This is a genomic window from Ramlibacter tataouinensis (assembly GCF_027941915.1).
Lineage (GTDB): Bacteria > Pseudomonadota > Gammaproteobacteria > Burkholderiales > Burkholderiaceae_C > Ramlibacter > Ramlibacter tataouinensis_C.
Map to the genome: position 1 here is coordinate 2,078,159 of NZ_CP116009.1, position 56,281 is coordinate 2,134,439.

The following is a 56,281-nucleotide window of genomic DNA, read 5'->3' on the forward strand; positions in this document are numbered from 1 at the left end:
GCGCCTGCGCCGTTCTCGACATAGCTCACGCCCGGGCTGCCGCCGCCGAGCACGGGCACGGCGTTGGTCGTCACCACCCGCACGGTCGAAGCCAGCGCCAGGGTGGCGGTGTTGCGATGGGGCCCGGTGCTCGAGCCGCTGTCCTGCAGCTGCGAGACGGTGACCGTGCGGTTGCCGGCGTTCGGCGCCGCCGAGGCATTGTGGTAGGTGATGCCCTCGATCAGCGCCTTGGCGTCGGCCGCGTTCAGGGCCAGCCCGCTGACCGTGACCGTCGCCGTGGTGCCGCTCACGCCCACCGTGTAGGTCACGCCCCCGACCGTGGTGCTGCCGGCGGCCAGGCCGATCGCCTGGCCGTCGATGGTCAGGACCTCGAAGGCGCCGTTGCGCACGTTGGCCACCGTCAGCGTCAACCGGCTGAGGGTCTGGCCGGCTTCGATCGTCGAAACCGTGGCGTTGCCGAACAGCGCAACGGCCGCGCCGCCTTCGGTGAACGTGGGGTTGCCGGCGGTCAGCGTGAGCGTGGGCGCGTCGTCGACCGGCGTCACGCTGACGGTGACGGTGGCCGGGTCGCTGTTGTCGCCGCCATTGGCGGCGATGAAGGTCACGGTGCGCGCCGCCGGCGACGGCGTCTCGCTGATGTTGCGGTAGGTGACCGAGCGCAGCGCGGCCTGGTAGTCGGCGACCGACGCCAGACCGGTCAGCGTCAGCGTGCCGGTGGCCGCATCCCAGCTGCCGCTGATGCCGTTCTGGTCGATGAAGGCCAGCACGTCCTCGCCGGGCTGGTAGTTGCCCGTGATCCGCACGGTGGCGCCGCTGACATTGGCCACGCCCGTGAGCGAGAGCACCGGCGCCACGGCGGTGGCGGGATCGTTCTCCACGTAGGCGATCGCCCCGGTGCCGGCGAGCACGGGCACCGGGCCCTGCACGTCCAGCGTCAGGGTGTCGACGTCCCGGACGACCACGCCGTTCATCGAGGTGACGCCGTCCGTGGTCTCCAGGGTCACGCTGGCGACCCCGACGTAGCCGGCGTCGGCCTGGTAGCTCAGCGTTGCCAGCGCGGCGTTGATCTGTGCCTGCGTGCCGCTGAAGGTCATGCTGGCGTCGGCGCTGCCGTCGCCGCCGGTGAAGACCAGGCCCGCGATCGTGCCCAGGCTCAGAGTGCCGTGCGTCGCGGTGAGCTTGACCGTGAGGTTGCCGCTGTCCGCATCGGCGACCGAGGCAGCGATGGCCAGCGGGCTGTTGTTGCGCGCCACCAGCAGCGCCGGCAGGGTGTTGACCGGCGCCATGTCGATCGCCAGGTCCTTCTGGCCGCCCAGCGAGTTGGCGGCGCCGGTGGCCGGCAGCGTCAGGTTGGCCACGTTGCCGGCGGCATCCTTGATCGTGCCGCCGTTCAGGCCGAGGGAGTTGGTGGCGACGTAGTTCAGGTCGGCGGTGGTGTCGCCCGCCTGGATGCTGTAGGAGAAGATCAGCGTGTCGCTGCCGGAGCCGCTCACGTAGCTGGCGGTGCGCAGGTTGCCGGCGGCCAGCTGGATCTGCGGCACCCCCGTGACGTAGACCTGCTCGGTGAACTTGACGCGCACGAAGATCGTGTCGCCCTCGATCCAGGTGCCGTCCAGGTTGGCGGCCGACACCAGCGTGACGGTCGGCGCCGTGACGTCGACCCCGGTCTTGAAGTTCAGCCGGTAGGCGTTGCTGATGCCCTGGTTCAGGTCGGTGAAGCCGGCATAGCGGTTGCCCGAGGCGTCCTGCAGCGCAGCGCCCTCGACCTGCAGGTAGTAGTCGGTGTTCTGCGCCAGGTCGGAGGCCGGGTTGATCGTGACCGTCCGGCCGTCGGCGCTGAAGCTGACCTGGGTGGGGTCGGCCGAGTTGATGCGCGCCACGATGGCGCCGTCGGCGCTGCGCCGCAGGATGAAGAAGCCGTTGTCGGGGAAGACCGCTTCGCTGAAGGTCAGGACGATGTCGGTCGTCTCGCGGACGTTGACCTGGTTGTCGGCCGGACTCAGCGTCGCCCCGCTCGAGCCGGTGACAGCGGTGGCCACCAGGGTCGGCGGCGTGCCGTCGTTCAGCGAGTTGGAGCCGACCGAGAAATTCCACCTGTAGGTGGTGTTCGGATCGGTGTCGTTGACGCCGGCCGGCTGGCCCGCGACCAGGATCGGGTTGCCGGCGGCGTCCAGCGCCACGTAGGTGTTGCCAGCCGTGTCCTGGAAGGCGGCGGCGTCCAGCTCGACGTAGTACGCGGTACCGGCCGGCAGGTCGAACACCGGGTTGATCGTGACCGTGTTGCCCGAAAAGCGCACCTGGTCCGCATCGTTCACGCTGATCTGGCGCACGATGGCGCCGGTCGTGGCGTTGCGGATGTAGATATAGCCCGTGCCCGGCTGCACCGCCTCGGAGAAGCGCATGAACAGGTTGGCGTTGGGCGCGATGTTGGTGGCGTTGTCGGCCGGCGTGATGCCGGTGCGCAGGTCGAGCGTGGGCGCGGTGGTGTCGGGTTGGCGCAGCACCGTGATCGTCAGGTTCTGCGTGTCCTCGCCACGCTTCCATTCGGTGGCGCCCGGATCCGAGTAGTCGCGGGCGCTGACCGTGACCTGGTAGCGGCCGTCGCCGTCGGCGTCGGTCGGCGCCGTGACGCTGGGCGTGAAGCCCGGCGCGAAGCTGAGCACGCCGGTGACCGGGTCGATCACGAACTTGGCGGCGTCGGCGCCGCCGCTGATGAAGTAGCGGACGGTGTCGCCCGGGTTCAGGTCGGTCGCCGCGACGGTGGTGATCACCGACTCGCCCTCGCCCACCTGCACGAACGCGGTCTGGCCGCCGCCATCGCTGGTGATGATGGGCGGCGAGTTGGAGGCGTTGATGACCGGCGAGAAGGCGCCCAGCTGGTCCCAGGTCAGGGTCGACTTGTTGGCCCCGACCACGCCGCCGATGTCGCCGTTCAGGGAGTTGGTCTGGGTGGCGGTCGCCAGGATGAACCGCATCGGCGAGAAGCGGTCGACCGCGATGCCGGCCGCGGGGTTGCCGGCGACGTTGGCGCGCGCGAGTTCGGCCTTGATCTCGGCAAAACTCAGGCGGAAGGACACGAAGTAGTCGGACTTGCCGCCGCCGTCGATGTCGGCGTTGCCGACCCCGGTGGCCGGCGGCTCGCTGGCCGGGCTGACCGGCGTGAAGGCGTAGTTGGACGCGTCCAGCGTGTACTGCCGGCCCGGCGCCGCCGTGTAGCTGGTCGTGCTGGGCGAGTTGTTGAGGTCGGTGCCGGGGTTGTACAGGCCGACCGTCGCGCCCTGGGAATCATCGGCGATGAGGAACAGGTCGATGTCGCCGTTCAGATCGGCATCGATGCCGATGATCCCGTAGGCGCCGAAGCGGCCCTGGCTGTTGGGCCCGCTGACGCGGAAGCGGAAGATGATGCTGTCGTCGGCTTCGGTCGCCGTGCCGCCGTCGTCGTAGGCGTAGAACAGGGTCGGGTGGTACAGGTCGCCGACCAGGTCGGTGCTGGACGCGGCCGACTGCATGTCGCCGGCCGGGTCCTGCCGGCTGCCGTACAGCAGCGGCGTCCAGCCGGCGTTGCCGGCCAGGTTGATGGTCGGCAGCAACGCCTGGTAGTTGCGGCCGTCGGCGTCGGACAGGAACGGCGTCGCCGTGACCGGTCCGGCCGTGTACTCGAACAGCCAGTTGCCGTTGCGCGCGGCGCCGCCGGTGGCATCGCGCGAAGCCGCCACGTCGGCGCCGGTGAGCTGGCCGAGGCGGTCGACATAGTCCTCGCCGGCCGCGCCAGCCGCGACATCGCAGCCGTACAGGAGCAGGTCGCCCGAGGCGGTGAGGCGGGCGCCGATGGCGGCCAGGTCGGTGGCGCGGCCTTCCAGCTGGGCCGCATCCAGGTTGGTGCTGCCCAGGCGGATGAAGCCGGGGGCGCCATGGCTGACGATATGCAGCGCGTCGGCCGGCCGGCCGTCGGCGGCCAGCGCCTGCCGGATCTGGGCCAGGCCATCGGCGGCCGGATCGAGCAGCAGCACCTGCAGGCCCGGGCGCGCCTGCGCGGCCAGGGCGGCGGCATCCGGCACCCGGCCGTCGATGATCAGCCACTCGACCGAAGTCGGGGTGGCAGCGGCGATCGGCGCATCCAGCGCCAGCTGTGCCAGCGCCGCCAATTCAGGAGAAAGCTCGGCCGCCGGGTAGGCCCGCGAGGCAGCGTCGGCCGCTTGCACTGCCTGGACTGCGTCCAGGGCGCCGGGCAAGGCGGCGGCGGTATCGACCAGCGCGCCATCGAACAGGACGCGCGGCTCCAGGGCGAGAAGCCGGCTGCGCCGCTTCGTCGGCACCTTCTTCGACATGCTTACACTCCTCTTGGGACCGGCCGATCCCCTCCGCTCGATATTGCAACCAAAAGAAACATTCGGCAATGTTTTGAAACAATTATCCGCCAGGCGCCCCTCCCGGGGCGAAGGACGGCTGGGTCGCCGGTCCGCCTGGCACGATGGGATCCATCAATGCCCGCGTACACATTCGAAGCACTGGACGCCCAAGGCACGACCCGGCGCGGCATCCTGGAAGCCGATACCGCCAAGGCAGCCCGCGGGCAGCTGCGCTCGCAGGCGCTGATTCCGCTGCAGGTGCGGCCGGTGGAAGCGGGCGCCGGCGGCGGGGTGCTGCGCCGCGGCCGGCGGGTGTTCAGCGACACCCAGCTCGCGATCTGGACGCGCCAGCTGGCCGGGCTGGTCAGTTCGGGGCTGCAGCTGGAGCGAGCGCTCACCGCCCTGGCCGACGAAGCCCCCGCCGAGGCCGAACGCAACCTGGTGGCGACTTTGCGGGCGGAGGTGAACGCGGGGGCGACCTTCGCCTCGGCGCTGGCCCATTTCCCGCGTGATTTTTCCGACATCTACATCGCCGTGGTCAGCGCCGGCGAGCAGAGCGGACACCTGGGCATGGTGCTGGAGCGGCTGGCCGACGAGCTGGAGAACCGGCAGGCGCTCAGGGCCAAGCTGACCGGCGCCGCCCTGTACCCGGCCATCGTTACGGCGGTCGCCCTGGCGATCGTCATCTTCCTCGTGACCTATGTCGTGCCCCAGGTCGCCAATGTGTTCGCCGGCACCAAGCGCGCGCTGCCGCTGCTCACGGTGGCGATGCTGGGGCTGAGCGCCTTCGTCCGCGAGTGGGGCTGGATCGTCGGGGTGCTGCTGCTGGGCTTGGGACTTGTCCTGCGCGCCATGCTCAAGAACGAGGCCTTTCGTGAACAATTCGACGCAGCCTGGCTCTCGCTGCCGGTTCTGGGTCCGCTGTCCCGCGGCTACAACAGCGCGCAGTTCGGCAATACGCTGGCCATGCTCAGCGCCGCCGGGGTTCCGATCCTGCGGGCCCTGCAGGCGGCCGCCGAGACCCTGAACAACCGCGCCATGCGGGCCGACGCCATGGACGCGCTGGTGCTGGTGCGCGAGGGCGCGCCGCTGGCCTCGGCGCTGGCCCAGAAGAAGCGCTTCCCGGGTTTGCTGTCGATGTTCGCCCGGCTGGGCGAGCAGACCGGCCAGTTGCCGGTGATGCTGCAGCGCGCCGCCAACCAGCTCGGCAACGAGGTCCAGCGGCGCGCCATGCAACTGGCCACCGTGCTGGAGCCGCTGCTGATCGTGGGGATGGGGTTGGTGGTGATGCTGATCGTGCTGGCGGTGCTGATGCCCATCATCCAGCTCAACCAGTTGGTGCGTTGACGACCAAGCGGAGGGGACCTTGAGCGTGTTCTCGGACGACCGGCTGGTCGTCGCCATCTCGTCGCGGGCGCTGTTCAACTTCGAGGAGGAGAACCGCATCTTCGAAGGCGGCGACGCCCAGGCCTACATGACCCTGCAGCTGCAGCGGCTGGAGCAGCCGGCGCGGCCCGGCATCGCCTTCTCGCTGATCCAGAAGCTGCTGGCCTTCAACGACACCACCGCCCAGCGGGTCGAGGTGGTGATCCTGTCGCGCAACGACCCGGTCTCGGGGATGCGCATCTTCCGCTCGGGCAACGCCAACCGCATCAAGCTCGAGCGCGGCGTGTTCACCCAGGGGCGCTCGCCCTTTCGCTACCTCAAGCCGCTGCGCGCGCACCTGTTCCTGTCGGCCAACGCCGACGACGTGCGCGAGGCGCTGGCGGCGGGCTTTCCGGCGGCGCGCGTGATCACCGAGTCGGTGCAGGCCGGCGACAACTACCCGAACGAGGTGCGCATCGCCTTCGACGGCGACGCGGTGCTGTTCTCCGACGAGGCCGAGCGGGTGTACCAGAGCGAGGGGCTGGATGCCTTCCAGCAGCACGAGTCGAGCAAGGCCCTGCAGCCGCTGCCCGACGGGCCCTTCAAGCCGCTGCTGGCCGCGCTGCACCGGCTGCAGGCGGCCGGCACGCCGGCGATGAAGATCCGCACCGCGCTGGTCACCGCCCGCAGCGCGCCGGCCCACGAGCGCGCCATCCGCACCCTGATGCAGTGGAACATCCACGTCGACGAGGCGATGTTCCTGGGCGGCCTGCCCAAGGGCGAGTTCCTGCGCGAGTTCGAGCCCGACTTCTTCTTCGACGACCAGACCCGGCACGTGGCCCATGCGGCGCAGCACGTGCCGTCCGGCCACGTCGCCGGCGGCATCACCAACGAGGGCTGAGGAGCACCGGCGGCGCGGCTTTCAGGCCGGCGCCCGGCCCCGCGCTTCGCGCCGCGCGATCCACACCGTGGAGGCGCAGATCACCGCGCCGCCGGCCAGGGTCCAGCGGCTGGGCAGGTCGGCGAACACCAGCCAGCCCAGCAGGGTGGCCCAGACCAGGTCGAGGAACTTGACCGACTGCGTCGCCGAAATGTCGGCCACGCTGTACGAGCGCGCCAGGCAGTAGTGGCCGGTGCTGCCCAGCAGCCCGCAGGCGACGAACAGCAGCCACTGCAGCAGACTCGGCCAGCTCCAGTGCAGCAGCGCCAGCGGCAGGCTGAATGCGGTCACGCTGATCGCCTGCCAGGCGACGATGACCTCGGGCCGCTCGTAGCGCGTGAGCGCCTTGGTGATCAGGAACGAAGCGGCGAAGACCGGCGAGGAAGCCAGCATCACCAGTGCATACCAGCCGCCGCTGCCCGTGAACTGCGGCGCGACCACCGTCAGCACGCCGGCGAAACCCACCAGCGCGGCAGCCCAGCGTTCCCAGCGCATCGGCTCCTTGAACAGCAGCACCGCGCCGACCATGATGAAGATCGGCGTGGTGAAGCCGATTGCCGTGGTGTCGGCCAGGGTGATGTGCGGCACCGCGATGAACCACAGGCACAGCCCGGCGGTGTGCACGGCGCCGCGACTGAACTGGCCGCCCACGTTCTTCGGCCGCCAGGCCCGCCAGCCGCCGCGCGCCACCAACGGCAGCATCACGCCCAACCCGGCCAGGTAGCGCAGGAACTGGGTCTGGAACGGATCGAGCTGCATCGCCAGCTTGCGCATCAGCGTGTTCAGCAGCACGAACAGGACGCCGGCGGTTGTGGACCACAGCAGCCCCTGCAAGGCCGGCGGCAGGCGCTGCGCGCGCCGGTGCGCGAGCCAGGCGCGGCGCACCCAGGGGTTGCGCTGCCAGGCGCCGGCCCAGCCTTCAGCCGGCATGCGGGGTCTCCATGGCGGCAACTATAGATCGCGCCGCTTGCTACAGTGGCGCGGTCTTCAGGGCGGGGTGGAACTCCCCACCGGCGGTAGGCAGCGCGAGCTGCGAGCCCGCGAGCGCCCGCAGTCGCCCTTGCGACTGCGGGGTCAGCAGACCCAGTCCAATGCTGGGGCCGACGGTCAAAGTCCGGATGAAAGAAGATTCGCGGTGCCTTTGCGGCGCCCGCGATGCGCTGCCGCGCGGCCGTTGGCCGGGCGGCCGCATTCTTGGCCTTGAAGCGTTTTTGTTCTCAACCGACAGGAGCGTTTCATGACGATCGACACCCCCTTGCCCACGGCTTGCGTGCTCGCCATCGAGTTCGCGCCGCTGCCGGCGATCCTGGATGCCGTGCGCGCCGGGCGGCCCGTGCTGGTCCTCGACGATGCCGGCCGCGAAAACGAAGCCGACCTGATCTGCGCGGCCGAAGGCATCACCCCGGACGTGATGGCGATGATGATCCGGGACGGCAGCGGCATCGTCTGCCTGTGCCTGCCACCCGACAGGGCCACTGCCTTGCAGCTGCGGCCGATGGTGGAGGTCAACCGATCGCGATACGCCACCGCATTCACGCAATCCATCGAGGCGGCGCACGGGGTGGGCACGGGCGTGTCGGCGGCCGACCGGGTCCAGACCGTCCGGTGCGCCCTGCGCTCCACGCCGTCGAACATCGAAGGCGTCTCGCCCGGCCACGTGTTCCCGCTGGTGGCCCGGGCCGGGGGCGTGCTGGAGCGCCGGGGCCACACCGAGGCGGCGGTCGACCTGGCCGCGCTCGCAGGTTTGTCGCCTGCCGGCGTGCTGTGCGAACTGATGAACCCGGACGGCAGCATGGCCCGCGGACCGCAAGTCGCCGCCTATGCCCGCCGCCACGGTCTCGTTTGCACGTCCGTCGAAGCGATCGCCAAATTCCGCGAACGGCGGGCCGCGCAGGCTTGAAAGCGGCGCCCGAACCCTTATCATTAGCACTCGCTGGAGATGAGTGCTAACAGATGGGCTGCGCTCGCTCCACGTTAAGTTAATTGGCGCTAACTTTCTGTTGGCGCTTTTTGATGTCCAACCTAGAAGCTTTCCTCGAAGGAGATGCAATGAAACTTCGTCCTCTGCACGACCGCGTGATCGTCAAGCGCCTGGAAAACGAGACCAAGACCGCCTCGGGCATCGTGATCCCGGACAACGCCGCCGAGAAGCCCGACCAGGGTGAGGTGCTGGCTGTCGGCCCCGGCCGCAAGAACGACAAGGGTGAGCTGTCGCCCGTGGGCGTGAAGGTCGGCGACCGCGTGCTGTTCGGCAAGTACAGCGGCCAGACCGTCAAGGTCGAAGGCGACGAGCTGCTCGTCATGAAGGAAGAAGACCTGTTCGCGGTCGTCGAGTCGTCCAAGTGATCTTGTGGGGACAGACCAGCTCCGCTGCTCTGCCCCCAACTGACTAGGTAAGTCATCCCCCTTTTTTCGGAGTCAATCAAATGGCAGCAAAAGACGTAGTGTTCGGCGGCGAAGCCCGCGCGCGCATGGTCGAAGGCGTGAACATCCTGGCCAACGCGGTCAAGGTGACCCTGGGCCCGAAGGGCCGCAACGTGGTGCTCGAGCGCTCCTTCGGCGCCCCCACCGTGACCAAGGACGGCGTGTCCGTGGCCAAGGAAATCGAGCTCAAGGACAAGCTCCAGAACATGGGCGCGCAGATGGTCAAGGAAGTCGCTTCCAAGACCAGCGACAACGCCGGTGACGGCACCACCACCGCCACCGTGCTGGCCCAGGCCATCATCCGCGAAGGCATGAAGTACGTGGCCGCCGGCATGAACCCGATGGACCTCAAGCGCGGCATCGACAAGGCCGTGCTGCAGCTGACCGAGCAGCTCAAGAAGGCGTCCAAGCCGACCACCACCTCCAAGGAAATCGCCCAGGTCGGCTCGATCTCGGCCAACAGCGACGAGTCGATCGGCAAGATCATCGCCGACGCGATGGACAAGGTCGGCAAGGAAGGCGTCATCACGGTCGAGGACGGCAAGAGCCTGGACAACGAGCTGGACGTGGTCGAAGGCATGCAGTTCGACCGTGGCTACCTGTCGCCCTACTTCATCAACAACCCCGAAAAGCAGAGCGCGCTGCTCGATAACCCGTTCGTCCTGCTGTACGACAAGAAGGTCAGCAACATCCGCGACCTGCTGCCCACGCTGGAGCAGGTGGCCAAGGCCTCGCGCCCGCTGCTGATCGTGGCCGAGGAAGTCGAAGGCGAGGCGCTGGCCACCCTGGTGGTCAACACCATCCGCGGCATCCTGAAGGTCGTGGCCGTCAAGGCGCCGGGCTTCGGTGACCGCCGCAAGGCCATGCTGGAAGACATCGCCATCCTGACCGGCGGCAAGGTGATCTCCGAAGAGACCGGCATGACCCTGGAGAAGGTCACGCTGGCCGACCTGGGCCAGGCCAAGCGCATCGAAGTGGGCAAGGAAAACACCACCATCATCGACGGCGCCGGCGCCGCTGCCGACATCGAAGCGCGCGTCAAGCAGATCCGCGTGCAGATCGAGGAAGCCACCAGCGACTACGACCGCGAGAAGCTGCAGGAGCGCGTGGCCAAGCTGGCCGGCGGCGTGGCGGTGATCAAGGTCGGTGCCGCTACCGAAGTCGAGATGAAGGAGAAGAAGGCCCGCGTGGAAGACGCGCTGCACGCCACCCGCGCTGCCGTGGAAGAAGGCATCGTGGCCGGCGGCGGCGTGGCGCTGCTGCGCGCCCGCCAGGCCATCGGCGAGATCAAGGGCGACAACCACGACCAGGACGCCGGCATCAAGCTGGTGCTCAAGGCGGTGGAAGCCCCGCTGCGCGAGATCGTCGCCAACGCCGGCGACGAGCCCAGCGTGGTGGTGAACGCGGTGCTGGCCGGCAAGGGCAACTACGGCTTCAATGCCCAGAACGGCCAGTACGGCGACATGATCGAGATGGGCATCCTGGACCCGACCAAGGTGACCCGCACCGCGCTGCAGAACGCCGCGTCGGTCGCGTCGCTGATGCTCACCACCGAAGCCATGGTCGCCGAGGCCCCGAAGGACGAGGCCCCGGCCATGCCCGGCGGCGGCATGGGTGGCATGGGTGGCATGGGCGGCATGGACATGTAAGTCCATGCACCCGAAGAGCGCTGGCGCGTTCTTCGGGTGCCCCAGCCAGATGCAAGAGGCCGGAGTGATCCGGCCTTTTTCATGGGGGTTTCGCGCCGCATGCTTTTCGGCGCGAACCGAAAATCAAAACGCCCGCTGCAGCGGGCGTTTTGTCTTGGTGCGTGGGGACTCAGACCCCGGGCGGAATCCCCAGCGGGTCGTTGCGCGGCTGCTCGGGGCCTTCGCCATAGGGGTTCGGCGGGCCGCTCGGCTGGACCGCCCAGTACAGCAGGATGATCCAGCCGATGAAGGGCACCAGCCACAGCAACTGCAGCCAGCCCGACTTGTTGATGTCGTGCAGCCGGCGCGCGCCGACCGCGAGCGATGGCAGCAGCAGCGCCAGCCCGACCAGCGCATTGAGCAGCTCGCTGACGATGGACGCGGCCACGCTCACCAGCACGTAACCGAGCACGAACCACCAGTACTCCGCGCGGCCGGCTCGGCCCTCGAAGGTGGCGTACTTGCGCAGGCAGGTCTTGATTGCCTCGACGAAATCCATTCTTTCCCTCCTGCGGGCACCGGCCCGCGCCCGAATCATAGGGCGTAGGAAAAAGGGGCTGGGTTCGTGCGCGGCCGCCGCGAAACCGGCTTGGCCGGGCCGCTGGTGGCGCCCCTTGAGGAGAGGCGCCGAAGGCGCTTGGCGGTGGCCCTTTCAATTCAGGCGCGCAGCCGCCGCACCAGGGCGGCGGTGGAAGCATCCAGCCCTGCCAAGTCGCCGGAAGCCAGCCGCGGGGCGATGTCCCGGGCCAGCACCTTGCCCAGCTCGACGCCCCACTGGTCGAAGCTGTTGATGCCCCAGATGGCACCGGCGCAGAACACGCGGTGCTCGTACAGCGCGATCAGCGCGCCCAGGCTTTGCGGATCGAGCCGGTCCAGCAGCAGCAGCGTGCTCGGCCGGTTGCCAGGGAAGTGCTTGTGCCCGCCGGGGTCGTCCTTGCCCAGCATCAGCGCCGCCGCCTGCGCCAGCACGTTGGCCAGCAACTGGGGATGGTGCTCCGCCAGGCCGTGCGCCGGCGTCTTGACGGCGATGAACTCCACCGGCACCACATCCGTGCCCTGGTGCAACATCTGGAAGTAGGCATGCTGGCCATTGGTGCCCGGCTCGCCCCAGACCACCGGCGAGGTCGCATAGGGCAGCACCCGGCCCTGCCGGTCCACCCGCTTGCCGTTGCTTTCCATCTCCAGTTGCTGCAGGTAGGCCGGCAGCCGGCGCAGCGCGCTGTGGTACGGCGCGACGCTGCGGCTGCCGAAGCCGTGGAAGTCGCGGTACCAGACATCCAGCAGCGCCAGCCGCACCGGCAGGTTGCGCTCCAGTGGCTCGCTGCGGAAGTGCCGGTCCATCGCGTGCGCGCCCGCCAGCAGCTCGCGAAAGCGCTGCGCGCCGACGGCGATGGCGATCGGCAGCCCGATGGCCGACCACATGGAATAGCGGCCGCCGACCCAGTCCCGGAAGCCGAACGTGCGCTCGATGCCGAACTCGGCCGCCGCCTGCACGTGGGTGGTGAGCGCGGCGAAGTGCCGGGCCACGTCGGTGCCGCCCCGTTGCACGAACCACTGCCGCGCCGAGCGCGCATTGGTCATGGTCTCCAGGGTGGTGAAGGTCTTGGAGGCGACCAAGAACAGCGTGTTCGCCGCTTTCAGCCCGCGCAGCACGCCGGCCAGTTCGTGGCCATCGATGTTGGAGACGAAATGGAAGCGCTTGTCGGGCGCGACGAACTCGTCCAGCGCGAGCGTCGCCATCTGCGGCCCGAGGTCGGAGCCGCCGATGCCGATGTTGACGATGTCGGTGATCTGCCCGTCGGCCCGCACCGACTCGGCGAAGGCGAGCATTGCCTCGAGCGTTTCGTGCACCTGCGCCAGTTCGCTTGCCAGCCCCGGCGGCACCGCCTCGTCGCGAGGCGCGCGCAGCAGGAAGTGCATCACCTGCCGGCCTTCGGTGGCGTTGATGGCCTCGCCGGCGAACATGGCGTCGCGCTGGGCCTCCAGCCGGCACTCGCGCGCCAGCTGCAACAGCAGGCGCTCGCCTTCGGCGGCAAGCAGGTTCTTCGACAGGTCGGCGAAAACGTGCGGCGCCTGCAGGCTGAAGGCTTCGACCCGGCCGGGGTCGGCCGCCAGGGCGCGGCGGACGTCGAAGCGCCGGCCCTCGCCCTCGAAGTGCTGCCGCAGCGCCGGCCAGGCCGCGGTCTCGTCACAGCGGGGCGGCAGCGGCGCGGCCATGCTCAGGCCTCCTTCATCAGCTTTTCGAGCTTGATGGCATCGGCGGCAAAGGCCCGGATGCCCTCGGCCAGCTTCTCGGTGGCCATGGCGTCCTCGTTGAGCGCGTAGCGGAAGCCCGCTTCGTCGTAGTTGACCGGCTGCAGGTCCATGCGGCGCGCCTGCTCGGGGTCGAGCGCGCGCTCGACCGGCGCATCGGAGGTGGCCAGCTGCGCCATCAACTCGGGGCTGATGGTCAGCAGGTCGCAGCCGGCCAACGCCAGGATCTGGCCGGTGTTGCGGAAACTCGCGCCCATCACCTCGGTGCGGATGCCGAAGTGCTTGAAGTGCAGCCAGATCTGCCGCACCGACTGCACGCCCGGATCATGGGCGCCGGCGTTCGCGGCTTCGTCCCAGGCGGCGCCCGCGCTCTTCCTGTACCAGTCGTAGATGCGGCCGACGAAGGGCGAGATCAGCTGCACCTTGGCCTGCCCGCAAGCGACGGCCTGGCAGAACGAGAACAGCAAGGTCAGGTTGGTGCGGATGCCGCGCTGTTCCAGCCGCTGCGCCGCCTGGATGCCCTCCCAGGTCGCCGCCACCTTGATCAGCACGCGTTCGACCGGCACGCCTTCGGCCTGGTAGAGCTCGATGATGCGCTCGGCCCGCGTGAACGTGGCGTTGGTGTCGAAGCTCAGCCGCGCATCGACCTCGGTCGATACCCGACCCGGGATCAGCGACAGGATCTCACGGCCGAAGCGCACCAGCAGCCGGTCCATGGTTTCGTCGAGCGGCTTGCCGCGGAACTTCGCCATGGTCTCCTTCAGCAGCGGCGCGTAGTCGGGCTTTTGCACCGCCTTGAGGATGAGCGACGGATTGGTGGTCGCGTCCTGCGGGTGAAACTGCGCGAGCTGCCGGAAGTCGCCCGTGTCGGCGACCACCGTGGTGAACTGCTTGAGGGCTTCCAGTTGGTTCATGCGGGGAATTATGGGCTTTGGGGTGCTCGACCATGGGCTCGCGCGCCACTGAGCCGGGCGACAGCGCGCCGCTGCCGGCGCCAACGCCATTAAAGTAGCTGCTCCACCGCACCGTTCCTTCATGAGCTTCGACCTCGTCCTTTTCGGCGGCACCGGCGACCTGGTCTGGCGCAAGCTGATGCCGGCGTTGTTCCAGGCGTTCCGGCACGGCACGCTGCCGCGCGACGGCCGCATCATCGGCGTCGCCCGCGACGGCCTCAGCGACGAGCAATATCGCCGGCTCATCGAGGACCGGTTTGCCCGCGTCGAGCTCGACAAGCGGCCCGGCCCCGACGAGTTCGGCCGTTTCGCCCAGATGCTGCACTACCAGCGGCTCGACCTGTCGCGGCCGGAAGACTACGGCGCGCTGAAGGAGCGCCTGCAGCAACGCCACGCGGACACCGTGGTGATGTACCTGGCCACCTCGCCCGCGCTGTTCACCACCGTGTGCGAGCAACTGGCGGCGGCGGGGCTGAACACGCCGGCCACCCGCATCGTGCTGGAAAAGCCGCTGGGCCACGACCTGGCGTCCAACCGCGCGATCAACGACACGGTGCGGCATGCCTTCGCCGAGCAGCAGATCTTCCGCATCGACCATTACCTGGGCAAGCCGTCGGTGCAGAACCTGTTCGCCCTGCGCTTCGGCAATGCGCTGTTCGAGCCGCTGTGGCGGCGCGAGACCATCGCCAACATCCAGGTCACCATCGCCGAGGACCTCGGCGTGGAAAAGCGCGGCGCCTTCTACGACAGCACCGGCGCCCTGCGCGACATGGTGCAGAACCATGCGCTGCAACTGGTCTGCGCGCTGGCGATGGAGCCGCCGATCAGCTCGGATGCCGACGCGATCCGGGACGAAAAGCTCAAGGTGCTGCGATCGCTGCGGCCCTGGACCGGCGAGTCGATCGGCCAGCAGGCGGTGCGCGGGCAGTACGGCACCGGCACGGTGCGCGGCGAACCCGTGCGCGCCTACCGCCAGGAGGCCGGGGTGGCGCCGGACAGCACCACCGAGACTTTCGTGGCGCTGCGCACGGAGATCGCCAACTGGCGCTGGGCCGGCGTGCCCTTTTTCATCCGCACCGGCAAGCGGCTGGCGGCGCGCGACGCGCACATCGTGATCAACTTCCGGCCGGCGCCGCATGCCATCTACCGCGCGCCGCTGGGCGCGGCCAACCGGCTGGTGATCAACCTGCAGCCGCGCGACGGGCTGGAGCTGCACCTGCTGGCCCAGGGCCAGCAGCAGGGGCGGCCGCTGCAGGCGCAGCCGCTGGTGCCGGTGCACCTGAACCTGGACTTCGACCAACGCTTCGGCTCGCAGCGCGTGGGCGCCTACGAGCGCCTGCTGCTGGACGTGATCGACGGCCGGCTCAACTTGTTCGTGCGCAGCGACGAACAGGAAGCCGCCTGGCGCTGGGTCGAGCCGTTGCTGGATGCCTGGGCCGGCAACGAAGCCGGGCTGCGCGCCTACGCGGCCGGCAGTTGGGGGCCCAGCGCGGCCAGCGCGATGATCGCGCGCGACGGGTTCTGCTGGAGCGAGGAGCAGTAGGCCGTTCGCACCGCCAAGCCGCGGTGCAGGCGGGGGCGGCGGCGACGCCGGAACGACGGCACCGGCTAGATGCGGCCCTCTTCCACCGCGTGGCAAGCCACCTGGATGCCGGCGATCGACAGCAGCGCCGGCCGTTCGGTGCGGCAGCGGTCGTTGGCGTGCGGGCAGCGCGGATTGAACGCGCACCCCGGCGGCGGATTCAGCGGATTGGGCACCTCGCCCTGCACCGGCGTGCGCGCCCGGCCGGTGTCGTGCATCTTCGGGATCGCGTCCAGCAGCATGCGCGTGTAGGGATGCCGCGGCTGGCCGAACAGCTGGTGCTTACCGGCCAGCTCCACCAGCCGGCCCAGGTACATCACGCCGACCTGGTCGGACACGTGGCGCACCACCGCCAGGTTGTGCGAGATGAACAGGTAGGTCAGGCCCTGCTTGCGCTGCAGGTCCTTCATGATGTTCAGCACCTGGGCCTGCACCGAGACGTCCAGCGCGCTGGTCGGCTCGTCGCACACCAGGAACTCGGGCTCGGTGGCCAGCGCGCGGGCGATCGAGATGCGCTGGCGCTGGCCGCCGGAGAACTGGTGCGGGTACTTCACCATGTCCAGCGGCGACAGGCCCACGCCCTGGAGCAGTTGCCCGACCCGATCCCTGAGCTGCGCGGCATCGGTCAGGATGCCGTGCTCGCGCAGCGGTTCGGCCACGATGTCCTCCACCTTCCAGCGCGGGTTCAGGCTGGCGTAGGGATCCTGGAAGATCATCTGGATGCGCCGGCGCAGCTTGCGGCCCTCGCCGGTCTTGAATGCCGCATGCGCATCGACGCCGTCGAACACCAGCCCGCCGCGGGTGGGCTCGTACAGCCCGACCAGCAAGCGCGCCACGGTGCTCTTGCCACAACCCGATTCACCCACCAGCGCCAGCGTCTGGCCTTTCTGGATGTCGAAGCTGACGCCGTCCACGGCGTGCAGCAACTGGCGCGGGCGGCGCTCCAGCACCCGGTTGAGCCAGGGCGCGGAGACGTCGAAAGTCTTGGCCAGGTCACGGGCCTGCACCAGCGGCGCGGCGGCGGGCGCTGCCATCGCCGGGCCGGCCACGGCAGCCGGCCGTTCGAAGGCGATCGCGCTCATGCCTGCGCTCCTTCGAGGGCGGCCGGCTGCAGCGCATCGTGCAGCCAGCAGGCCGCCCGGGTGGCGCCGGCATCGAGCAGGTCGGGCCGCTCGCGGGTGCAGCGCTCGAACACCCGGGGGCAGCGCGGGTTGTACGGACAGCCCGGCGGAATGGCGTTGAGCCGCGGCATGGCGCCGTCGATCTGGTTGAGGCGCTCGCGCTCGCTGTCCATGTCGGGAATCGAGGCCATCAGCCCCATGGTGTAGGGGTGGGCCGGGGCGTTGATCACCTCGTGCACCGGCCCGATCTCGACGATGCGGCCGGCGTACATCACCGCCACCCGGTCGCAGGTCTCGGCGATCACGCCCATGTCGTGCGTGATCAGCATCACCGCGGCGCCCCGGTCGCGGCACACGCGCTTGAGCAACTGGATGATCTGCGCCTGGATCGACACGTCCAGCGCGGTGGTCGGCTCGTCGGCCACGATCAGCTTGGGCTCGGCCGCCAGCGCCAGCGCGATCACCACCCGCTGGCGCATGCCGCCGGAGAACTGGTGCGGGAAGTGGTCGATGCGCTCGGCGGCGGCGGGGATGCCGGTGTCCTCCAGCAGGCCGATGGCACGCCGCCGCGCCTCGGCTGCATCCACCGGCAGGTGGGCCTGGATGGTCTCCACCAGTTGCCGGCCGATGGTGTAGAGCGGATTCAACGAAGTCAGCGGGTCCTGGAAGATGGCCCCGATCTTGCGGCCGCGGATGTGGCGCATCGCGTCCGCGGACAGGTTGTCGATGCGCTGGCCCTCCAGCAGGATCTGGCCGGAAGCGACCCGTCCCGGCGGCTCGAGCAGGCCGATGATGGATGCACCGGTCAGGCTCTTGCCGGCACCGGATTCGCCCACCACGCCCAGGATCTCGCCCGGCGCGATGGAAAAGGAGATGTCGTCCAGCGCCCGCAAGGTGCCACGGCGGCCGGGAAACTCGACGATCAGGTTCTTGACTTCGAGAAGGCTCATCGGAATAGGCAGCCCGGTTACTGCAGGCGGGGATTGAGCGCGTCGCGCAGCCAGTCGCCCAGCAGGTTCACCGACAGCGCGATCAGCACCAGCATGGCGCCGGGGAAGATGGTGATCCACCACTCGCCCGAGAACAGGTAGTCGTTGCCCACGCGGATCAGCGTACCCAGCGACGGCGAGGTGGGCGGCACGCCCACGCCGAGGAAGGACAGCGTCGCCTCGGTGATGATGGCGGTCGCCACGTGGATGGTGGCCAGCACCAGCACCGGACCGGTGACGTTGGGCAGCACGTGCCGCGCCATGATGCGCAGCGGCGCCACGCCGGTCACGCGCGCGGCCTGCACGTATTCCTTGTTGCGCTCCACCATGGTGGAGCCGCGCACCGTGCGCGCGTACTGCACCCAGCCGGTCAGGGTCAGCGCGAGGATCAGCACGCCGAACGCCACCGTGTTGTGGGCGTGCGGGAACATCGCGCGGCCGACGCCGGCGATCAGCAGCGCCACCAGGATCGCCGGGAAACTCAGCATCACGTCGCACAGGCGCATCAGGAACGCGTCGATCCAGCCGCCCTTGAAGCCGGCCAGCACGCCCAGGGCGACCCCGATCAGCATGGACAGCAGCACCGAGACCAGTCCCACCACCAGCGAGATGCGCGAGCCGTACATCAGGGCGGACAGGATGTCGCGGCCCTGGTCGTCGGTGCCCAGCAGGTACTTGCTGCTGCCGCCGTCCTGCCAGGCGGGCGGCAGGCGGGCATCGGACAGCTCCAGCGTCGTCAGGTCGAATGGGTTGTGCGGCGCCACCCAGCCGGCGAAGGCGGCGCAGAAGGCGCAGATGAAGGCGATGGCCGCCGCCGTCATCGCCATGGGCGAGGTGCGGAAGCTGTAGCCGATGTCGCTGTCGAACCAGCGCGCGAGGGTCGTTCTCATGGGACTCCCGGCAAAGCGAGCACCGCGGGGCCGGGCCGCGCGGTGCTCGTGCCTTCTAGCCGATTACTTCTGGACGGTGATCCACTTGAAGTCGAGGTAGTTGTCGCCGCGCTGGACCACCTTGACCTTCTTGCTCACGCCCCAGGCGAGCGACTGCTGGTGCAGCGGCAGGTGCCCGACATCGTTGGCGTGGATCTCGAACGCCTGCTTGATCATGGCGTTGCGCTTGTTCTTGTCGGTCTCGGACTGCACCGCGCGCGTGAGCTTGTCGAACTCGGGGTTGCAATAGCTGCCCAGGTTGAACTGGCCCGCGCCCTTGTCGTTCGGGCAGGCCATCAGCGCGTTCATCGCGTTGTGCGCGTCGTAGGTGCTGGGCGTCCAGCCGAGCAGGTAGAAGCTGGTGTCGCGGCGCAGGATCTTGGGGAAGTAGGTGCCCTTGGTCTCGGCGGCCAGGTTGATCTTGACGCCGATGCGCGACAGGTTGGCCGCGACCGCCTGGCAGATGCGCGCGTCGTTGACGTAGCGGTCGTTCGGGCAGTTCATGGTGACTTCGAAGCCGTTGGGGTAGCCGGCGTCGGTCAGCAGCTTCTTGGCAGCGTCGGGGTCGTACGGCAGGCGCTTGTTCTGGTCCTGGGAGAAACCGTTGATGCCGGGGCCCACCATCAGCGCCGTGGGCAGCGACACGTTGCGCATGACGTTGCGCTTGATGCCTTCGATGTCGATGGCCTGGTAGAAGGCCTGGCGCACCCGCTTGTCCTTGAACGGGTTCTTGCCCTTGACGCCGGAGTACAGCAGTTCGTCGCGCTTCTGGTCCATGCCCAGGAAGATGGTGCGCAGCTCGGGCGCCACCAGCGCCTGGGTGTTGGGCGCGTTGCGCACGCGGTCGATGTCCTGCACCGGCACCGGCTCCATCACGTCCACTTCGCCGGACAGCAGCGCGGCCACGCGGGTGGCGTCGTTGCCGATGGGGGTGAAGACCACCTCCTGCACGTTGCCCTCGATCTTGCCCCAGTAGTTGCCGTTGCGCACGAAGGTGGTGCGCACGCCCGGCTGGCGCTCGCGCAGGCGGTACGGACCGGTGCCGTTGGCGCGGAAAGAGGCAGCGTTCTCCACGCCCTTGCGGCGGTCCACCGGACGGGTCGCCTGGTTCTCCTCGCACCACTTCTTGCTCATGATGAAGACCTGCGACAACACGTCCGGCAGGATCGGGAACGGGTCGTTGGTCTCGACCTCCACCGTGTGGCTGTCGATCTTGCGCACCGCCTTCACGTCGTTGGTGTAGCTCTTCATGTCCGAGCCGTCGACCTGGGTGCGCGCCATGCTGAACAGCACGTCGTCGGCGGTGAACGGGCTGCCGTCATGGAACTGCACGCCCTTGCGCAGTTCGAAGCGCCAGACCGTCGGCGAGGTCTGCTTCCACGAGGTGGCCAGCGACGGGGCCAGCGACAGATCCTTGTTGCGGCCGACCAGCGGCTCGTAGACGTTGCTGGTCACCGACAGCTGCAGCGACTCGTTGAGCGAGTGCGGGTCCATCGACAGTGCATCGCCCTGGTTGGCGATGCGCACCGTCTGGGCCGAGGCCGCGCCGGCCAGCACGCACAGCAGGGCCGCATGGATCAGGGTTGTCTTCATTTTCATGGCGTGAGCTCCTTGATGAGCGGGTGGGAAACGGGTCAGGCCGGCTGCAGCGGCATGGCCTGCTCGACCAGGCTGGCGTGCAGTGCCGAGCCGAGCGGCAGGATGTCATCGTTGAAGTCGTAGCGGCTGTTGTGCAGCATGCAGCTGCCCTCGCCGCCCTGCCCGATGCGCATGTAGGCGCCGGGCTTGACCTGCAGCATGAAGGAGAAGTCCTCGGCACCCATGCTGGGGTCGAGGTCGCGCACCACGTGGTCTGCGCCGACCAGCGACTCGGCCACGCCGGCCGCGAACATCGACTCGCGCAGGGTGTTGGTGGTGGCCGGATAGATTCGCTCGTAGTTCACCGTGGCGGTGGCGCCGAATCCCAGCGCGATGGCGCTGCACAGCTCGGTCAGGCGGCGCTCGACCAGTTCCTGCACTTCGGGGGTGAAGGTGCGCACCGTGCCCACCAGCGTGGCCTTGCCGGGGATCACGCTCATTGCGTGCACGTCGCCCGCCTGCAGCGCGCACAGGCTGACCACGGCGCTGTCCAGCGGGCGCACGTTGCGCGAGACGATGCTCTGCACGCCGGTGATGATGTGGGCCGCCACCAGCACCGGATCGATGGTCAGGTAGGCATGGGCGCCGTGGCCGCCCTTGCCGGTGACTTCGATCGTGACCTTGTCGGCTGCCGCCATCATCGGTCCCGGGGTGAGGCCGATCTTGCCGGGGCGCAGGCCGGGCCAGTTGTGCATGCCGTACACCGCTTCCACCGGGAAGCGGTCGAACAGGCCGTCCTCGATCATGGCGCGGGCGCCGGCCAGGCCCTCCTCGCCGGGCTGGAAGATCAGCACCGCGGTGCCATCGAAGTTGCGCGTCTCGGCCAGGTAGCGCGCCGCGCCGACCAGCATGGCCGTGTGGCCGTCGTGGCCACAGCCGTGCATCATGCCGTGGCGGGTGGATTTCCAGGCGAACTCGTTGTGCTCCGTCATCGTCAGGGCATCCATGTCGGCGCGCAGCCCGATCATGCGGCCGCTGCCCCGGCCGCGGCCATGGACGAGGCCGACCACGCCGGTCTTGCCGATACCCGTGTGGATCTCGTCGACGCCGCACAGCCGCAGGGCTTCACGCACCCGGCCGGCGGTGTAGACCTCTTCGAAGCCCAGTTCCGGATGGGCGTGCAGGTCGCGCCGCAAGGCCGTGAGCTCGGGGTGGAACTGGGCGATGTGGGCGAAGGCCCGGCCGTTGGCCTTCAGGCGCGGGGCAGCGACAGCGGCCGTGACCATCAGTGCCCCTTGGCGCCGCCCACGCGCAGGCGCGGATCGACCGCGAAGTACAACAGGTCCACCACCAGGTTGATCACCACGAAGATCAGCGCGATCAGGCACAGGTAGGCGGCCATCACCGGGATGTCGGCGAAGGTCACGGCCTGGATGAACAGCAGGCCCATGCCCGGCCACTGGAACACGGTCTCGGTGATGATGGCGAAGGCGATCAGGCCGCCCAGTTGCAGGCCGGTGATGGTCATCACCGGCACCAGCGTGTTCTTCAGGGCATGGCCGAAATGGATGGCCCGGTTGGACAGGCCGCGCGCGCGCGCGAACTTGATGTAGTCGGTGCGCAGCACCTCCAGCATCTCGGCGCGCACCAGCCTCATGATCAGCGTGAGCTGGAAGATCGCCAGCGTGATGGCCGGCAGCACGATGTGGTGCCAGCCCTTGGCCTTGAGCAGGCCGGTGGACCACCAGCCGATCTGCACCGTTTCGCCCCGGCCGAAGCTGGGGAACCAGCCGAGGGTGACCGAGAACACCAGGATCAGCAGGATGCCGATCAGGAACGTCGGCAGCGACACGCCCAGCAGCGAGATCGTCATGAAGGTCTGGCTGAGGAAGGTGCCGCGACGCAGCGCCGAGTACACGCCCATCGGGATGCCGATTGCCAGCGCCAGCACCGCCGCCACCAGCGAAAGCTCCAGCGTCGCCGGGAAGCGCTCGGCGATCAGGCGCGAGACCTTGGCGCCCTGGCGCAGGCTGAGGCCGAACTCGCCCTGCACCGCATTGACCAGGAAATGCCCGAACTGCACGAAGAAGGGCTGGTCCAGGCCCAGTGCGGAGCGCAGTTCACGGATCTGTTCGGGCGTGGCGTCCTGGCCCAGCAGGAACACGACCGGATCGCCCACGTACTGGAACAGCAGGAACGCGATGAAGGCCACGGCGACCATGACGACCACGGCCTGCAGCAGGCGGCGAAGGATGAAGGCGAACATCGGTAATGCGAAAGGCCGGGGGATGCTAGCAGAGCGGCCTGTTTGCGCCACGGGTGAAAACGAGTGGGGCGAGAGGGCTGCAAAGCGCCCTCTCGCCCCGCGGTTGGACGGCTCGGGAGTCGCCCGTCAGCGCCGCTTTGGCGCAGGTGGCGGGCTCGCGTCGCCGCGTCAGTTCACCTTGATGGCGCGCCAATCGAGGCGGTTGTCGGCGCGGTGCACCACCTGCACCGACTTCTTCATGCCCCAGGGAATGATCTGGTTGTGCAGCGGGATGTGCGACACCGTGTCGTTGCTCAGTTGCAGGCCCTCGGTCAGCAGGCGGTTGCGCACCGGCAGGTCGGTTTCCACCTTGACCCGGTCCACCACATAGTCCATGCGCTGGTTGCTGTAGCGGCCGACGTTGTAGTTGCCGTCACCGCCGGTACCCACCGAGCGCGTGAGCGATTGCAAGCTGTACAGGGCATCGAAGGTGGGCACGCCCCAGCCCAGCATGTAGATGCTGGCCTCGTAGCGCTGGATCATCGGGAAGTAGGTCACCAGCGGCAGCGTGCGCAACTTGGCCTTGACGCCGATGCGCGCCCACATGGCGGTCACCGCCTGGCAGATCTCCTCGTCGTTGATGTAGCGGTTGTTCGGGCAGGCGAAGTCGACCTCGAAGCCCTGCGGGTAGCCCGCTTCGGCCAGCAGCTTCTTCGCGCCCTCGGTGTCGTACGGCATGCGCTTGTGCACGGCTTCGGTCCAGCCGGCCACCTGCGGGGCGACGATGGTGCCGGTGGGCTGCGACAGCCCGCGCATGGTCACCCGGTGCAGGGCGTCGCTGTCGATGGCCTGGTACAGGGCACGGCGCACGCGCTGGTCCTTCAGCGGGTTCTTGCCCTTGATGTTGGACCCCGGCAGTTCCTCGCGGTGCTGGTCCATGCCGAAGAAGATGGTGCGGTTTTCCACGCCATCGATCACCTTCAGGTTCGGGTGGGCCCGCATGCGCGCCAGGTCCTGCGGACTCGGGTCGAGCACGAAATCGACTTCGCCCGACAGCAGCGCGGCAACCCGCGTGGCTTCGGCCTTGATCGGGCTGTAGATGATCTCGGTGACGTTGCTGTCGGTCTTGCCCCAGTAGTTGGGGTTCTTCACCAGCACCAGCCGCTGGTCGGGCTGCCACTCCTTGACCGTGTACTGGCCGGTGCCCATGGCATTGCGGTGGGCGAAGGTCTCGTCCTTGGTGCGGATGTCCTTGGGCTCGGTCGACTTGTTCTTCTCGGCCCAGGCCTTGCTCATGATGCGCAGCTCGGTCAGCTGGTTGAGCAACACCGGGTTCGGGCCCTTCATCATGAAGTCGACGGTGTTGTCGTTGACCTTCACGACCTTGTCGATGCCCTGGGTGTAGACCTGATAGTTCGAGGTCTTGGCCATGGCGCGATGGATGGAGAACACCACGTCGTCAGCGGTGAACGGGGTACCGTCGCTGAACTTGACGCCCTCGCGCAGGCTGAAGCGGACCTGCGTCGGTGTCACCTGCCGCCAGCTGGTGGCGAGCTGCGGTTCGGGCCGGAAGGTCTGGCTGTTGTAGTAGACCAGCGAGTCGTAGATCGCGGCGTGCACGCCGTTGCCCAGGGCGTTGTTCTGGGAATGGATGTCCAGGGTCGGGATGTCGCTCGCACTGGTCCACTTGAACGGCTTGGCCTGCAGGGCCGGCGCGCCGGCGAGCGCGGCAGCCGCGGCGGCACACACGAGCGCGGTCTTGAACTTCATGGGATGGTCCTCTTTGTATAGTTCGGAACGCGCGACTATGCAGAGCCGGTCGGCGCCCGTCAAAGGGGTTTCCACCGGCTCGCCGCCGGCAGGCCATGTCCTACGGCCTGGACGCGGCGGCGGCCTGCGGCAGCAGGCGAACGGGGCCATACCAGGCCTTGACCGAGCTGCGCGTGTTGTCGCTGTCCGTCATCACCGCGACTCCGGTCAGGGCGCCGGGCGGCTCGCCGAATGCGCGCTCGAAGTCGGCGCGCACGTCACGTTCGTAGTCCAGCCAGTGCCCCAGGCGCGCGGGGCCCGACTCGACGACGATCTTGCGGATGCGGCCGGTGCTGGGGCTGTGCACCACGCTGCCTTCCAATCGCTGGTTGGCCCAGACGTACATCAGCGTGGCGTAGGGCATCTCCTCGCCTGTCAGGGCGCGCACCAGTTCGGCCAGCATGGCGTCCTTGGGGGAAAAGCGGGAGCGGTCACCCTCGAACGCCAGCACGATCCGCACCGGCGCGTCGTCGGCCTGGCGCGAGGCCAGGTCGGCGTCGGCGATCAGCTCGGGGACCATCCAGGAAAAGCGAACCAGCCCCAGCGCCTGCGGCTCTACCCGGACCTTGCGGCGCACGACGCTGGCCGCCGAATCGGCGCTTGCCGCCAGCGCGTCGCGTCCCGCCAGCCTCACCGGAGCGAACCGGACCTCGGCCTTGCCGGGCAACCGCAGGTGCTGCCAGGGTTCCGTTGCAGGCCCGCCACCCGAGACCGTGGAAGCGAGCGCCCAGGCGCTTTCGGCCAAGGCTTGGGGCGGTTCCGGTGCCGTTGCGCAACCCGCCAGAAAGGCCGCCGCCAGGCCGATGGAGGACAGCCGGCGAGAAGAGATCGACTTCAGGAAGTGCATGGGCAAAAAAAAAGCCGCCCGGAGGCGGCTTTTTCAAGTTTCTTTTTCTCAGGCCGGTTGCCCGGCCCTTGAATTAGAAGCTGTGACGGATACCCAGGTCGAAGCCCGAGGAAGAACCGTTGGCGACCGGGGCGCCAGCGCCGCCGGCGACCGCAGCGGCGGCGCCGTTGCTGTTACGCACGCGGGCGTAGGTCGTGTACAGAGCCGTGCGCTTGGACAGGTTGTGCACGTAGCCCAGCGCGAACTTGCGGCTGCGCGGATCGGCGCCAGCGGCGTTGTCGACCGTGTACTGCGAGAAGGAGGCGCGGATTTCGCCAGCGCCCACCGGCACCAGGCCGCCGATCAGCCAACCCTTGGCGTCGGTCGTGCCCAGCGAATCCCAGCTGTAGTGACCCATCAGCTTGGCCATGCCGAAGTCCCACTGGCCGCCGATGTTGTTCTGCTTGACGTTGGAGCCAGCGGCACCACCCAGGCCGCCAGCAGCGCTGGCCGCGGCGACGGTGGCAGCCGCGTAGTCGGTACGGCTGAGCGACAGCGCCACGTTGAACGGGCCGGCGGCATAGCCGACGCGACCACCCCAGCCCGTGCCGTCCTTCTTGTTGGCGACGTTGTTGGCGTTCTCGCCCATGTAGTACTGGAGCTGGCCGTAGAAGCCACCCAGGTTGCCGGGCAGGAAGTAGCCGATGCTGTTGGAAGCACGGACGGCGGTCGGGCCGGTGATGATGCTGCTCAGGGTCTGGGTGGTGCCCACGCCGTTGGTGCCGAACGGATCGAAGACCGTCAGGTTGAAGAACTGCGGGGTGTAGTCACGACCCAGGCGCACTTCACCCCAGCCGCCGGCGAGGCTGACCGTGGAGCGGCGGTTGAAGGTCAGGCCTTGCGTGCCAGCGCGGGGCGCGGCAGTGGCGTTGGCAGTGTTCTGGTTGTTGACGTTGGTGGCCGCGCCGGTGCCGTCATCGTTGTTCAGGCCGACTTCCAGCCAGAAGGAAGCGGACATGCCGCCGCCCAGGTCTTCGGTGCCGCGGAAGCCCAGACGCGAGCTGTTGTAGCCCGAGTTGGTCAGGCGCGTGACGCTGGGGCCGCCGTTGTTGGACACGCGCTGGACCGTCGCGTCGACGATACCGAACAGCGTGACGGACGACTGAGCCGAAGCGGTGCCGGCGGCAGCCAGCACGGCCAGGGCGATCAGGGACTTTTTCATGCAAGTTTCTCCAAGGTTAAACATAGGGCTCCGGTTCGGAAGGGCTCAGCTCATGCAGACACTCGCTTGCTCCCGCCGGATCCCCGGGCCAACCTCCTTTTGGGAAGTTGACGCTATTGCACCAGAGCGGCTTTTCTTTCGCAAAGTATTTAGCCCCGTGAGCGGACGTTTCGTTGCACCCGGACAACATGCCCTGCCACGGGGTGGGCGGCAAGCAACACAAGCTTGGCGAATCCTTGCGCGCACGGCGCAAAGCCTGGCGATGCCGGCCACACGCCGATCGCCCTAAACTTACCCGATGGACCGACTCCTCGGCGCTGCCGACAGCGCGCTTCGCACCCTTTTCGGCCATCACCGGGCGGTGCGCCCCTGCCCCACGATGGCGGGAGATGAGACAGTGCTCACTTTGCCCCAGCGCCGCGAGGCCGCTGCCTTGATGCGGGTGAACCACGTCGGGGAAGTCTGTGCGCAGGCGCTCTACACGGCGCAGGCGGCCGCCACCGCCAACCCGGCCCTGCGCCAGCACTACGAACGCGCTGCCCGCGAGGAGACCGATCACCTGGCCTGGACCCGTTCACGGCTGGATGAACTGGGCTCGCGGCCCTCGCTGCTCAATCCCCTGTGGTACGCCGGCGCCTTCGCCCTCGGGCTGGTCGCCGGCCGGCTGGGCGATCCCATCAGCCTGGGCTTCGTGGTCGAGACCGAGCGCCAGGTCGAGGCCCACCTGGCCGGCCACCTGGAGCGCCTGCCGCAGGCGGATCACGCCTCCCGCGCCATCGTCGCCCAGATGAAGGAAGACGAGGCCGGCCACGCGGCACAGGCGGCCGAAGCCGGCGCGGCGGAGCTGCCGGCTGTGGCCAAGGGCCTGATGCGCGCGGCCGCCAGGGTGATGACGACCACCGCGCACTACGTCTGATCAGCCCTCGATCAGTTCGAAGCTGGTGGTGATCGCCGCCGTTTTCGCCAGCATGATGCTGGCGGAGCAGTACTTCTCGTGGCTCATGGCGATGGCGCGCTCCACCGCCGCCGCCGGCAGGCCCTTGCCGCGCACCGTGAAGTGCATGTGGATGCGGGTGAACACCTTCGGATCGGCATCGGCCCGCTCCGCTTTCAACTGCACGGAGCATCCACTCACTGCGTGGCGACCCCGCTTGAGAATGAGGACCACGTCGTAGGCGGTGCAGCCGCCGGTGCCAGCCAGCACGGTTTCCATCGGCCGCGGCGCAAGGTTGCGGCCGCCATTCTCGGGGCGCGCCTCGTCGGGCGCCCCGTCCATCGCCAGCACGTGGCCGCTGCCGGTTTCGGCGACGAAACCCATGCCGGAGCGGGTGCCGGCAGGGCCGGTCCAGGTGACGTTGCATTCCATTCGATGTGTTCCTGCGGCGACACATTCGTGCGCCAGATCAACTTCCGGACGAGTTGGTTGCTGCAACGCAGCATTGACCCGCTATACTTGCATCGAAGCATAACGAATCGCGTTGTGCGGACGCTTGTCTCCTCCACCTCTCGTTTGGTGGACTTGGCCCCCGGACCGCAAGGCGCCGGGGGCTTTTTTCATGCCGGGGACGCATCCCGACTTGCCATTCAAGCGACGGCGGGAATCCGGGATTTCGCATGGGCCGGGTGGTTCATTGGCTCCCGCGCTGGCGCCCGGGATGCCCGTACTCGCCTCCTATGATCAACTCATGAACAAGCCCCTGAAGCCGGCGGACTACCTCAAGAAGATCCTGACGGCCCGCGTCTATGACGTGGCGGTGGAATCCGCGCTGGAGCCGGCCCGGGCCCTGAGCCGGCGCCTGCACAACAAGGTGCTGCTCAAGCGCGAGGACCAGCAGGCCGTCTTCAGCTTCAAGCTGCGCGGCGCCTACAACAAGATGGTGCAACTGGCGCCGGAGGAGCTGCGGCGCGGCGTGATCTGCGCCTCCGCCGGCAACCACGCCCAGGGCGTGGCGATGGCCGCCCACCGGCTGGGCACGCGCGCCGTGATCGTGATGCCGGTGACGACGCCGCAACTGAAGATCGAAGGGGTCAAGTCGCTGGGCGGCGAAGTCGTGCTGCACGGCGACAGCTACTCGGATGCCTACGGTCACGCCGCCGAGCTGTGCCAGCGCGAGGGGCTGACCTTCATCCACCCGTTCGACGACCCCGACGTGATCGCCGGCCAGGGCACCATCGGCATGGAGATCCTGCGCCAGCACCAGGGGCCGCTGGATGCGGTGTTCGTGGCGATCGGCGGCGGCGGGCTGGTGTCGGGCGTGGGCTCCTACATCAAGGCAGTGCGGCCCGAGATCAAGGTGATCGGCGTCCAGATGGACGATTCCGACGCCATGCTGCAGTCGGTGCAGGCGCGCCAGCGCGTGAACCTGGCGGACGTCGGCCTGTTCTCCGACGGCACCGCCGTCAAGCTGGTGGGCGAGGAAACCTTCCGCCTGGCGCGCGAGCTGGTGGACGAATTCATGACGGTGGACACCGACGCCGTCTGCGCCGCCATCAAGGACGTGTTCGTCGATACCCGCAGCATCGTCGAGCCGGCCGGCGCCATGGCGGTGGCCGCGATCAAGCAGTACGTGGCGCGGCACAAGACCCGCGGCGAAACCTATGCCGCCATCCTGTGCGGCGCCAACATGAACTTCGACCGGCTGCGCTTCGTGGCCGAGCGCGCCGAGGTCGGCGAGGAGCGCGAAGCCCTGTTTGCGGTCACCCTGCCCGAGGAACGCGGCAGCTTCCGGCGCTTTTGCGAGCTGATCGGCTCGCTGCCGGGCGGCCCACGCAACGTTACCGAGTTCAACTACCGCATCAGCGACGCCGACACCGCCCACGTGTTCGTCGGCCTGACCACGCACGGCAAGGGCGAGTCGGCGCGCATCGCGGCCACTTTCACCCGCAACGGCTTCCAGGCGCTGGACCTGACGCACGACGAACTGGCCAAGGAGCACATCCGCCACATGGTCGGCGGCCCTTCGGGGCTGGCCTGCGACGAGCGCCTGCTCCGCATCGAGTTCCCCGAGCGGCCCGGCGCGCTGCTGCGCTTTCTCTCGCACATGCAGCCGAACTGGAACATCTCGCTGTTCCACTACCGAAACCAGGGCGCCGACTACGGACGCATCCTGGTCGGACTGCAGGTGCCGACGGCCGACGACACGGCCTTCCAGGTGTTCCTGGACACGCTCGGCTACCCGTACGTGGAAGAAACCGCCAACCCGGCGTACCGGCTGTTCCTGCGCGCCTGAGCGGCGCAGCGCGGTGATCGTCCGGCCGCTTCAGCGCGGCACGGGCAGTTCCAGCGTGACCGCCGGCTCGCCCTGCATCGAAGGCGCGAGCACCGCCCGGCGCGACTGCACCGACTGCAGCACCAGACCCTCGTCGACGCGCGCGCCGACGCGATACGGCCTGGCCGGCTTGCCATCGACCACGATCAAGGCAGCGCCCTGCTCGGACTTGTCGGCCACCACCCCGACCAGCTGGAAACGGCTGGCGGCGCTGGGCTGGGGGCTGGCCGCTGCCTGCGCGGTCCCGCCGCTGGCACCCAGCAGACGCGCAACGGCTGCCGGGTCGGCGGCCGCGGGTTGGCGCAACCCGGCCGCAACGACGGGGCCGGCCGCTCCCTGGCCGGACATCTTCAGACCCCAGTAGGCGGCACTGGCGGCAGCGGCGGCCCAGACGAGCAAGGTCACGCCTTTTACTGTCCAGTTGGCCGCGGCATTGCTCACCATGCGGCCATTATCATGGCAAGCGATTTGTCTTTGGACCTTTGATGACGACGCTGTTCACTGCTTCGCGCCGCCTGCTCCAGCGCGGCTTCACGCTGATCGAATTGATGGTGGTGCTGGTCATCATCGGCGTGCTCGCGGCGCTGATCGTGCCCAACGTGCTGGACCGCGCCGACGACGCGCGCGTCACGGCGGCCCGCACCGATGTCAACAACCTGATGCAGGCCCTCAAGCTGTATCGGCTGGACAACCAGCGCTATCCGACGGCGGAACAGGGCCTGAACGCGCTGGTGGCCCGCCCGAGCGCCGGCCCGACGCCGCCCAACTGGAAGCCCTACCTCGAGCGGCTGCCCAACGACCCGTGGGGCCGGCCGTACCAGTACCTCAATCCCGGCATCAAGGGCGAGATCGACGTGATGTCGTACGGCGCCGACGGCCAGCCGGGCGGCGAGGGCAAGAATGCGGACATCGGCTCCTGGCAGTGAGTCCGGCCACCCCTTGCGGACCGCCGCGGCGCGCACCGCCGGCTTCACGCTGATCGAACTGCTGGTGGTGGTGGCCATCATCGCCGCCGCCACGGCCGGGGTCAGCCTGGCCCTTCGCGACAGCTCGGGCGTGCAGCTCGAGCGCGAGGGCCAGCGGCTCGCGGCCCTGTTCGAATCGGCCCGCGCCCAATCGCGCAGCAGCGGCCGCCCGGTGGTCTGGCATGCGGCGCAGGGCGGCTTCCGCTTCGAGGGCCTGCCCGAGGGCGCCCTGCCCGACCATTGGCTGGACAGCGGCACCGTGGTGCAGGACGGCACCCGGGTGGTGCTCGGTCCCGAGCCCATCATCGGCCGGCAGGAAGTGCTGATCGCTTCCACGACCGCACCGGGCCGCGCGCTGCGCATCGGCACCGACGGCGTGCGCCCGTTCGAGATCCGGCAGCAGGGCGTGCCATGACACCCCGCCGCAGCGCCGGCTTCACCCTGATCGAGGTGCTGGTGGCCCTGGGCATCGTGGCCATCGCCCTGGTCGCGGGCCTGCAGGCCACGGCGGCGCTCACCACCAACGCATGGCGCCAGTCCAGCGTGCTGCTGGCGCAGCTGTGCGCCGAGAACGAACTGGTGGCCGTGCGCCTCGCGCGGCAGATGCCGGGCATCGGCACGCGCCGCGCCGCCTGCCGCCAGGGCAACGTCGATTTCGAGGTGGCCGTCACCGTCGCGCCCACGCCCAACCCGAACTTCCTGCGGGTCGACGCCCAGGTGTTCGAGGCGGCCTCCCCGGTGCTGCGCCTGTCCACGGTGGTCGGGAGGTACTAGCGATGCGGCCCCGGCGGTTCGCACTGCGCGGCTTCACGCTGGTGGAGCTGCTCGTGGCCTTGTTCGCGCTGTCGCTGCTGGCCGTGCTGAGCTGGCGCGGGCTCGACGGCATGGTGCGGGCGCGGCAGCAGACCGAAGAGAGAGCCGACGAAGTGCATGCGCTCCAGGTCGGCCTGGCCCAGTGGCGCACCGACCTGGACGCACTGGTGCAGTTGCCCCAGTTCACGGCGCTGGAATGGAACGGGCGCGTGCTGCGCCTCACGCGACAGTCCGCCACCGCGCAAGCCGAGGGCGTGGTGGTGGTCGGCTGGAGCCGGCGCACCGAAGCCGGCGCCAGTCGCTGGATGCGCTGGCAGTCGCCGCCGCTGACCACCCGCGGGCAGGTCGAGCAAGCCTGGACCCGCGCCGATGCCTGGGCCCAGGAGCAGGCCGGCGGCGACAACGGCAGCGCCGTCGCGGTCACCGGCCTGCAGGACTGGCAGGTCTTCTTCTTCCGCGGCAATGCCTGGACCAACCCGCTGTCCAGCGATGCCAGCCAGGAGCAGGAAGCCGGGCCGGGGGGCCGCCCGGCACCGGTCAGCCGCACCGCCCAACTGCCCGACGGCGTGCGGATCATCCTGACGCTGTCGGGCGGACAAGCCATCAGCGGCGACCTGGTGAACGACTGGGTCCGGCCGACGGTGGGCGGAGGCAAGTCCTCGTGAAGCGCACCTTGCAGCAAGGCGCAGCCATCCTGACCGCGATGCTCACGGTCACGCTGGTGGCCAGCTTTGCCGCGGCCGCCCTGTGGCAGCAATGGCGTGCGGTCGAGGTCGAGGCGGCCACGCGCGCGCGGCTGCAGGCGTCCTGGATCCTGACCGGCGCACTCGACTGGTCGCGGCTCATCCTGCGCGAGGACGCGCGTGCCGGCGGCGCTGACCACCTGGCCGAACCCTGGGCGGTACCGCTGCAGGAAGCGCGGCTGTCGACCTTCCTGGCGGCCGACAGCACCGGCGCCGGCGAGGCCCTCACCGATGCCGACAACGTGTTCCTGTCGGGGCAGATCACGGATCAGCAGGCGCTGCTGAACCTGAACAACCTGGTCGAGGCCGGCCGCATCTCGGAGATCGGCTATCGCAGCTTCCAGCGGCTGTTCGAGCTGCTGGGCCTGCCGGCCGCCGAGCTCAGCCGGCTCGCCGAGAACCTGCGCTTCGCCTCCGACATCAGCACCGACAACCGCTCGTCGCCGCAGGCGCCGCTGATGCCGCAGGAGGTGGACCAGCTGGCCTGGCTGGGCATCAGCCCGGCGACGGTGGCCACGCTCAAGCCCTACGTCACGCTGCTGCCGGCCCGCACCACCATCAACCTCAACACGGCTGCGCCCGAAGTCATCTATGCGGCCGTCGGCGGCCTCACCCTGGCCGACGCCCAGGAGCTGGTGGCCCGTCGGTCGCTGCAGCCGCTCCGCGGCGTCACCGACGCCACCAAGCTGCTGCCCCAGCACGCCAGCGGCTTCACCGAGGGCACCGTGGGCGTGTCGTCGCGCTTCTTCGAGGTGCGCGGCCGCCTGCGGCTGGACACGCTGGTCGTGGAAGAGCGCTCGCTGGTGCAGCGCGAGGGCCTGGAAGTGCGCACCCTGCGGCGCGAGCGCGGCGTGCTCGAGCCGCCGCCGACCCAGCGGATATCGCTCGCCTCGCGCTGAAGTAGGCGGTGCAGGGAACGGCAGAGTTGCTGCCGTCCCTACAATCGTCCAATCCCATGAGCTCGCTCTACGTCCTGCTTCCGGCTTCGCCCGTCACGGCCCAGAACGAGCTCGCATATGCGCTATCGGCCGACGGCCGCAGCATCGACCGCCAGGGCAGCGCACAGGCGGCGCTGCTGCCCGCTGCGAGCGGTGCCGGCAGCGAGGTGGTGCTGGTCGCACCCGCCGCCGCGCTGTCGTGGCACCGGGTGGAACTGCCCAAGGGCGCAGGCCCGCGTTCGCCGCGGCTGCGTGCGATGCTGGAAGGCCTGCTCGAGGACCGTCTGCTCGACGAGCCCGAGACCTTGCACTTCGCGCTGGAGCCGGCGCCACCCGCCGAAGGCGCAGCCTGGGTGGCCGCCTGCGATCGCGCCTGGCTGCGCGACGCGCTGCAGTTGTTCGAATCGGTGCAGCGGCCGGCCACGCGCGTCGTTCCGGAGTTCGCGCCGGAAGGCGAAGGCGTCCTGTATGCGGTGGGCGAGCCCGATGACGCGCGCCTGGTATGCGCCGGCGCCCAGGGCGTGTTCACCCTGCCGCTGACCGCGACCTCGCTGGCGCTGCTGCCGTCGCTGCCCGAGAACACCCCCTTCGCGGCCGAGCCGGCGGTGGCGGCGCAGGCCGAGCACCTGCTGCAGCAGCCGCCGCAGCTGCAACCACCGGCCGAACGGCTGCTGGCGGCCGCGCGCAGCCGGTGGGACCTGGCGCAACTGGAATTCGCCAGCACCGGGCGCGCCCGCACCTTCAAGAAACTGTCGGCGGCCTGGGCCGAGCTGGCGCGGGCGCCGCAGTGGCGCGCGGCCCGCTGGGGCGCGCTGCTGCTGGTCGCGGTGCAGTTGATCGGCCTGAATGCCTGGGCCTGGAAGGAACGCGCGGCGCTGGCCGACAAGCGCACCGCCGCCCAGGCCCTCCTCACCGAGACCTTCCCCCACGTGCGCGCCGTGGTCGATGCGCCGGTGCAGATGGAGCGGGAAGTGGCGGCGCTGCGCCAGCTCACCGGCGCGCCCTCGACGCGCGACCTGGAGTCCTTGCTCGGGGCCGTGGCCGCCGCCGTCCCGCCCGGCCGGGTGCCCACCGGCCTCGAATACAACGGCAGCGAGCTGCGGCTGCGCGGGCTGGCTGCCAACGACGGCGAAGCGCAGCCCCTCGTGCAGGCCTTGCGCGGCCGCGGCTATGCGGCCGCCTTGCAGGGCGACACGCTGGTGGTACGGCCGGAGGCACAGCCATGAAGCTGCCGGCGCAATGGCGGGCCGCCTGGCAGCCCCTGGCCCCGCGCGAGAAGCTGCTGATCGCCGGCGCGGCCGCCCTGCTGCTGCTGGCCTTGCTGTGGGGATTGACGGTCGCACCGGCGTTGTCGATGGCGCGCTCGGCCGGCGCGCAGCACCGTGAGCTGGATGCCCAGCTGGCCCGCATGGGCGCGCTGCAACAGCAGGCCCAGGCGCTCAAGGCGCAGCCCAAGCAGGGCTACGACGAATCGCTGCGCCTGCTCGAAGCCTCGGTGCGCGAGCGCCTGGGCACGACGGCCCGCATGACGGTGGCCGGCGAACGGGTGACCCTGACGCTGGCCGGCACCCCGGCCGAGGCGCTGGCCGCGTGGCTGGCGCAGGCGCGCGTCAATGCCCGCGCCGTGGCCAACGAAGCGCGCCTGACCCGCGCGCAGGCCGGAGGCTGGGACGGCACGCTGGTGCTGACCTTGCCGCCGCGCTGAGGGAAGGCGGCACGCGGTGGCGCGCAAGCAACTGGCCTCCGTCCCCGCCGCTCCGTGGCGGTGGGCCGGGACCGGCGTGCTGCTCGGCCTGGCGCTGGCGCTGGCGCTGTTCGTGCCGGCCCAGTGGCTGGCTGCACGCGTGGCCGCCGCCACCGGCGGCCAGGTGCTGCTGCAGGATGCCCGCGGCACGGTCTGGAACGGCTCGGCCCGGCTGGTGCTGACCGGCGGCGCCGGCAGCAGCGATGCGGCGACGCTGCCATCGCGGCTGCAGTGGCGGCTGCGGCCGGCGCTGCTCGGCGTGCACGCCACGCTGTCCACCGACTGCTGCACGCCCGAGCCGCTGGCGCTCGACTGGCGACTGGGCTGGAACAGCCGGTCGCTGCGGGTGGCCGACGGCCGCTCGCAATGGCCCGCTTCGCTGCTGGTCGGGCTGGGCACCCCGTGGAACACCCTGCAGCCGGAAGGCGAACTGGCACTGCGCACCGAATCGCTGCAGCTGCGGTGGGCCCAGGGCCGGCTTTCGGTCGCCGGGCAGGCCGAGCTGACGGCCGAGCGCATGGCCTCGCGCCTGACCACGCTGCGGCCCATGGGCAGCTACCGGCTGCTGCTGGCGGGCGGCGACGTCCCCGGCCTGCAGCTGTCCACGCTCGACGGGCCGCTGCGGCTGTCGGGCACCGGGCAGTGGGTGGCCTCGCGCCTGCGCTTCACCGGCGAAGCCAGCGCCGCGCCCGAGCGCGAAGCGGCGCTGGCCAACCTGCTGAACATCATCGGCCGCCGCGACGGCGCCCGTTCCATCATCACCTTAGGCTGACCATCATGAAGAAACTCCACCGAGCCCTCGCCACCCTGGCCGCCTTCGTGATGCTGGCAGCCGCTGCCGCAGCGGTCCATGCGCAGCGCGCGCGTGAGCCGGTGACACTGAACTTCGTCAACGCCGAGATCGAGGCAGTGGCCCGCACGATGGCCGCGATCACCGGGCGCAACATCGTGGTGGACCCGCGCGTCAAGGGCACGATGTCGCTGTCCACCGAGCGGCCGGTGCCGCCGCAGACCGCGTTCAACCAGTTCGTCTCCACCCTGCGCCTGTCCGGCTTCACGGTGGTGGAGTCGGGCGGCCTGCTCAAGGTGGTCCCGGAGGCCGACGCCAAGCTGCAGGGCGGCGCCGTCTCGGTCGGCTCGCCCCCGGGCGGCGCGCAGATCGTCACGCAGATCTTCCGGCTCAACCACGAAACCGCCAACAACCTGGTGCCCGTGCTGCGACCGCTGATCAGCCCCAACAACACGATCAACGTGAACCCGGGCAACAACTCGCTGGTGATCACCGACTACGCCGACAACCTGCAGCGCATCGGCCGGATCATCGCGGCGCTGGACGTGCCCAACGCCACCGGCGTGGAAGTCATCACGCTGCAGCACGCCCTGGCCCCCGACCTGGCCCCGGTGGTGCAGCGACTGGTCGACAGCGGCGGCGGCCCGGTGCCGGTCGCGGCGCAGGGCCAGGCCGACACCTCGTTCCGCACCACGGTCATCGCCGAGCCGCGCAGCAACAGCCTGATCGTGCGCGCGGCCAATCCGGCACGCATGAACCTGGTGCGCAGCATCGTCGAGCGGCTCGACCAGCCCGGCGTCCAGAGCCCCACCGGCAACATCTACGTGGTCTACCTGAAGAATGCGGATGCGGTGCGGCTGGCCACCACGCTGCGCGCGGCGCTGGCGGGCATGGCGGCCACCGCCAGCAGCGCCACCGGCACCGGCGGCACGCTGCCGGTGTCGATGGGCACGGCGAGCATGGGCACCCCGGCCGCGGCCACGGCAGCGGCCAATCCGGCGACGGCGGCCGCCCAGCCGGCCGCGCAGCCGTCCACCGGCGGCCAGATCCAGGCCGACCCGGCGACCAACTCACTGATCATCACTGCGGCCGAGCCGCAGTACCGCCAGTTGCGCGCGGTGATCGACCGCCTCGATTCGCGCCGCGCCCAGGTCTTCGTCGAAAGCCTGATCGCCGAGGTCAACGCCGACAAGGCGGCCGAATTCGGCATCCAGTGGCAGAACGTGCTGGGCAACCGGGGCGACAAGAACATCGGCGTGCTGGGCACCAACTTCAGCGTGGGCGGCGCCAACATCGTCAACCTGCAGCTGGGCGCCGCCAGCGGCAACCTCAGCGCGCCGTCCACCGGCATCAACGTGGGCTTGCTGCGCAACATCAACGGCACCTACATCCTGGGCGCGCTGGCCCGCTTCCTGGAGTCCAACGCCGACGCCAACATCCTGTCCACGCCCAACCTGCTGACGCTGGACAACGAGGAGGCGCGCATCGTCATCGGCCAGAACGTGCCCTTCGTCACCGGCCAGTTCACCAACACCGGCGCCACCAACGGCGCGGTCAACCCGTTCCAGACCATCGAGCGCAAGGACGTCGGCCTCACCCTGCGTGTCAAGCCGCAGATCAGCGAGAACGGCACCGTGAAGCTGCAGATCTTCCAGGAGGTCTCCAGCGTGCAGGCGACCTCGGTCAACTCGCCGACCGGCCTGATCACCAACAAGCGGTCGATCGAGTCCAACGTGCTGGTGGACGACGGGGCCGTCGTGGTGCTGGGCGGCCTGCTGCAGGACGAGTACTCGGGCAGCCAGGAAAAGGTACCCGGCCTGGGCGACGTGCCGGTGCTCGGCAACCTGTTCCGCAGCGAGGCGCGCAGCCGCAGGAAGACGAACCTGATGGTTTTCCTGCGTCCGGTCGTGGTGCGCGATGCCGCCCAGACCGACGAGCTGTCGCTGGATCGCTACGACCTGATGCGGCTGAAGCAGGAAGCCGCCCAGCCCACACCCAGCGCCGTGGTTCCGGTCAATGGGGCGGCCGTGCTGCCGGCGCCCGCTTCGCGCATTCCGGCGACTGGCCCCGAGCCGGCCGCAACGGGCACGCCGAATGCCCCTTCGCCGGGAACGCCGGTGACGCCTGCCCCCGCAGCGGCACCGGCGCCGCTGCCCGCCGCTCCCGATACCCCGGCCCGCTGATGCCCGCCCGCTACCCGTTGCCCTACAGCTTCGCGCGCAGCCAGCAGTTGCTGCTGGAAGACGATGGCCAGGCGCTCACGCTGTGGCATGGCGCCAGCCCCACCGCCGGCGCCTGGAGCGAGGTGATGCGCAAGTACCCGGTGCGGGCGCTGCAGCAGCTCGACCCCACGGCGCTGGCCCAGCGCATCAGCGCCGCCTATGCGCAAGGCGAGTCGAGCGCGGCCACGGTGGTCAGCGAGGTGCAGAGCGAGGCCGACCTGTCGCGCATGATGCAGGAGCTGCCGGCCGTCGAGGACCTGCTGGAGACCAGCGACGACGCGCCCATCATCCGCATGCTCAACGCGCTGCTGACGCAGGCCGCGCGCGACGGCGCCAGCGACATCCACATCGAGCCGTACGAGCGGCACTCGTCGGTGCGCTTCCGGGTCGACGGCACGCTGCGCGAGGTGGTGCAGCCCAACCGCGCGCTGCACGCGGCGCTGATCTCGCGCCTGAAGATCATGGCCGACCTGGACATCGCCGAGAAGCGCTTGCCGCAGGACGGCCGCATCTCGCTGCGCATCGGCACCCGCGCGGTCGATGTGCGCGTGTCAACGCTGCCGAGCGCGCACGGCGAGCGCGCCGTGCTGCGGCTGCTGGACAAGAGCGAGAGCAAGCTCAGCCTCGAGTCGGTCGGCATGACCGGCGAGACGCTGCAGCGCTTCCTGGGCCTGATCACGCAGCCGCACGGCATCATCCTGGTGACCGGGCCCACCGGCTCGGGCAAGACCACCACCCTGTATGCGGCGCTGTCGCGGCTGGACGCCGCCAGCAGCAACATCATGACGGTGGAAGACCCGATCGAGTACGAGTTGCCGGGCATCGGGCAGACCCAGGTCAACGCCAAGATCGACCTCGATTTCGCCAAGGCCCTGCGCGCCATCCTGCGGCAGGACCCGGACGTGATCATGATCGGCGAGATCCGCGACTACGAGACCGCGCAGATCGCCATCCAGGCCTCGCTCACCGGCCACCTGGTGCTGGCCACGCTGCACACCAACGATGCGCCCAGCGCCGTCACGCGCCTGACCGACATGGGCGTGGAGCCCTTCCTGCTCAGCTCGTCGCTGCTGGGCGTGCTGGCGCAGCGGCTGGTGCGCAAGCTGTGCCCGCACTGCGGCGGCCGCGGCTGCGACGAATGCGGCCAGACCGGCTACCAGGGCCGCACCGGCGTGTTCGAGCTGATGCTGGCCGACGAGTCCATCCGTGGCCTGATCCACAACCGGGCGCCGGAAGCGCAGATCCGCACCGCCGCGATGGCCGCCGGCATGACGCTGATGCGCGAGGACGGCGAGCGGCTGGTGCGCGAGGGCATTACCTCGCCGGAAGAAGTGCTGCGCGTCACGCGCGACTGAGGGCGTCCCGCGCGCCGGGATTCGGCGCGTGGCCTGATTGGCCTGTCAGCGCAGGCCGACAGCAGTAGCCGCCGAGGAGCGCGTGATCGACCTGCTGACGCTCACCGCCGAGCCCGGCGTGATCGGCGGGGTGCCGGCCAGCGGCCTGTCGTTCGGCGCCGCCACCAATGCCCAGGCCATCATCGACCAGCCCAGCCAGTTCGACTTCTACGACGGCGGCGGTCTCGACCTGGCGGTGCTGGGCCTGGCGCAGGCCGACGCCCGCGGCAACCTGAACGTCAGCAAGTTCGGCCCGCGGCTGGCGGGCGCCGGCGGTTTCATTAACATCAGCCAGAACGCCAAGACCGTGGTGTTTGTCGGCACCTTCACGGCGGGCGACCTGGCGGTGCAGGTCGAAGGCGGCAAGCTGCGCATCGCCAGCGAAGGCAGGCTGCGCAAGTTCGTCGGGCAGGTCGAGCACCGCACCTTCAGCGGCCGTGAGGCGCTGCGACGCGGCCAGCGCGTGCTGTACGTCACCGAGCGCTGCGTGTTCCGGCTGGCGCCCGGCGCGGACGGCCAGGGGGCGCTGGAGCTGGTGGAGATCGCGCCTGGCGTGGAGCTGGAGCGCGACATCCTGTCGCAGATGGCGTTCCGGCCGGAAATCGCAGCCGACCTGCAGTTGATGGACGCAGCGCTGTTCGGCGAGGCCGGCATCGGGCTGCGCGAGCGCCTGCTGGAGCGCCCGCTCGGCTCGCGCTTCGAACTGGATCGCGAGCACCGCCTGCTGTTCATCAACTTCGAGGGCCTGAGCGTGCAGCGGCCGCGGGACATCGAGGCAATCGAAAGATCGGTGCAGCAGTTGCTGGAGCCGCTGGCGTCGCAGCAGCAGCGGGTGGCGGTGGTCGTCAACTACGACAACTTCAGCCTGCTGCCTTCGCTGCTGGACGACTACTCGGCAATGGTCCGACGTCTCACGCAGCGTTACTACAGCCGGGTCACGCGCTATGGGACCGGCGGGTTCCTGCGGGCGCGGCTGGACGGCCGGGCCTCCAGCCAGTAGCCGGTCGCTGCCAGGCACGGGCGCCGGCATTGATCGGCGCGACCGATGTCATCAATGAGGGCACCGCCCGCGCGTATGCTGTGCGCCGATGTCCCGCCTCTCCCCCGCCCACGCGCTGCTGGCGCTCGCCGTCGTCGCCGTCTGGGGCACCAACTTCGTCGTCATCCGCGAGGCGCTGGACGCGCTGCCCCCGCTGCTGCTGGCGACGCTGCGCTTCTTCCTGGCCCTGGTGCCGGCGGCGTTCATCCTGCCGCGGCCACGCGTGGCCCTGTCCAACCTCGCGGGGTACGGATTGCTGATCGGCGCCGGCCAGTTCGGCCTGCTGTACATCGCCATGAATGGCCACATCTCGCCCGGCCTGGCCTCGCTGGTGGTGCAGACCCAGGTGTTCTTCACCATCGGGCTGGCCATGTGGCTGACCGGCGAGCGCCTGCGGGCCTTCCAGGTCGTGGCCGTGCTGGTGTCGGCCGCCGGCCTGGCGGTGGTGGGCTGGCACACCGATGCGTCCACCACCGCGGGCGGCTTGCTGATGGTGCTGGGCGCGGCGGCCACCTGGGCCGGCGGCAACATCCTGACCAAGCGCGCCGGCAGCATCAACATGGTGGCCTACGTGGTCTGGTCGTCGGCGTTCGCGGTGCCGGTGCTGTTCGCGCTGTCGCTGGCCCTGGAAGGCTGGGACGCAATTGCTGCCGGCGTGCGCCAGGCCTCGCCGGGCGTGTGGACCGCGGTCGTCTGGCAGGCCTGGGCCAATTCGCTGTTCGGCTATGCCGCCTGGAACTGGCTGCTTTCGCGCTACCCGGCGGCCACCGTGACGCCGCTGGCGCTGCTGATCCCGGTGTTCGGCATCGGCGCCTCGGCCCTCTGGCTGGGCGAGCCGCTGCCGGCCTGGAAGCTGGCGGCCGCGGCCCTGGTGATCGGTGGCCTCGCGATCAACCTGCTGTGGCCGCGCGCAGCGGCCGGTGCGACGGCCAAGGCCGGCGCCACACGCTGAGCGTCATCCGCCGGCGCCCGATTGCCGGGCCGGCAGCTCGAGCCGGCGGAGCAGGTCGGCATCCGGCAGCGCCGGCGGGAAGCCGATGCGGGCGCTGATGTCGGCTCCGGCCCGGATGCGCAGCGTCAGGCCGCTGGCCCATACCGCCTGCTGCAGCAGCAGCAATTCCAGCCCGTCGTCCATGCGGCGGCGCGGCGGTTCCCCCGACGCCGTCTCGTGCGCTGGAGCGCGCGGACCGGCAGCGCTCAGGACAGGGCCGGCGCGGCCCCTGGCCGGCTCGGTTCTCAGGACCAGGCCGCGGCCATGCGCCCGCAGCCATGCCAGCAGGCACTCGACCACGGTGTAGGCCGCCGCGGCGTCCATGACGGCTTCGGCCGGCGCCAGCTCCAGCTCGGCCACCGGACCTTCGGGTCCCCTGTCGACGCCGAGGTCGGCCAGCACCGCCAGCACCAGGTCGCACAGGTCGATGCGTTCGCGGTACTGCCGCACGCGCCCGCTGGCCAGCCGGGTGATCTGCTGGGCGCGACGGCTCGCGTGGTGCAAGCGGTCGGCGGCCACCTGCAGGGCCGATGCGTCCTGCGACGCCGGCGCGCCGCCGGCCGAACGCCCCAGGTGCGCCTGCACGGCGCGCAGGAGCTCGGCCTGTTCGTCAGCCAGCACGGATACGAGCAGGGGCCAGCGATCGCCCATGCTCCATTGGCCGCCGGGCACCGGTGCGCTGGCGTCCGCCCACCGGCGGCGGCGAGCGGTCCGAAGCTGCTCCATGGAAACCTCCCGCGGCGGCTGACCTGTTGCCACGGTCGCAGCAAGCCCGGCCCGGGCAAGTAGGCGGGCGGTGCCGCTGGCCGTAGGCGTTCGCCAACGGATCGGCGGGCAGACTGGCGAGCTCCCCGAGGCTCAGGCCCATCCGCGGGCAAGCGGCTCCGGACGCCCCGGCCCGCTAATGCCCGGGATCGAAGCGGGGCTTCCAGAAAGATGACTCTTTGACGAATCTTAAAATCCGCCCCGAGGAAACCCGCATATGCCCAGTCCCGATCTCTGCACCGAAGACGAGGTGCAACGCCTGGTCCATGACTTCTATGCCAAGGTCCGGCAAGACCCGCTGCTCGGGCCGGTGTTCGACGCCCACATCCAGGACTGGACGCCGCACCTGGCCAGGATGGTCGACTTCTGGTCGTCGGCGCTGCGCGGCACCGCGCGCTTTCGCGGCACGCCCATGCCCAAGCACGTGGCGCTGCCGGAACTGAACCCCGAGCTGTTCCGGCGCTGGCTGTCGCTGTTCGCGGCCACCACGGCGGCGCTCGGCAACCCGGCCCTGCAGCAACGCGCCGACGAGCTGGCGCACCGCATCGCCGACAGCCTGTGGTACGGCTGGCGGCTCAGCCGCGGGATGAGCGTGGCCGGGGGCCTGGCGTGATGGACAGCGCCGTCATCAGCCTGCTGGGCGCCTTCCTGCTGTCGATCATCGGCCTGTTCGTCTTCATCTGGTCGCTGCGCCAGGGCCTGCTGGTGGAGAACCCGACGGCCGCCTCGGTGATCTTCGCGCGCGGCGAAGTCGGCCGCGTCGACGATCCCGCGCTGCGCGAAGAAGGCCAGCGCTCGCTGCAGCAGGCGGCGCACCCCGAACCGCTGCCCGCCACCGATGCCGGCGACCTGCAGGCGCGCGTGCGGGCCGACCAGTCCACCGCGTTCCCGGTGTTCATGTTCGCGGCCTTCGCCTGCTTCTGGCTGCTGCTCGGCTCGACGGCCGGACTCACCGCTTCGATCAAGCTGCACACGCCCGACTGGCTGGTGCAGCAGCCCTGGCTGACCTTCGGGCGCATCCGCACCGTGCACCTGCAGGCCGTGCTGTACGGCTGGATCACCAATGCCGCGCTCGGCATGATCCTGTGGGTGCTGCCGCGCCTGCTGCGCACCCACCTGCACGGCGCCGTCTGGACCCTGCTGGGCGGGGCGTTGATCAACACCGGCATCGCCGCCGGCATCGGCGCCATCGCCGCCGGCTGGAGCGACGGCATGGAGTACCTGGAGATCCCCTGGCAGGCCGGCCTGTTCATCGTGGCCGGCTTCGTGCTGATCATCCTGCCGGTGCTCTTCACACTGGTGAACCGCAAGGCCGAGCACCTGTACGTGAGCGCCTGGTACATGGTGGCGGGGCTGCTGTGGATCACGCTGCTGTACCTGGTGGCCAAGCTGCCGGGCGTGCACACCGGGGTGCAGCAGGCCACCATGAACTGGTGGTTCGGCCACAACGTGCTGGGCCTGTGGTTCACGCCGGTCAGCGTGGGCGCGATCTACTACTTCCTGCCCAAGATCATCGGCCGGCCGGTGCGCTCGTACAACCTGTCGATCCTGGGCTTCTGGACGCTGGCCTTCTTCTACGGCCAGGTCGGCGGCCACCACCTGATCGGCGGGCCGGTGCCCGGCTGGCTGGTCACGCTGTCGATCGTGCAGAGCCTGATGATGGTGATCCCGGTGGTCGCCTTCTCGATCAACATGGGGCTGACGCTGCAGGGGCGCATGCACCTGGCGCGCTGGTCGCCGACGCTTCGCTTCATGATGTTCGGCGGCCTGATGTATTTCGCGTCCTCACTGCAAGGCTCGATGGAGGCGCTGCGCAGCGTCAACGCCGTGACCCACTTCACGCACTACACGGTCGGCCACGCGCACCTGGGCGCCTACGGTTTCGTCAGCATGGTGCTGTTCGGCGCCATCTACTTCATGATGCCGCGCGTGCTGAACTGGGAATGGCCGTTTCCCAGGCTGATCACGCTGCACTTCTGGCTGTCGGCGATCGGCATCGGCACCTACTTCACCTCTTTGACCATCGGCGGCTGGCTGCAGGGACTGGCGATGCTGGATCCGGCCCGCGCCTTCATGGAATCGGTGACGCTGACCATTCCCTACCTGCAGTGGCGCTCGATCGGCGGTGGCCTGCTGCTGCTGGCGCACCTGGTGTTTGTCGGCCACTTCATGGCCATGGCGCTGCGCTTCGGCCCGATGCGCACCGGCGCCGCGCTGTTCGGCGCCCGCCAACCGCTGGAACCCGCGTATGGAAAATGAGATCAAGCTCGCCGCCGGTGCGATGGTGGCTCTGGGCGTCGCCACCGCCGCGCTGGTAGTGCTGCCCTATGTGCAGGCGCGCGACATCACGCCGCCGGCCAAGCTCAAGCCCTATACCGATGCGCAAATGCGCGGGCGCGCGGTCTACATCGCCAACGGCTGCGTGTACTGCCACAGCCAGCAGCCGCGCGACCGCGGGCTCGGGCCCGACCTGCAGCGCGGCTGGGGCCGCGCCTCGGTGCCCGGCGACTACTACTACGACAAGCCGCACCTGCTGGGCAGCATGCGCACTGGGCCCGACCTGTTCAACATCGGCGCGCGCCAGCCCAGCAAGGACTGGCACCTGGGGCACCTGTACCAGCCGCGCGCCTATGTGCCGGACTCGATCATGCCGGCCTACCCCTACCTGTTCCGCATCAAGGACGCCGAAGAGGCCAGGCGCGAAGGCGACCAGCCGATCACCCTGCCGCCCGGCTACGGCCCGCGCATCGACCAGGTGGTGGTGCCCACGCCCGAGGCGCTGGACCTGGTGAAGTATTTGCAGGGTTTGAACCACACCTACCCGGTGCTGCCCGCGCCGGCTGCGCGCTGATCGAGGAGGAAATACATGGCCACCCAAGCCCCCGCTCCGACGCCGCAGCAATTGCGCGAACAAGCCGACCCCACCGAACGCAGCCATCCCATTCCGCTGATCGTGGCCGGCATCACGCTGGCCATGGTGCTGGCCGGCGCCGGCTACATCCTGTTGTCGGAGCCGTTCGGCGCGCCGGCACTGGGCGACCAGCGCACGATGGCCGACCTCTCCGGCCCACCGGCCGGCGCCGCCGTCGATGGCAAGCAGGTCTACACCGCCAACTGCGTGGGCTGCCACCAGGCCAGCGGGGCCGGCCTGCCCAACGTGTTCCCGCCGCTGGACGGCTCCGAATGGGTCAACGGTCAGCCACGCGTGCTGGCCAACATCCTGCTGCACGGCATCACCGGCGAGCTGACGGTCAAGGGCACCAGCTACAAGGGCGCGATGCCGTCATTTGCGCAATTGGGCGACGCCGAACTGGCGGCCGTCGCCAGCTACGTGCGATCCAACTGGTCGAACAAGGCGGAGTCCGTCGAAGCCGCCCTGTTCGCCACCGAACGCAAGGCCAGCGTGCGCGACAAGCCCTTCGACGGCGGCGCCGAGCTGAAGGCGCTGGCCGGCGGCGGCTGAAGCGCGAGGGAACGCGATGCGACTGGCGCGCATGACCGATTACGCCATCCGGCTGCTGATGTACGTGGCGCAGCAGCCGGACCGGCTTTGCACCATCGCCGAGGTGGCCGGTGCGTACGGCATCTCCGAGACCCACCTGATGAAGATCACCCACCAGCTCGCGCTGGCGGGGTGGCTGGGCACCACGCGCGGCAAGGGCGGCGGCATCCGGCTGGCGCGGCCGCCAGGGCAGATCCCGCTGGGCGGCGTGGTGCGCACCATGGAGCCGGATTTCTTCATCGTCGAGTGCTTCTCCACCGGCAACACCTGTTCGCTCACCGGCAGTTGCGAGCTGACCGGCGTGATGGATGGCGCGCTGCGCCAGTTCATGGAGCACCTGGACTCGCACACGTTGGCCGACATACTGCCGCCGGCGCCCGGCGCGTCCAGGCCCATCCGCATGCACCCGCCTGCGAAGGCGATGGTGAAGGCAACCTGATGCTGCGCACCGCCTTCGCCTGCGCCGTTCTGCTACTGGGCGCCGGGCTCGGCGCCGGCTGGCTCACGCACGGCTTCCAGGTGTGGACCGCCGAAGGCGCGCGAAGGCTTGAGGTGCTGCAACGGCCGATCGATGTGCCCGCCGTGCCGGTGCAGGGCCCGGGCGTGGCGGCGCGCGACCTGCACGACCTGCTGGCCGGCGGCCAGCAGGTCACCATCGTCGATTTCATCTACACCCATTGCGAGAGCCTGTGCCTTTCGCTGGGCAACACGTACCAGCAGATGCAGGCCGCGTTGCAAGCCACCGGCAAGGACACCGGGGTGCGCCTGCTCTCCGTGAGCTTCGATCCGCAGCGCGATACGGTGGAGCAGCTGCTCTCGCATGCAAAGCGGATGAAAGCCGATCCCGCCGTGTGGCGCTTCGTGCGCGTGCCCGGCGAGCCGGAGCTGCAACGCGTGCTGGACCGCTTCCAGGTGGTGATCGTGCCCGACGGCCGGGGTGACTTCCAGCACAACGCCGCGCTGCTGGTGGTGGATGCGCAAGGGCGGCTGGTGCGCATCTTCGACATCGCCGAGCAGCAGCTGGCGCTGGACTATGCGCGACACCTGGCGGCCGGCGGCGAACTGTGAATCCAGTGGGCGCTTCCCGTCCGCCTTTCCTGTGCGAGTGGCGACCGGTCATCGTGGTGATCGCGCTGGCCCTGCTGGCCTTCACGCCGCTGCGGCGCTGGATGGAGGCCAGCATGAGCCTGCACATGCTGGTGCAATTCCCGCTGGTGGTCTTGGGCGGCTACCTGCTGGCCGGTGAACTGGGGCCGCGGGCCACCGCACGGCTGCAGCGCTGGAACGCGCATGGCCTCACCGGTCTGCTGGCCGTTGCGTTGCTGCTCGCGCTGCTGATGATCCCGCGCTGGCTGGACCTGGCATGGGTGGACCTGCGATTCGAGATCGCCAAGTGGCTGGCGCTGCTGGCCACCGGGGGTGCGTTGCGGCTTTCGTGGAGCCGGGCCGGGCTGCTCGGGCAGGTCTTCTTCCTGGGCAACACGCTGCCCATGACGGTCATGGCCGGCTATCTGTTCATCGAATCGCCGCTGCGGCTGTGCAATGCGTACCTGCTGGACGATCAGGTGACGGTTGGAAAAGGGTTAATCGTCGCCTGTGCCCTGACTGCGATCACATGGCTGATCCAGGCCGGCCGGCTGCTGTCACGCCAAGCCGCACCGAAGCGCCAGCTTCAGTAGCCGAATAGCCAGATCGCCAGCAGCAGCGCAGCACCCGCGATGCCGGCCGCCAAGGGCTCCGACTCCAGCAGGAGCGGTGCAAAGCGCGCCCAGAACCTGTTCATGGCTTGCCACCCAGAGTGTCTTGCCCATTGTGCGCGCGGCATGCGCAAGTAGCTAGTTCTTTCGGGCCACCCCACGTGCCGAAGGCAAGAAATCGAAGAGATGCGGCAGGGGTGTTGCTGACGGGTCGCGTCGCCGAGCCATGACTCGGCTATTTGCTGCGCAGGCCCATGGCCGGACGATTCACCCTTCTTCCAGCAAATGGCGCTTGGCTACCAACCGCGCAGCGTCCTCGTGTCCGGGCAGCGGCGCCTTGCGTCGGCTGAGGCGCGGCCACTTTCCGGACTGCGCGATCCGCCGGTTGATCTCGACGAATGCCTCCTGCCCGGTGGGCACTTCGTGCTCCGCGGCGATGGCGCCCACGGGGCACTCCGGCACGCACATGGAGCAATCGATGCATTCGTCCGGGTGGATGACCAGGAAGTTGGGCCCCTCCAGGAAGCAGTCCATCGGACACACTGCGACGCAGTCCGTGTACTTGCACTGGATGCAGCTCTCGGTGACGACAAACGCCATCTGTGTTCGAGCTTGCAAGAAATGGAGCGGGAAAAGAGTCTCGAACTCTCGACCTCAACCTTGGCAAGGTTGCGCTCTACCAACTGAGCTATTCCCGCGGGGTGCCGAAGAAAAAGCCCCTGATCGTTAGATCAAGGGCTTTCCTTGGATCTGGTGGCCTGGGGCGGAATCGAACCACCGACACGCGGATTTTCAATCCGCTGCTCTACCAACTGAGCTACCGGGCCGTGAGCCGGCGATTATAGCCTAGGCTCCGGTGCGCTTGCCGCGCGAGAGGTCCACCCCCAGCTGCTTGAGCTTGCGATAGAGGTGGGTGCGCTCGAGTCCCGTCTTCTCGGCCACGCGGGTCATGGAGCCGCCTTCCTTGGCCAGGTGGAACTCGAAGTAGCTCTTCTCGAATTCGTCCCGGGCGTCCCGCAAGGGCTTGTCCAGCTCGAAGACTTGCCGCGCCTGCGGCCCCATCTCCACCGGCGCCGGAATGGTCTGCCCGCCGGTCATGGCGGCTTCCACGGTGAGTTCGGCCATGACGGCCGGCGGCGAGACGTAGCCGGGGCCGGGCTTGGGCCGCAGCACCGGGCCGTTGCCGCCGGCGCTCTCGCGCGTGAGCGCCGCCTCCACCGACTTGAGCAGCTTCTGCAGCGTGATCGGCTTTTCCAGGAACGACTGGGCGCCGATCTTGGTGGCCTCGACCGCCGTCTCGATGGTGGCGTGGCCGCTCATCATGATCACCGGCATGGTCAGCTGGCCGGTGCTGGACCATTCCTTGAGCAGCGTGACGCCGTCGGTATCGGGCATCCAGATGTCCAGCAGCACCAGGTCGGGCCGGGCGGTAGCGCGCGCCGTGCGGGCCTGGGCGGCGTTCTGCGCCAACTCGACCGTGTGGCCTTCGTCGTTGAGGATCTCGGACAACAGGTCCCGGATCCCCAGTTCGTCGTCCACCACCAGAATGTTTGCCATGTTGCTTTCGGAGCGCAGCCCCATCGAAGTGTTGTCAGGCCGCAACTGCAAATGATACCGAGACTTGGGCCCCGACAACGGCGCCCTCCTCCAGCCGGTTCTTCACGTCGATGCGGGCGCCATGCTCGTCGGCGATCTTCTTGACCACCGCCAGCCCCAGCCCCGTGCCCTTGTCCTTGGTCGTGACGTAAGGCTCGAAGGCGCGCTTGAGGATGTGCTCCGGGAACCCGGTGCCGCTGTCCTGCACCACCAGCCGTACCCGCCGGCTGGTCGCGTTCCACTGCGTGCGCACCACCACCTCCTGCCCTGCCGAGCCTTCGGTGGCGTCCTGCGCGTTCTGCAGCAGGTTATGGATCACCTGGCGCAGCTGCTGGGCATCGCCCAGGATGCGCGGGCAGGCCGGATCGATCTCGGCGCGCACCGGCACCTGGGAGCCCGCGGCCGACTCGCCTTCGCGCGCGTACAGGTGCAGCACGTCGGCGAGCAGACCGTTCAGGTCCACCGGCTTGAGTTCAGCCGCCGGCAGCCGCGCGTAGTCGCGGAATTCGTTCACCAGGCGCTTCATCGCATCGACCTGATCGACGATGGTCTGCACCGACTTGCGCAGCACCGCCCGCTCGGGCTCGGCCACCTTGGCGTCCAGCTTGTGCGCCAGGCGCTCGGCCGAGAGCTGGATCGGGGTCAGCGGGTTCTTGATCTCGTGCGCCAGCCGGCGCGCCACCTCGCCCCAGGCCTGGGCCCGCTGCGCCGACACGATCTCCGAGATGTCATCGAACACCACCAGCCGGGCCGTGGTGCCGGGCTCGTCGCCCGGCATCAGCGCACCGCGCGCCACCAGCGTGATGGCCGAGCTCTGCGCCGGCGAATCGACCTGGGCCGGGTTGAGCTCGAACGATTGCTGCCAGTGGTTCGGCCCCTGCGGGCGCTGCTCGTTGATGAAGTCCCCGAACTGGGCCAGCACCGCCGCGCCGAAGGCCTGCAGGCCCGGTACGCCGGCCAGCGGCTGGCCCAGGTGCTCGGCCAGCGGCACGCGCAGGATGCGGGCGGCACCCGGGTTGGCGGTGTCGATGCGGCCCTGCTCGTCCAGCACGATCACGCCGGCGGTGAGGTTGTCCAGGATGGTCTGCAGGTGGGCCCGGGCCGCGTTGACCTGCACCATGCTCTGGTTGACGGCCGCGCGCGCATCGGAGAGCTGCTGGGTCATCTCGGCGAAGGAGCGGGTCAGCCCGCCCAGTTCATCCTTGCCCAGCAGCACCGGCTTGGGCGACAGGTCGCCGGCCGCCACTTCGCGCACGCCGGCGGCCAGCAGCAGCAGCGGCCGCGCCAGCTGGTTGCCCAGCAGCACCGCCAGGAAGACCGCCCCGAACACGGCCAGGAACAGGCTCAGCGTCAGCGTGCCGATGTACATGCGGCGCAGGCCTTCGCGCGCCAGCGCCCGTTCCTGGTACTCGCGATAGGCCTCCTGCACCGCCACCGCGTTCCCCACCAGGGTCGGCGGCAGGCCTTGCGTGGCCTGCAGCAGGCGCGGCTCGCCGGTCAGCCCCAGGCCGGTGGGCACCACCGCCAACGCCTTGATGCGGGCCTGGCTGACGGCGCCCGGGCTGGCGTCCTCCAGCCCCTCGATGACCGCCATGGAGCGCTGGTTGCGGGCCGCGCGCACCTGCTGAGGGGTCGGCCGCTCGGGGTTGAGCAGGAAGCGCGACTGGCCGGCGCTGGCCGCCAGCTGGCCGTTGCCGGCCCACAGGATCAGGTCGTTGGCGGCCAGTTGCTCGCGCAGCCGCTCGAGCGCCAGCGGCGCCGAGGTGTCGGGCACCTCGGCCAGCTGGGCGGCGGCGATGCGCGTCTTGTTGGCCAAGTCGGCGGCCAGCGTGTCGAGTGTGGAGCGGCCCAGGCTCAGGCCCGCGTCCAGCGCGCCTTCGACCTTGACGTCGAACCAGCTCTCGATCGAGCGCGAGACGAACTGGTAGGACACCGTGTAGATCAGCAGGCCGGGCAGGAAGCCGACCAGCGCGAAGATGGCGGCCAGCTTCACCAGCAGGCGGCTGCCGAACTTGCCGCGGCGCAGCCGCGATACCAGCCGCACCGCCACCCAGCCGATCACCAGCAGCAGCAGCCCGGCGACCACCATGTTCAGCGCGAACAGGCGCCCGTAGTTGCGCTCGTACAGCTCGCGGTTGCCGGTGGCCTGGGTCAGCAGGAACAGCAGCACGATCGCGATGGCGGTGACCACCGCGGCGCCCACCAGCAAGGCCCAGCGCAACGCGCGCTGGCTGCCGAACGCCGGCTTGGGGGGTGCCGAGGCCTGCGGGTCCATCAGCGCAGATTCTCCAGGGCCAGGCGCTGGGTGCGCGTGGCGGCCAGGCTCCAGTCGGACTGGCCGACGGCGCCGATCTGGAACGGCCGGGGCAATTGCGACACGTCCAGCCGGAAGCGGAAATCCACGCTGTAGCGCGCCTCCGGCTCCAGGTCGGCCAGCTCGGCGATCTTCCAGCGCGAGATGTGCTGCACCGCCGACATCGCCTCTTCCTGGCTGTCGAAGCTCTGGCCCAGCGCCAGCCCGGCGCTGCCGATCGGCGTGGGCGAGACCTGCAGCCGCCAGCGCCGGGTCAGCGGCTGGTAGGACAGCCGCATGTAGCGCGAGGCTCCCGCCACCTGCTTGTCGTACCAGTACCAGCGATCGCGCAGCAACGCGGCGTCGGCCACGAAGAACATCGGGATGCCCTTGAGCAGCGCATCCTCCACCGGCGGCGGCAACTCGAAACGCACGTTGGCACTCAGCAGCACGCCCTCGTCGGAGCGCTCCAGCCGCAGCTGCGTGACTTCCGCCATCTCGGCCCGGGCCAGCGCAGCCGCCAGGGCCAGCGCCAGCACGAGCGCGATTGCGCGCCAGCCGCGCTCAAGCCACCGGGTCGGGGCCCTTTTCCAGCAAGGCGTAGAAGAAACCGTCGTGATCACCGTATCGATTGTCCCGGACGCCTTCGGCTGCGCCGCCCGATGAGGGCAGCAAATGGCCCGGCGCAGGCCGCAAAACGACCGCTTTGTTGTGTGCAACAAACGCCCGGATGCGCTGTTCGCCCTCCTCGCGAAATACCGAGCAGGTGCAATACAGCAGCCGGCCGCCGGGTCGCAGCAGCGGCCAGAGCGCGTGCAGCAGCCGGTCCTGCTGCGCGGCCAGGCGCGCGACGTCGCCGGGCCGGCGCAGCCAGCGCGCGTCGGGATGGCGGCGCACGATGCCCGATGCGGTGCAGGGCGCATCCAGCAGGATGCCATCGAACGGCCGGCCATCCCACCAGTCGGCCGGCGTGCCGGCATCGGCCGCGACGACGCGGGCCGACAGGCCCAGCCGCTGCAAGGTGTCGTCGATGCGGGCCGCGCGCGACGGATCGACTTCCAGCGCGGTGAGCTCGGCATCGGCCAGCTCCAGCAAATGGGCGGTCTTGCCGCCGGGCGCCGCGCAGGCGTCCAGCAGGCGCAAGCGCTGGCCTGGCACGGGCTGCAGCGCATCCAGCAGCAGGGGTGCCGCGAGCTGCGCCGCCGCGTCCTGCACCGATACCAGCCCTTCGCCGAAGCCCGGGATCTCCTGCACCGGCCGCGGCCGGGCCAGCACCAAACCCTGCTCGCCGACCTCGACCGCTTCGATCCCCGCCTCGCGCCAGGCCTGCTGCAGCGCGGGCCGGCTGCCGCGGCGCGGATTCACCCGCAGCGTCATCGGCGGGGGGCTGCTGCCGGCGCGCAGGATCGACTGCCAGTGCTGCGGATGGTCCTTGCGCAGACGCTCGATCCACCAGCCCGGATGGTTCCAGCGCGCCACCGGGTCGGCGTCGGTGGCGGCGACCAGCGCTTCGCGCTCGCGCAGGAAGCGGCGCAGGCAGGCATTGAGGAAGCCCGCTTGCGATGCCGTCGCCGGCGACCGCTTGACCGCTTCCACCGCCTGGTCCACCAGCGTGAAGGGCTCGTAGGGCGCGCCGTCTTCGCGCCAGGCCAGCGCCAGCGCGGTGCACAGCAAGGCGTCTGCTTCGGCCGGCGGGGTGCGCCGCGCCAGCTGGCGCCGCAGCGCCTCGGCGCGGCCGAGATGCCGCAGGGCATGGAAGGCGAGCGCCTGCGCGGCCGGCCGCAACTCGGCCGGCACGCGCGCCAGGGCCGGCGTCGCCGATTCGCCCGAGCGCACGGCCCGCACGATGGAGGCCGCGGCCTGAAGTTGCCGCCAGAGGGGGAGGTTGGACAAGGCCGTCGATCCGAAAGGTGGTCAGGCGGTGGCGACCGGCATGGCCTCGATCCCGCGCGCCGGGCGGAAGCCGAACACCCAGGCCAGCAGCACCGCCGGAAACTGCCGGATCGCCTGGTTGTACGCATCGACCGACTGCGTGAAGTGCGCGGCCGCGGCCGCGCATTGCGTGGCCATGTGCGCCCGGCGCAGGGTGAGCGACTCCGGCAGCCGTGGCCCCGCCAGGTCGTGCGCGTCCTCGCGCTCGGCGCGCTCCCAGGTCATGGCCAGGACCGACTGGGCCGCCGCCAGCGCGGCGATGCGCTCGGGCTGCAGCGGCTTGTGGCGAGCCGAGAGCAGCGCCGCCTCCAGTTGCGCGGCCGCGCCCTGCAGACCGCCCCAGAACGAAGCTTCGGTGCCGTCGAAGAGCGAGGCGGGATGCTCGCCGTCGTCGGGCAGCAGTTGCCGCACCAGTTGCACCTGGCGCGTGAGTTCGGCGTCCAGCGCCGCGAAGCTGGCGCCGGCATCGCCGCGCAGGCGCACCAGCCGGTTGTAGGCGCCCACGGCCCAGAACAGCAGCATCGCGGCGGCGACCCAGGAGAGGATGGAGTTGGACATGCGTGCCACAAAAAATAAGGCGCCCCAGCCGCGCGTGCGGATGGGGCGCCCAGTTTAGTGAAGCGCAGCGCTTACTCGGTCGGGCCGGCTTCGGCCTCCGGGCCACCGGCTTCGGCCGTCACGCCGGCCAGCTCCGCCGCCTCGGCGTCGGCAATGGCGCGGCGCTCGGCCTCGTCCATCGCATCCTTGGCCTTGCGGGCCTGGTGGTAGGCCATGCCGGTGCCCGCCGGGATCAGGCGGCCGACGATGACGTTCTCCTTCAAGCCGCGCAGCTCGTCGCGCTTGCCCATGATCGCCGCCTCGGTCAGCACGCGCGTGGTTTCCTGGAAGGACGCCGCGGAGATGAACGAGTCGGTGGACAGCGAGGCCTTGGTGATGCCCAGCAGCAGGTTGCTGTAGGTGGCCGGGATCTTGCTGTCGGCGCGCAGCGCGTCGTTGGTGTCCAGCATCTCGGAGCGCTCGACCTGCTCGCCGGCGATGTAGCCCGACTCGCCCGGGTTCTCGACCACGACGCGGCGCAGCATCTGGCGAACGATCACCTCGATGTGCTTGTCGTTGATCTTCACGCCCTGCAGGCGGTAGACGTCCTGCACTTCGTCGACGATGTAGCGCGCCAGCTCCTCCATCCCCAGCAGGCGCAGGATGTCCTGCGGGTCGGCCGGGCCATCGACGATGCTTTCGCCCTTGTTGACCACCTGGCCCTCGTGCACCAGGACGTTCTTCTCCTTGGGCACCAGCTCGGACCACTCGTTGCCCTCGGGGTCGGTGATGACCAGGCGGATCTTGCCCTTGGTCTCCTTGCCGAACGACACCGTGCCGGTCATCTCGGCCAGCATGCCCTTGTCCTTGGGCGAGCGGGCCTCGAACAGCTCGGCCACGCGCGGCAGGCCGCCCGTGATGTCGCGGGTCTTCTGGCCTTCGATCGGGATGCGGGCCAGCACTTCGCCGGGCGCCACGTCCTGGCCGTCGCGCACCTGGATCAGGGCGCCGACCTGGAAGCCGATGGTCACCGCGTGGTCGGTGCCGGGGATCTTCACCTCGGCGCCGGACGCGTCGACCAGCTTGACCTGCGGGCGCACCACCTTGGCCGAGCCGCGGCGCTTCGGGTCGATCACCACCAGGGTCGACAGGCCGGTGACCTCGTCGACCTGGCGGGCCACCGTCAGGCCTTCCTCGACGTTCTCGAACTTCACCGTGCCGGCGAACTCCGTGATGATCGGGCGGGTCAGCGGATCCCAGTTGGCCAGGATGGTGCCGGCCTTGACCTGCTGGTCGGCCTTCACCGTCAGCGTGGCGCCGTACGGCACCTTGTGGCGCTCGCGCTCGCGGCCGTGCTCGTCGTGGATGACGATCTCGCCGGAGCGGGCGATCACCACCAGCTCGCCCTTGCCGTTGGTCACGTAGCGCATCGTGCTGTTGAAGCCGATCACGCCGTTGGACTTGGCTTCCACGCTGGAGGCGATCGCCGCGCGCGAGGCGGCGCCGCCGATGTGGAAGGTGCGCATGGTCAGCTGCGTGCCGGGCTCGCCGATCGACTGGGCGGCGATGACGCCGACCGCCTCGCCGACGTTGACCAGGCCGCCGCGGCCGAGGTCACGGCCGTAGCACTTGGCGCACAGGCCGAAGCGGGTGGCGCAGGTCAGCGCGGTGCGGACCTTGACTTCGTCGACGCCGGCGCTTTCCAGCTCCTCGATCGCGTCCTCGTCCAGCATGCTGCCCGCGGGCACGACCACCTGGCGGTTTTCGGGGTGCAGCACGTCCTCGGCCGCGACACGGCCCAGGATGCGGTCGCGCAGCGACTCGATCACCTCGCCGCCCTCGACGATGGCGCGCATCAGCGAGCCGTCGCTGGTGCCGCAGTCCTCTTCGGTCACGACAAGGTCCTGCGTCACGTCGACCAGGCGGCGCGTCAGGTAACCCGAGTTCGCGGTCTTCAGCGCCGTGTCGGCCAGGCCCTTGCGGGCGCCGTGCGTGGAGATGAAGTACTGCAGAACGTTCAGGCCTTCGCGGAAGTTGGCCGTGATCGGGGTCTCGATGATCGAGCCGTCCGGCTTGGCCATCAGGCCGCGCATGCCCGCCAGCTGGCGGATCTGGGCGGCCGAGCCGCGGGCGCCGGAGTCGGCCATCATGTAGATGGAGTTGAACGACTCCTGCTCCACTTCCTGGCCGTTGCGGTCGGTGGTCTTTTCCTTGCGCAGCTGGTCCATCATCACCTTGGACACGGCGTCGCCCGCCTTGCCCCAGATGTCGACCACCTTGTTGTAGCGCTCGCCGGAGGTGACCAGGCCCGAGACGTACTGCTGCTCGATGTCCTTCACTTCCTTTTCGGCGTCCTCGATGATGCGGTACTTCTCCTGGGGCACCAGCATGTCGTCGATGCCGATCGAGATGCCGGCCTTGGTCGCCAGGCGGAAGCCGTTCTGCAGCAGCTTGTCGGCGAAGACCACGGTTTCCTTCAGGCCGCACTTGCGGAAGGAGGCGTTGATCAGCTTGCTGATCTCCTTCTTCTTCAGCGCCTTGTTGATCAGCGCGAACGGCAGGCCCCTGGGCAGGATCTCCGACAGCAGCGCACGGCCGACCGTGGTGTCCACCAGGCTGGTGGAGGCGACGAAGTCGCCGCCGTTGGCCTTGTCCTTCGACCATTCGGTCAGCCGCACGGCGACCTTGGCCGTCAGCTCGACGATGCCGGCGTCCAGCGCGCGCTGCACTTCGCCGACGTCGGCGAAGACCATGCCTTCGCCCTTGGCGTTGACGCGC

50 protein-coding genes, 2 tRNA genes, 1 pseudogene and 1 riboswitch (2 of these 54 cut by a window edge) are annotated in these 56,281 nt (G+C 69.6%); of the genes and pseudogenes, 27 read left to right on the forward strand and 26 right to left on the reverse strand.

The window, feature by feature from the left end:
- Window positions 1–4,328: the start of a DUF4347 domain-containing protein gene (locus PE066_RS09710; RefSeq protein ID WP_271236344.1), read on the reverse strand. 9,688 nt of this gene lie to the left of the window's left edge; the window shows 4,328 of its 14,016 coding nt (coding positions 1–4,328); it begins with the start codon at window positions 4,326–4,328; the stop codon falls past the left edge of the window.
- A 156-nt stretch (window positions 4,329–4,484) separates the two neighbouring features.
- On the opposite strand from PE066_RS09710, the gene gspF reads away from it, so the two are divergent.
- Complete coding sequence (gene gspF, locus PE066_RS09715) at window positions 4,485–5,696, forward strand: type II secretion system inner membrane protein GspF (RefSeq protein WP_271236345.1); 1,212 nt, start codon at window positions 4,485–4,487, stop codon at window positions 5,694–5,696.
- 19 nt (window positions 5,697–5,715) lie between these two features.
- Window positions 5,716–6,615, forward strand: coding sequence for a 5'-nucleotidase (locus PE066_RS09720; RefSeq protein ID WP_271236346.1), 900 nt, complete (start codon window positions 5,716–5,718; stop codon window positions 6,613–6,615).
- A 21-nt stretch (window positions 6,616–6,636) separates the two neighbouring features.
- Here PE066_RS09720 and PE066_RS09725 read toward each other — a convergent pair whose 3' ends face one another.
- Window positions 6,637–7,584 carry a DMT family transporter gene (locus tag PE066_RS09725; protein WP_271236347.1) on the reverse strand — a complete coding sequence of 316 codons (948 nt, stop codon included), beginning with the start codon at window positions 7,582–7,584 and terminating at the stop codon, window positions 6,637–6,639.
- A 49-nt stretch (window positions 7,585–7,633) separates the two neighbouring features.
- Window positions 7,634–7,788: riboswitch (FMN riboswitch) on the forward strand.
- A gap of 103 nt (window positions 7,789–7,891) precedes the next feature.
- Between PE066_RS09725 and ribB the strand changes: the two genes are divergently transcribed.
- The 3 genes from ribB to groL all read left to right on the forward strand — a co-directional run bounded on the left by ribB (window position 7,892) and on the right by groL (window position 10,727).
- On the forward strand, window positions 7,892–8,554 hold the full coding sequence (ribB, locus tag PE066_RS09730; RefSeq protein WP_271236348.1) for a 3,4-dihydroxy-2-butanone-4-phosphate synthase: 663 nt from the start codon (window positions 7,892–7,894) through the stop codon (window positions 8,552–8,554).
- Window positions 8,555–8,703: 149 nt separating this feature from the next.
- Window positions 8,704–9,000 (forward strand): co-chaperone GroES, encoded by a 297-nt coding sequence (locus PE066_RS09735; protein WP_271236349.1) that lies wholly within the window; start codon window positions 8,704–8,706, stop codon window positions 8,998–9,000.
- An 80-nt stretch (window positions 9,001–9,080) separates the two neighbouring features.
- Window positions 9,081–10,727, forward strand: coding sequence for a chaperonin GroEL (groL, locus tag PE066_RS09740; protein WP_271236350.1), 1,647 nt, complete (start codon window positions 9,081–9,083; stop codon window positions 10,725–10,727).
- A 169-nt stretch (window positions 10,728–10,896) separates the two neighbouring features.
- On the opposite strand, the gene PE066_RS09745 is transcribed toward groL, so the two are convergent.
- The 3 genes from PE066_RS09745 to tal form a co-directional block, all read right to left on the reverse strand.
- The gene (locus PE066_RS09745; protein ID WP_271236351.1) at window positions 10,897–11,265 is read right to left on the reverse strand and encodes a DUF805 domain-containing protein; all 369 of its coding nucleotides are present in this window, start codon (window positions 11,263–11,265) and stop codon (window positions 10,897–10,899) included.
- A 158-nt stretch (window positions 11,266–11,423) separates the two neighbouring features.
- The gene (gene pgi, locus PE066_RS09750; RefSeq protein ID WP_271236352.1) at window positions 11,424–12,983 is read right to left on the reverse strand and encodes a glucose-6-phosphate isomerase; all 1,560 of its coding nucleotides are present in this window, start codon (window positions 12,981–12,983) and stop codon (window positions 11,424–11,426) included.
- Window positions 12,984–12,985: 2 nt separating this feature from the next.
- Window positions 12,986–13,933, reverse strand: a complete 948-nt coding sequence (tal, locus tag PE066_RS09755; protein WP_271236353.1) for a transaldolase — start codon at window positions 13,931–13,933, stop codon at window positions 12,986–12,988.
- A gap of 121 nt (window positions 13,934–14,054) precedes the next feature.
- Between tal and zwf the strand changes: the two genes are divergently transcribed.
- On the forward strand, window positions 14,055–15,515 hold the full coding sequence (gene zwf / locus PE066_RS09760) for a glucose-6-phosphate dehydrogenase (RefSeq protein ID WP_271236354.1): 1,461 nt from the start codon (window positions 14,055–14,057) through the stop codon (window positions 15,513–15,515).
- 65 nt (window positions 15,516–15,580) lie between these two features.
- Here zwf and PE066_RS09765 read toward each other — a convergent pair whose 3' ends face one another.
- The 9 genes from PE066_RS09765 to PE066_RS09805 form a co-directional block, all read right to left on the reverse strand.
- Complete coding sequence (locus PE066_RS09765) at window positions 15,581–16,588, reverse strand: ABC transporter ATP-binding protein (protein ID WP_271236545.1); 1,008 nt, start codon at window positions 16,586–16,588, stop codon at window positions 15,581–15,583.
- A gap of 44 nt (window positions 16,589–16,632) precedes the next feature.
- A complete protein-coding gene (locus PE066_RS09770) occupies window positions 16,633–17,625 on the reverse strand; it encodes an ABC transporter ATP-binding protein (protein WP_271236355.1) in 993 nt (330 codons plus the stop codon).
- Window positions 17,626–17,642: 17 nt separating this feature from the next.
- Window positions 17,643–18,554 (reverse strand): ABC transporter permease, encoded by a 912-nt coding sequence (locus PE066_RS09775; RefSeq protein ID WP_271236356.1) that lies wholly within the window; start codon window positions 18,552–18,554, stop codon window positions 17,643–17,645.
- Window positions 18,555–18,617: 63 nt separating this feature from the next.
- Window positions 18,618–20,192: an ABC transporter substrate-binding protein gene (locus tag PE066_RS09780; protein WP_440480592.1), complete on the reverse strand. Its 1,575-nt coding sequence runs from the start codon at window positions 20,190–20,192 to the stop codon at window positions 18,618–18,620.
- A 35-nt stretch (window positions 20,193–20,227) separates the two neighbouring features.
- The gene (locus PE066_RS09785; protein ID WP_271236357.1) at window positions 20,228–21,457 is read right to left on the reverse strand and encodes a M20 aminoacylase family protein; all 1,230 of its coding nucleotides are present in this window, start codon (window positions 21,455–21,457) and stop codon (window positions 20,228–20,230) included.
- On the reverse strand, window positions 21,457–22,437 hold the full coding sequence (locus PE066_RS09790; RefSeq protein WP_271236358.1) for an ABC transporter permease: 981 nt from the start codon (window positions 22,435–22,437) through the stop codon (window positions 21,457–21,459). Before PE066_RS09790 ends, PE066_RS09785 begins: the two co-directional genes overlap by 1 nt.
- 168 nt (window positions 22,438–22,605) lie before the next feature.
- Window positions 22,606–24,186, reverse strand: a complete 1,581-nt coding sequence (locus PE066_RS09795) for an ABC transporter substrate-binding protein (protein WP_271236359.1) — start codon at window positions 24,184–24,186, stop codon at window positions 22,606–22,608.
- Window positions 24,187–24,286: 100 nt separating this feature from the next.
- The gene (locus PE066_RS09800; protein ID WP_271236360.1) at window positions 24,287–24,970 is read right to left on the reverse strand and encodes a DUF3047 domain-containing protein; all 684 of its coding nucleotides are present in this window, start codon (window positions 24,968–24,970) and stop codon (window positions 24,287–24,289) included.
- A 175-nt stretch (window positions 24,971–25,145) separates the two neighbouring features.
- On the reverse strand, window positions 25,146–26,273 hold the full coding sequence (locus PE066_RS09805) for a porin (protein ID WP_271236361.1): 1,128 nt from the start codon (window positions 26,271–26,273) through the stop codon (window positions 25,146–25,148).
- Window positions 26,274–26,571: 298 nt separating this feature from the next.
- Between PE066_RS09805 and coq7 the strand changes: the two genes are divergently transcribed.
- A complete protein-coding gene (gene coq7 / locus PE066_RS09810; protein ID WP_271236362.1) occupies window positions 26,572–27,189 on the forward strand; it encodes a 2-polyprenyl-3-methyl-6-methoxy-1,4-benzoquinone monooxygenase in 618 nt (205 codons plus the stop codon).
- Here coq7 and PE066_RS09815 read toward each other — a convergent pair whose 3' ends face one another.
- Window positions 27,190–27,639, reverse strand: coding sequence for an OsmC family protein (locus PE066_RS09815; protein ID WP_271236363.1), 450 nt, complete (start codon window positions 27,637–27,639; stop codon window positions 27,190–27,192).
- A gap of 319 nt (window positions 27,640–27,958) precedes the next feature.
- Between PE066_RS09815 and ilvA the strand changes: the two genes are divergently transcribed.
- Entirely contained in the window at window positions 27,959–29,503 is a 1,545-nt protein-coding gene (gene ilvA / locus PE066_RS09820) for a threonine ammonia-lyase, biosynthetic (protein ID WP_271236364.1), read from the forward strand.
- A 30-nt stretch (window positions 29,504–29,533) separates the two neighbouring features.
- Here the strand turns inward: ilvA and PE066_RS09825 are convergent, their stop codons facing one another.
- Window positions 29,534–29,947, reverse strand: coding sequence for a type II secretion system protein N (locus tag PE066_RS09825; protein ID WP_271236365.1), 414 nt, complete (start codon window positions 29,945–29,947; stop codon window positions 29,534–29,536).
- 80 nt (window positions 29,948–30,027) lie between these two features.
- On the opposite strand from PE066_RS09825, the gene gspG reads away from it, so the two are divergent.
- The 12 genes and pseudogenes from gspG to PE066_RS09885 all read left to right on the forward strand — a co-directional run bounded on the left by gspG (window position 30,028) and on the right by PE066_RS09885 (window position 41,142).
- Window positions 30,028–30,468, forward strand: a complete 441-nt coding sequence (gspG, locus tag PE066_RS09830; protein ID WP_271236366.1) for a type II secretion system major pseudopilin GspG — start codon at window positions 30,028–30,030, stop codon at window positions 30,466–30,468.
- Window positions 30,443–30,922, forward strand: coding sequence for a prepilin-type N-terminal cleavage/methylation domain-containing protein (locus PE066_RS09835; protein WP_271236367.1), 480 nt, complete (start codon window positions 30,443–30,445; stop codon window positions 30,920–30,922). Before gspG ends, PE066_RS09835 begins: the two co-directional genes overlap by 26 nt.
- On the forward strand, window positions 30,919–31,281 hold the full coding sequence (locus PE066_RS09840) for a type II secretion system protein (RefSeq protein ID WP_271236368.1): 363 nt from the start codon (window positions 30,919–30,921) through the stop codon (window positions 31,279–31,281). Before PE066_RS09835 ends, PE066_RS09840 begins: the two co-directional genes overlap by 4 nt.
- Window positions 31,282–31,283: 2 nt before the next feature.
- On the forward strand, window positions 31,284–31,985 hold the full coding sequence (locus tag PE066_RS09845; protein ID WP_271236369.1) for a PulJ/GspJ family protein: 702 nt from the start codon (window positions 31,284–31,286) through the stop codon (window positions 31,983–31,985).
- Window positions 31,982–32,962, forward strand: a complete 981-nt coding sequence (gene gspK, locus PE066_RS09850) for a type II secretion system minor pseudopilin GspK (protein WP_336298455.1) — start codon at window positions 31,982–31,984, stop codon at window positions 32,960–32,962. Before PE066_RS09845 ends, gspK begins: the two co-directional genes overlap by 4 nt.
- A 56-nt stretch (window positions 32,963–33,018) precedes the next feature.
- The gene (gene gspL / locus PE066_RS09855; protein WP_271236370.1) at window positions 33,019–34,227 is read left to right on the forward strand and encodes a type II secretion system protein GspL; all 1,209 of its coding nucleotides are present in this window, start codon (window positions 33,019–33,021) and stop codon (window positions 34,225–34,227) included.
- Window positions 34,224–34,706: a type II secretion system protein GspM gene (gene gspM, locus PE066_RS09860; RefSeq protein ID WP_271236371.1), complete on the forward strand. Its 483-nt coding sequence runs from the start codon at window positions 34,224–34,226 to the stop codon at window positions 34,704–34,706. The genes gspL and gspM overlap by 4 nt, the downstream gene beginning before the upstream one ends.
- A 76-nt stretch (window positions 34,707–34,782) precedes the next feature.
- On the forward strand, window positions 34,783–35,517 hold the full coding sequence (gene gspN / locus PE066_RS09865) for a type II secretion system protein N (RefSeq protein WP_336298456.1): 735 nt from the start codon (window positions 34,783–34,785) through the stop codon (window positions 35,515–35,517).
- 5 nt (window positions 35,518–35,522) lie between these two features.
- A complete protein-coding gene (gspD, locus tag PE066_RS09870; protein ID WP_271236372.1) occupies window positions 35,523–37,718 on the forward strand; it encodes a type II secretion system secretin GspD in 2,196 nt (731 codons plus the stop codon).
- Complete coding sequence (locus PE066_RS09875; protein ID WP_271236373.1) at window positions 37,718–39,112, forward strand: GspE/PulE family protein; 1,395 nt, start codon at window positions 37,718–37,720, stop codon at window positions 39,110–39,112. Before gspD ends, PE066_RS09875 begins: the two co-directional genes overlap by 1 nt.
- A 61-nt stretch (window positions 39,113–39,173) precedes the next feature.
- A pseudogene (locus PE066_RS09880) lies at window positions 39,174–40,151 on the forward strand (acyl CoA:acetate/3-ketoacid CoA transferase); the annotation flags it as partial.
- An 88-nt stretch (window positions 40,152–40,239) separates the two neighbouring features.
- The gene (locus PE066_RS09885) at window positions 40,240–41,142 is read left to right on the forward strand and encodes an EamA family transporter (protein ID WP_271236374.1); all 903 of its coding nucleotides are present in this window, start codon (window positions 40,240–40,242) and stop codon (window positions 41,140–41,142) included.
- A gap of 3 nt (window positions 41,143–41,145) precedes the next feature.
- On the opposite strand, the gene PE066_RS09890 is transcribed toward PE066_RS09885, so the two are convergent.
- Window positions 41,146–41,907, reverse strand: coding sequence for a hypothetical protein (locus PE066_RS09890; protein ID WP_271236375.1), 762 nt, complete (start codon window positions 41,905–41,907; stop codon window positions 41,146–41,148).
- A gap of 256 nt (window positions 41,908–42,163) precedes the next feature.
- Here PE066_RS09890 and PE066_RS09895 point away from each other — a divergent pair, with 256 nt between their 5' ends.
- Genes PE066_RS09895 through PE066_RS09925 form a run of 7 tightly spaced genes read left to right on the forward strand, consistent with a single transcriptional unit; the run spans window position 42,164 to window position 47,127 of the window.
- Window positions 42,164–42,559: a group III truncated hemoglobin gene (locus tag PE066_RS09895; protein WP_271236376.1), complete on the forward strand. Its 396-nt coding sequence runs from the start codon at window positions 42,164–42,166 to the stop codon at window positions 42,557–42,559.
- Complete coding sequence (locus PE066_RS09900; RefSeq protein WP_271236377.1) at window positions 42,559–44,205, forward strand: cbb3-type cytochrome c oxidase subunit I; 1,647 nt, start codon at window positions 42,559–42,561, stop codon at window positions 44,203–44,205. The genes PE066_RS09895 and PE066_RS09900 overlap by 1 nt, the downstream gene beginning before the upstream one ends.
- On the forward strand, window positions 44,195–44,797 hold the full coding sequence (locus PE066_RS09905) for a cbb3-type cytochrome c oxidase subunit II (protein WP_271236378.1): 603 nt from the start codon (window positions 44,195–44,197) through the stop codon (window positions 44,795–44,797). The genes PE066_RS09900 and PE066_RS09905 overlap by 11 nt, the downstream gene beginning before the upstream one ends.
- 15 nt (window positions 44,798–44,812) lie before the next feature.
- Entirely contained in the window at window positions 44,813–45,409 is a 597-nt protein-coding gene (locus PE066_RS09910; protein WP_271236379.1) for a c-type cytochrome, read from the forward strand.
- A gap of 16 nt (window positions 45,410–45,425) precedes the next feature.
- Window positions 45,426–45,887: an RrF2 family transcriptional regulator gene (locus tag PE066_RS09915; protein ID WP_271236380.1), complete on the forward strand. Its 462-nt coding sequence runs from the start codon at window positions 45,426–45,428 to the stop codon at window positions 45,885–45,887.
- Window positions 45,887–46,516, forward strand: a complete 630-nt coding sequence (locus PE066_RS09920; RefSeq protein ID WP_271236381.1) for an SCO family protein — start codon at window positions 45,887–45,889, stop codon at window positions 46,514–46,516. The genes PE066_RS09915 and PE066_RS09920 overlap by 1 nt, the downstream gene beginning before the upstream one ends.
- A gap of 53 nt (window positions 46,517–46,569) precedes the next feature.
- A complete protein-coding gene (locus tag PE066_RS09925) occupies window positions 46,570–47,127 on the forward strand; it encodes a hypothetical protein (RefSeq protein ID WP_271236382.1) in 558 nt (185 codons plus the stop codon).
- Window positions 47,128–47,412: 285 nt separating this feature from the next.
- Here the strand turns inward: PE066_RS09925 and fdxA are convergent, their stop codons facing one another.
- The 9 genes from fdxA to rpoC form a co-directional block, all read right to left on the reverse strand.
- Window positions 47,413–47,745 carry a ferredoxin FdxA gene (fdxA, locus tag PE066_RS09930; RefSeq protein WP_271236383.1) on the reverse strand — a complete coding sequence of 111 codons (333 nt, stop codon included), beginning with the start codon at window positions 47,743–47,745 and terminating at the stop codon, window positions 47,413–47,415.
- Between the two features lie 22 nt (window positions 47,746–47,767).
- Window positions 47,768–47,843: transfer RNA gene (locus tag PE066_RS09935), tRNA-Gly, on the reverse strand.
- Between the two features lie 53 nt (window positions 47,844–47,896).
- Window positions 47,897–47,972 (reverse strand) — tRNA-Phe (locus tag PE066_RS09940).
- Window positions 47,973–47,991: 19 nt separating this feature from the next.
- Complete coding sequence (locus PE066_RS09945) at window positions 47,992–48,702, reverse strand: response regulator (RefSeq protein WP_271236384.1); 711 nt, start codon at window positions 48,700–48,702, stop codon at window positions 47,992–47,994.
- A 34-nt stretch (window positions 48,703–48,736) separates the two neighbouring features.
- Complete coding sequence (locus PE066_RS09950) at window positions 48,737–51,016, reverse strand: sensor histidine kinase (protein ID WP_271236385.1); 2,280 nt, start codon at window positions 51,014–51,016, stop codon at window positions 48,737–48,739.
- The gene (locus tag PE066_RS09955; protein ID WP_440480600.1) at window positions 51,016–51,564 is read right to left on the reverse strand and encodes a DUF4390 domain-containing protein; all 549 of its coding nucleotides are present in this window, start codon (window positions 51,562–51,564) and stop codon (window positions 51,016–51,018) included. The genes PE066_RS09950 and PE066_RS09955 overlap by 1 nt, the downstream gene beginning before the upstream one ends.
- A 34-nt stretch (window positions 51,565–51,598) precedes the next feature.
- On the reverse strand, window positions 51,599–52,927 hold the full coding sequence (gene rsmB, locus PE066_RS09960) for a 16S rRNA (cytosine(967)-C(5))-methyltransferase RsmB (protein ID WP_271236387.1): 1,329 nt from the start codon (window positions 52,925–52,927) through the stop codon (window positions 51,599–51,601).
- Between the two features lie 21 nt (window positions 52,928–52,948).
- A complete protein-coding gene (locus tag PE066_RS09965) occupies window positions 52,949–53,524 on the reverse strand; it encodes a LemA family protein (RefSeq protein ID WP_271236388.1) in 576 nt (191 codons plus the stop codon).
- 71 nt (window positions 53,525–53,595) lie between these two features.
- Window positions 53,596–56,281, reverse strand: the 3' portion of a protein-coding gene (gene rpoC / locus PE066_RS09970; protein ID WP_271236389.1) for a DNA-directed RNA polymerase subunit beta'. 1,541 nt of this gene lie beyond the right edge of the window; only the last 2,686 of its 4,227 coding nucleotides appear in the window; the start codon falls outside the window, past its right edge; it ends in the stop codon at window positions 53,596–53,598.

Excerpts from the sequence above, each read along its gene's own strand:
- PE066_RS09945 (WP_271236384.1), bottom strand. The coding sequence starts at position 48,702 with ATGGCAAACATTCTGGTGGTGGACGACGAACTGGGGATCCGGGACCTG.
- PE066_RS09780 (WP_440480592.1), bottom strand. The coding sequence starts at position 20,192 with ATGAAAATGAAGACAACCCTGATCCATGCGGCCCTGCTGTGCGTGCTG.
- groL (WP_271236350.1), top strand. The coding sequence starts at position 9,081 with ATGGCAGCAAAAGACGTAGTGTTCGGCGGCGAAGCCCGCGCGCGCATG.
- PE066_RS09770 (WP_271236355.1), bottom strand. The coding sequence starts at position 17,625 with ATGAGCCTTCTCGAAGTCAAGAACCTGATCGTCGAGTTTCCCGGCCGC.
- zwf (WP_271236354.1), top strand. The coding sequence starts at position 14,055 with ATGAGCTTCGACCTCGTCCTTTTCGGCGGCACCGGCGACCTGGTCTGG.
- PE066_RS09905 (WP_271236378.1), top strand. The coding sequence starts at position 44,195 with ATGGAAAATGAGATCAAGCTCGCCGCCGGTGCGATGGTGGCTCTGGGC.
- gspF (WP_271236345.1), top strand. The coding sequence starts at position 4,485 with ATGCCCGCGTACACATTCGAAGCACTGGACGCCCAAGGCACGACCCGG.
- gspM (WP_271236371.1), top strand. The coding sequence starts at position 34,224 with ATGAAGCTGCCGGCGCAATGGCGGGCCGCCTGGCAGCCCCTGGCCCCG.
- tal (WP_271236353.1), bottom strand. The coding sequence starts at position 13,933 with ATGAACCAACTGGAAGCCCTCAAGCAGTTCACCACGGTGGTCGCCGAC.
- PE066_RS09775 (WP_271236356.1), bottom strand. The coding sequence starts at position 18,554 with ATGAGAACGACCCTCGCGCGCTGGTTCGACAGCGACATCGGCTACAGC.
- PE066_RS09840 (WP_271236368.1), top strand. The coding sequence starts at position 30,919 with ATGACACCCCGCCGCAGCGCCGGCTTCACCCTGATCGAGGTGCTGGTG.
- PE066_RS09965 (WP_271236388.1), bottom strand. The coding sequence starts at position 53,524 with ATGTCCAACTCCATCCTCTCCTGGGTCGCCGCCGCGATGCTGCTGTTC.
- PE066_RS09725 (WP_271236347.1), bottom strand. The coding sequence starts at position 7,584 with ATGCCGGCTGAAGGCTGGGCCGGCGCCTGGCAGCGCAACCCCTGGGTG.
- PE066_RS09765 (WP_271236545.1), bottom strand. The coding sequence starts at position 16,588 with ATGGCAGCGCCCGCCGCCGCGCCGCTGGTGCAGGCCCGTGACCTGGCC.
- PE066_RS09805 (WP_271236361.1), bottom strand. The coding sequence starts at position 26,273 with ATGAAAAAGTCCCTGATCGCCCTGGCCGTGCTGGCTGCCGCCGGCACC.
- PE066_RS09795 (WP_271236359.1), bottom strand. The coding sequence starts at position 24,186 with ATGAAGTTCAAGACCGCGCTCGTGTGTGCCGCCGCGGCTGCCGCGCTC.
- ribB (WP_271236348.1), top strand. The coding sequence starts at position 7,892 with ATGACGATCGACACCCCCTTGCCCACGGCTTGCGTGCTCGCCATCGAG.
- PE066_RS09895 (WP_271236376.1), top strand. The coding sequence starts at position 42,164 with ATGCCCAGTCCCGATCTCTGCACCGAAGACGAGGTGCAACGCCTGGTC.
- PE066_RS09890 (WP_271236375.1), bottom strand. The coding sequence starts at position 41,907 with ATGGAGCAGCTTCGGACCGCTCGCCGCCGCCGGTGGGCGGACGCCAGC.
- PE066_RS09885 (WP_271236374.1), top strand. The coding sequence starts at position 40,240 with ATGTCCCGCCTCTCCCCCGCCCACGCGCTGCTGGCGCTCGCCGTCGTC.
- gspG (WP_271236366.1), top strand. The coding sequence starts at position 30,028 with ATGACGACGCTGTTCACTGCTTCGCGCCGCCTGCTCCAGCGCGGCTTC.
- fdxA (WP_271236383.1), bottom strand. The coding sequence starts at position 47,745 with ATGGCGTTTGTCGTCACCGAGAGCTGCATCCAGTGCAAGTACACGGAC.
- PE066_RS09815 (WP_271236363.1), bottom strand. The coding sequence starts at position 27,639 with ATGGAATGCAACGTCACCTGGACCGGCCCTGCCGGCACCCGCTCCGGC.
- PE066_RS09835 (WP_271236367.1), top strand. The coding sequence starts at position 30,443 with ATGCGGACATCGGCTCCTGGCAGTGAGTCCGGCCACCCCTTGCGGACC.
- coq7 (WP_271236362.1), top strand. The coding sequence starts at position 26,572 with ATGGACCGACTCCTCGGCGCTGCCGACAGCGCGCTTCGCACCCTTTTC.
- PE066_RS09785 (WP_271236357.1), bottom strand. The coding sequence starts at position 21,457 with ATGGTCACGGCCGCTGTCGCTGCCCCGCGCCTGAAGGCCAACGGCCGG.
- pgi (WP_271236352.1), bottom strand. The coding sequence starts at position 12,983 with ATGGCCGCGCCGCTGCCGCCCCGCTGTGACGAGACCGCGGCCTGGCCG.
- PE066_RS09745 (WP_271236351.1), bottom strand. The coding sequence starts at position 11,265 with ATGGATTTCGTCGAGGCAATCAAGACCTGCCTGCGCAAGTACGCCACC.
- ilvA (WP_271236364.1), top strand. The coding sequence starts at position 27,959 with ATGAACAAGCCCCTGAAGCCGGCGGACTACCTCAAGAAGATCCTGACG.
- PE066_RS09875 (WP_271236373.1), top strand. The coding sequence starts at position 37,718 with ATGCCCGCCCGCTACCCGTTGCCCTACAGCTTCGCGCGCAGCCAGCAG.
- PE066_RS09920 (WP_271236381.1), top strand. The coding sequence starts at position 45,887 with ATGCTGCGCACCGCCTTCGCCTGCGCCGTTCTGCTACTGGGCGCCGGG.
- PE066_RS09910 (WP_271236379.1), top strand. The coding sequence starts at position 44,813 with ATGGCCACCCAAGCCCCCGCTCCGACGCCGCAGCAATTGCGCGAACAA.
- PE066_RS09915 (WP_271236380.1), top strand. The coding sequence starts at position 45,426 with ATGCGACTGGCGCGCATGACCGATTACGCCATCCGGCTGCTGATGTAC.
- gspL (WP_271236370.1), top strand. The coding sequence starts at position 33,019 with ATGAGCTCGCTCTACGTCCTGCTTCCGGCTTCGCCCGTCACGGCCCAG.
- PE066_RS09790 (WP_271236358.1), bottom strand. The coding sequence starts at position 22,437 with ATGTTCGCCTTCATCCTTCGCCGCCTGCTGCAGGCCGTGGTCGTCATG.
- PE066_RS09735 (WP_271236349.1), top strand. The coding sequence starts at position 8,704 with ATGAAACTTCGTCCTCTGCACGACCGCGTGATCGTCAAGCGCCTGGAA.
- PE066_RS09950 (WP_271236385.1), bottom strand. The coding sequence starts at position 51,016 with ATGGACCCGCAGGCCTCGGCACCCCCCAAGCCGGCGTTCGGCAGCCAG.
- PE066_RS09900 (WP_271236377.1), top strand. The coding sequence starts at position 42,559 with ATGGACAGCGCCGTCATCAGCCTGCTGGGCGCCTTCCTGCTGTCGATC.
- gspD (WP_271236372.1), top strand. The coding sequence starts at position 35,523 with ATGAAGAAACTCCACCGAGCCCTCGCCACCCTGGCCGCCTTCGTGATG.
- PE066_RS09845 (WP_271236369.1), top strand. The coding sequence starts at position 31,284 with ATGCGGCCCCGGCGGTTCGCACTGCGCGGCTTCACGCTGGTGGAGCTG.